We start from the raw sequence: 57,671 nt of genomic DNA, 5'->3' as shown, positions 1-57,671 counted from the left end.
AAGCGGAACTTCTCACAGGCTTTGCGGGTGCTTTCTAAGTCCTTACCTTTGAGCTTAGGGTTTTTCTTTAATTTAGCCGGGCTGGTTCGGCTCATAAACGGCATATCAAGTGCCCAGCAACCTAAACCAAGAAAAGGGACGTACATCAGCTCGCGCTTTAAAAAGAACTTAAGCATAGGGATATGGTTACGCAATACATAGGTTTGTGCTGCAATGTCAAAACCACTTAAATGATTGCTAATCAGTAGGTACCAGCTTTTCTTATCAAGGTTCTCTAAGCCTTCAATATCCCATTCGATATCAGCAAGTAGGTTGAGGATCCCACCGTTACAGGTTGCCCAAGCCCACATAAAGCGATTCATCAAATGAGTCAATGCGTTGCGACCTACGGTAAAAGGCACCACAAGTTTAATTATCCCACCAATAGAAATAAGTGAGGCCCATAAAACCGTGTTGATGATTAATAGAGCGGTGCTCATAAAATATAACAGTGAGCCGGGTAAAAAATTCAACATTGTGCTTAAGCCTCTTTGCTGCTTGTATCTGCTTGTGCTAACTGGGTAAGCACCTGATCTTTTTGTTGCCAAATCTGGTTCAGTTGATTCTGAAACCCAATTTTAAATTCACGATCTTTAATGTAATCGCCACGCAGTGATTCACCAATTTCACTGACCTCTATATGCACCTTAATGTCATCTACTTGACCACTAATAAACTCCCAATAAGTTGGCACTTTTCCTGGGTAGTAGATAGACACATTTACGAGCTTATGAATGTGGTCGCCCATTGCCGATAACGCAAAAGCCATACCGCCAGCCTTAGGTTTAAGCAAGTGAGTAAAGGGCGAGCTTTGCTTCTTATGCTTTCCTGGATGGAAGCGTGTGCCTTCGACAAAATTCATTACGCTGACTGGTTTATTTTTAAATTTAGCGCAGGCTTTACGGGTGATCTCTATGTCTTTACCACGTAGTTTCGGATTTTTACGCAGTTGGGCATTGCTATAGCGGCGCATAAAAGGAAAATCGAGCGCCCACCATGCCAGCCCTAAAATTGGCACAAAAATCAGTTGCTGCTTCAAGAAAAACTTCAGAAATGGAATTTTGCCGTTAAGCACTCGCTGTAAAATTAGAATATCGACCCAAGACTGATGGTTTGCGATTACCATGTACCACTCTTTGGTTGATAGTTGTGCATCACCTTGCACATCAATGGTCACTCGATGAAAAGTATCTTCAATAACGCCATTACAGCGGATCCAAGAACTGGCGCAAAAATCAAGAAAATAGGTGCAAGCTGTACGCGTGAAGTTGAGTGGGATTAGCTTAAAAATACTAACGACTAAAATGGGAGTAACCCAAAAAATAGTATTAATAAAGTAACAGAAGAACGCTAAGCTTCCCTTAATGCGTGACACTATCGCGCCCATTAACAACCCCAAGATAAAAAACGGAGACCTATAGTACTCGTTGTCGGGATTTGTCTCAATCTAGATGTTAATTTTTGCTGCTAAAAGCAGCGAACAATGTGTTCTATTAACTCAATTTAATACTGCTTCAAGCTAGCCAGCAGCCGATCTATAGCGCGGTAACCTAGTGCTTGGGCAATATGTGGACGAGATACATCTTGTTGCTGTTGTAGATCCGCGATGGTGCGGGCTACTCGTTGCAGTCGATGGTAACTACGTACCGATAAACCGAGTTTATTGACGCTCTCCTCTAGAAACAACAGATCTTCTGCATTAAATCTGCCTTCCTCTTTGAGTTGCTTGCCAGTCAGTTCGCTATTGAGAGTACCTGAACGGGCTAATTGTATCTCTCTTGCAGCATGTACTCGTTGGGCGATAACAGCGCTAGTTTCAGCTTGGGTGTCACAGCTATTTAAAGCGCCAAGTGGCAGTTTAGGCACATCAATGGTTAAATCAAAACGGTCTAAAAATGGCCCTGAAAGCTTAGAAAGGTACCGCAGGATCTGTTCATTACTGGCTCTGGCGTTATCGACATCACCACATGGGCTCGGGTTCATTGCCGCCACTAATTGAAAGCGGCACAAAAAATTGAGTTTAGCTGCCGCGCGGGAGATGCTCACCTCACCGGTCTCCATTGGTTCACGTAAGCAGTCTAGTACCTTGCGTGGAAACTCGGCCACCTCATCAAGAAACAACACACCGCGATGGGCAAGGGAGATCTCCCCGGGTTTGGGAATAGCGCCACCACCCACCAATGATATTGCCGAACTCGTATGGTGTGGGCTTCTAAAAGGCCGCTGGTAAAATTGCTGCGGTAACATGTTCTGCCCAGCAACAGAGTGAATCGAAGCCACCTCAAGCGCTTCGGTATAATCAAGTGGCGGTAGTAGCTGCATCATGCGCGTAGCCAGCATGGTTTTGCCTGTGCCAGGTGGTCCGAGCATCATCAGGTTATGTCCGCCGGCGGCTGCAATCTCTAGCGCCATTTTTGCATGTTGCTGGCCAACCACTTCGCTAAGGCAGTGAGTATTAGCTTCATTATTTGAAGCCGGTGTTATCCACTCTAAGCCAAGGTCAATACCGGGCAACTCTGACTGTCCATGGAGATAGGCAGCTAAAGATTGTAAATGGGTGGCAAACAGTACTTGTTGATAGCCAACGAGTTCAGCATCGGCGCGGTTATCAATGGGCAGCACTAAGCGGCTATTGACTTGGCTTGCCGCAACGATGACTGGCAATATGCCTTGGCAACCACGCACATGGCCTGAAAGTGCTAACTCGCCGACGAACTCATGTTGCTCAATCGATTGTGGTGGGATCTGTTTTGATGCGGCAAGAATGCCAATAGCGATAGGAAGATCATAGCGGCCCCCTTGTTTTGGCAGATCAGCTGGGGCGAGGTTGACGGTTATCCTGCGCATCGGGAACTCGAAGCCTGCGTTTATCAATGCGCTGCGAACTCGCTCTTTGGCTTCTTTGACCGAAGCCTCGGGCAACCCTACCAGTGAGAATGCGGGTAAGCCGTTGCTGAGGTGCACTTCAACGGTAACCGCAGGGGCGTCGACGCCGCTACTTGCACGGGTTGCAACACAGGCGAGTGCCATAAACAAATCCTTTTGTTTTATGAGTAAGGGGAGGTTTGCTTAAGCCTAGCCAAAGTTTTGAATTTTGGTGGTTTTTGGGTTGGTTTTGGCAGTAAATTCATACTTTGGGTTTGCTTTTATCAGGCTGCGCCTGACTAATGTCGTGGGATTCCATCCCACACCCGGCCAAAAGGGGATCTACAGCAAACTCCTCTTGTCTAATTCTTACAAAAGAAGTCCCGTGCCGCCCGGACGAAGTTACATGCGTTGAGTACAGGCCTCGTACTTATTCGAAATAGCCTAACGATTCCGATGGGACATCCTGTCCCGCGAAAGCTATGCCCGACTCTGATAGGCTGGATGCCTGAGAAAAACCGTGTGGGCATTACGGCCTTAAATTTGTAAAAAATCTTCAACGTACTTCGGCAACTTCGATGGGGAATGGGTTTTTCACGCAGAGATTTGAGCAGGGAAAAAATACTACATAAACCGCGCTTGATCATTTCACTGCTGTTGCCATATAGGCACTGCCGCTAATTAAAAAGCTGCCACCTACATAACCTAAGTACTTTTCTGATTCCTTACGCTGAAAAAATCGACTTGCGCTTGCAGCGAGTAGGGCATAGCCCGCTAAAATAACAGCGACAACTACTGAGGATGTCGCTATTAGTATTACGAACTGTAAAACTTGATTGCTTCCGGGAGTCATAAATTGTGGGAGGAATGCCATATAGAATGCGATGGCTTTGGGGTTGAGCGAGGAGGCTATAAAGCCTGCTTTCATACTATCTATATTTTGAGCTTGGTCATCTATGAGATTGTTGTTTGTGGTACTTTTTCTCGCCTCTTTTATCTGGCAATAGCCAAGGTAAGCCATATACCCCACTCCCAACCATTTAAAAATTATAAAGAGAGTGTCGGAGGTTGCTAAGATGGCACCTACACCAACTAAGGAGAGCACCATTAATATTATTCCGCCGATAACATCGCCCAGTATGCACATCAAAGCTGCTCTTATTCCCTTGGTTAACGATTGACTGATCACTAGTAACACACAAGGCCCTGGAATAAGTGTGAGTACGGCACAGGCGATAACAAAAGATAACCAAACTTCAATGGACATAAATATTCTCTGAAAGGTGAAATATTTTATAGCAATAAATCACAGCAAAACTTGCGATTTAAAATGCTGTTCTTACTGACGTTACTGTATTTGAGGCTACGCTAGCATCACTATCTATTTGCTGTAAATGTGTTAATTTTCACGTGAAAAATTAAGGCCGTCTCTTGCACAATTGCAAGTGAGAGCAGTGACTAACCTTGTGTTGAAAACTCTGAAGAATTGGAACCAGAGTAAAGTTTACTAAAGAATCATTCTGATGCCGGATGGTGCCGCTTTTATATCCAGTGTAGATGCGGTTGAGGCCTTCGGTTTCAGGGATGAAACCGCAGAGCGGTCATGGATGGCGTAAAGCGTGCCTCAGCAGTATCTGCATATGCGCTGGCCGCAGGCCGCAGGCCATTGGAACCACTGATTTTAACTATCAAACTCCGTTTGACCAAAGTCGTTGGATTCCATCCCACACCCGGCCAAAAGGGGATCAACAGCAATCCCCTCTTGCCTAATTCTTACAAAAGAAGTCCCGTGCCGCCCCGACGAAGTTGTCTTCCTCGTACTTATTCGAAATAGCCTAACGCTTCCGATGGGACATCCTGTCCCGCGAAAGCTATGCCCACGTCCGTGTGGACATTACGGCTATTTCTTCAACGTACTTCGGCAACTTCGATGGGGAATGGGTGTTTCACGCAGAGTTTTGAGTTGGGAATAAGTAGGTGTTTAATTTTTGGAGATGCATAAGGGCCGCTAGATTTGAAAGTTTACTCTGACCGTAAGCCATTGGAACCACTGCACCTGATGCAGCTATAGAATCACCTCGCTCACAATCACTTTCTTGTAGGCAAAAAAAATCCCTCGAACAGAGGCTCGAGGGGAAAGGTATCTGGAGATTGGTAAGCCATCATTAGTGCGGCTAGCAACTGACGCTGCTAATTTGGGGTTGTAACACCACACTAATAAACACTTATCTGGCTATACGGCTATGACTAAATACGGGATCACTTTTCAAATAAAAGTTTTGTCAGGTACAAATTGCACTGTTTTATTTCCTTAGATATTTATCCATTACCTCAACTTCACCTTTCTAATCCTGTGTTAAAGCATTAATTTCCCGAGCTATGTGGCAGCTGTCCGCGGGAATTCAACGTGATACAACTTCAATGACAATAAATGTAAATGATGAGTTGCAATACGAGGTGCTTACTCATGAATTGTTGAGCATGGTTTTACATAGTGTGCTTGGGTTTTTACGGCTTATTAATGGTTTGATGTAGAACAATTAAGCAGAAGTAAATAAAAGTGAGGTCCAAGCCTATTTTGTGGACGAAGGTGTTTTATCTAGATTGTGTTTTGATGCTATTGTCGCGACGATTTTGGAGTGCAAAGTTGTCGCTTATGGTCGTTCTGCGTCGTGAAGCTTTAGCTTTAAATACCGAATTGTGACACTTGGTTCACTATCGAATATCACGCGTGATTTGATGAAGAGCTGTTAGCGCGATTGTAACCAATTCAAAGAAGACATAGAGAATAAAACTTTTAAGATGAGATGCAGCAAGATGGAAAATAGTACAAAAATATTCATATTTAGTTCAATTATCGCCACTTTATTGGGCTGTGGTGGTAGCGATAGCGGCAGCAATAATGTGCCCAACATGAACTTGAATGGTAAGGCCATTGATGGCTATATCACTGGTGCAACTGTATATCTAGACTTGAACTTTAATGGTCAACTGGACAGTAATGAACCTAGTGTTGTGACTGCAGAGCAGGGCGAATTCGATCTCAATGTCCCTGAAAAGTATCAAGAGTGTGCCCAATATGTCCCATTAGTCGTCGACGTGCCTGTTGGGGCTGTAGATTCTGACTATCCAGATACTCCAATTGAAGAAGCTTACTCTATGGTTTACCCGCCACAGTTTGCACTGAGTACCGATCAGGGTTTATTAAACTTAACACCGTTAACTTCGGTGGTTTGGAACCAAGTTGAGCAGGAGTTACATGAGAATCAAAGTACTACTTTGACATGTGACACCCTTCTTCAAGACCAAGCGCTGCGAGCTGATATCAGCAAGCGCTTAGTTGAACAGGAGTGGCGTGTTGCTAATCGCTACAATATTACGGTTGATGAGCTTTATAGCGACTACATTGCTTCGGGCGATAGTGAATTACATCTACTGGCAAAAGAACTCGTTCCCGGATTACAAAAATCATACCAAGAAACGCTTGCTATTTTGAAGCAAAATCCAGGTGCTGACCTAGCTTGGGTGGAGTTCTTTCTTGGACAATGGGATAGCGGCCATGGTGCTTATGATGATAAATGGTATCGTTATGAGTTGGTTCAAGTATCAAATGGTAACTTCAACTCTAATACTTATGTCATGTCAGATGATTTAGAAACCAAACTAGATTTACACGATAAAAACAGCATGGTTACGACTCAAAAAGATGGGGTTAATATTGAGAGTACTTTGACATTAGAGAAAAATATTGGTGGTTACTCTTGCGCTTTAAGTGAATGGCTTGAAACCATCTCTGCGGAATCATCAGGGGTAAGGAATACTGTTTATTCAACAGTTGGAGACTGGGAGTCATGCCTTTATTCCCCCATCATCAGTAATGTTACACAATCGCTAGTGACAAAAGATTATCAAGACAATCAGCTGATAAGCTATACCGAGCATGTATTCAATGAAGGGAATGACAGTGGCTTTGCGCATTTAGTAGGAGTCACAGATAGCATAACATCTGAAGATCTGATCCCGGTTCGTGGCGTGATTGATTCGAACTTTTATAGTGAAGAATCTCATGGTGCTGATTATTGGATTCGAGTTAACAATGTATATAGCGATGATGCTGCTTTACCCGCTCAAGTTATGACCCAACATGATAGTGATGGCGAATGGACACGACTATCTAATTATCATAACGGTACGCATAAAACAGAATGCGGTCGTTCAGAAAATGATATGTCTGCTAGTCAATGTGACAACTAGCAGTAGAATAAATAGTCAGAGTCGAATCTACTTAAAAGGAATTCTACTTCTGGAGGCTTGCGCTTTTTCTAACCTAGTGTAGATACGGTTGAGGTCTTCGGTTTCAGGGACGAAACCGCAGAGCGGCCATGGATGGCGTAAAGCGTGCCTCAGCAGTATCTGCACATGCGCTGGCCGCAGGCCATTGGAACCACCTTTGTTAAGTAATCCCAATAACCCAATTGAATACAACACAAACCCCACAAAAGATACTAACTCTAAGCGTTAGCCATACTTAGCAATGCAACTGTTGCTCTACGGCAACGGCTAACGCCACACTTGCACCAACCATAGGGTTATTGCCCATACCGATAAAGCCCATCATCGCCACATGGGCGGGGACTGATGAGCTACCAGCAAACTGCGCGTCGGCGTGCATTCTGCCCATAGTGTCAGTCATGCCGTATGAGGCGGGACCTGCTGCAACATTATCTGGATGTAACGTGCGCCCTGTGCCGCCGCCTGATGCAACTGAGAAATAGGGCTTAGCTTGGTTGATACGCTCCGATTTATAGATCCCGGCGACAGGATGCTGAAAGCGAGTTGGGTTAGTGGAGTTACCAGTAATGCTGACATCCACATCGGCGTAATGCATGATAGCAACACCTTCGCGTACGTCATCGGCACCAAAGCACAAGATCTCCCCTCGCTGGCTTTCGGAAAAACGCTTACGACTGACTTCATGAAGTTGACCTGTTTGGTAGTCGAATTGGGTGCGTACATAGGTAAAGCCGTTGATACGGGAGATTAGGTAGGCGGCATCTTTGCCTAAGCCGTTGAGAATGACCTTTAACGGTGATTGACGAGATTTATTGGCGTTGAGGGCAATTTTTATCGCTCCTTCGGCGGCGGCAAAGGATTCATGTCCGGCTAAAAAGCAGAAGCATTGAGTCTGTTCGCTCAGCAATCTTGCGGCGAGTGCCCCATGCCCTAAGCCGACTTGGCGCTGGGCGGCGACACTGCCAGTCTTACAAAATGCTTGTAGTGCCTCACCAATATTACTGGCAGCGAGTGTGGCTGAATTATCGTTGCTGGCCAAGGCTCTATGCAGTGCTAATGCTGTGCCTAGGGTGTAGGCATCACAGGCATTATCAAAGGCAATAGGTTGGGTCTCTAGTACCATTTTTGGCGCATCAATATGATGTTGTAGGCAAAAGTCATTAGCTTCTGCAATAGAGCTTAGCTTCATTTCAGTCAGTAAGGTTTCGATTTGAGTGTTCATGGCTAGCTCCTCTATTAGGCTTGACGTGGGTTGACAGTGGTTACGGCATCATTAAAACGGCCATAAGTGCCGGTGGCTTCGGTTGCGGCGGTATCTGGCGCAGTGCCCTCATTCATTAGTGCCATCATTTTGCCTAAGTTGAGGTAGCGATAACCAATAACCTCACCGTCGCCGTCGAGTGCGAGCTGAGTGACATAACCTTCTGCTAACTCCATATAGCGCACACCTTTGGCGTTAGTGGAGTAGCTCGTGCCGACTTGGCTGCGCTGAGTTTTACCTAAATCTTCAAGTGCGGCACCAACCTCAAGCCCATCTTCTGAAAACGCGGATTGAGTGCGGCCATAAACAAACTGCAGAAAGATCTCACGCATCGCCACGTTAATGGCGTCGCACACTAAGTCGGTGTTGAGTGCTTCGAGTATGGTTTTTCCGGTGATGATCTCGGCGGCCATCGCTGCTGAATGAGTCATTCCTGAGCAGCCAATAGTTTCAATTAGCGCTTCTTCGATAATCCCTTGCTTGACGTTTAAAGTCAGTTTAGCGGCGCCTTGTTGCGGTGCGCAGGCCCCCACGCCATGGCTAAGGCCTGAAATGGCGATAACGTCTTTAGGGTTGAGCATTCGCCCTTCAATAGGAATGGGAGCAGACGGATGTAAATCGCCCCGCTGGATAGGGCACATAGACTGAATTTCTGAAGAGTATTGCATAGTGTTTTCCTAAATAAATGCTAGGAAAACAAGAAAGCGGAGATAGTGACTGATTGGGCATGTCCCACAGAAATACGCTGACAACGCTGGTTGTCATCTCAGGCTAACCTGTTTTCGATTCTGTAGGAGTCATCAGCCAAATTGGCGGTTAAGTCGGTGGAACCCCATCACCTGCAAAGTTGACTAATCAACCTTTCGCTAAAGTATAGGTGAGGTTATCGCGCCAATGGGTGATATTGATCCCACTTTGGTTAATCACTTTTTTATTACTGCTGCTGTTGATATCGCAGCCCGAGATGATGACTTCCTATTGTGTTTATCTTGCATTGCGGCAATATAAACAGTGATTAAGGAGAATCAACTATGCAAGAGAAGTCGCTTTCAGCAGCTGATGCGCAGCAACGGGTGGATCAGATCCATGCATTTCAGCAAGAGATGCAACAGTTAGAACATGACCACGTTATGGCAATATCCGTTGAGCAAAAAAGTCAGCTTGATGGTTACCATAACCAGCTGTTACAACGTTTAGCCAAGGTTTACGACGTCGATATCAGTAGCCAATCTAAGCAGCTGTCTTTGGGGATGAAAATCGCCTCTATGCTAGGTGCGCTGGCGATGGCCACTAGCCTGTTTTTTCTGTTCTATCAGTTCTGGGGTTACATTAACACGCCTGTACAGGTCGCTATTTTAGTGGTGGCGCCAGTACTGTTATTTTTGCTGGCGCTAAAGCTGGCGCAGACCGAGCAGGGGAGTTATTACTCCAAGATCGCCGCACTGGTTAGCTTGGCCTGTTTTGTTCTTAATCTGTCGATGTTGGGGCAGATCTTTAATATTACCCCGTCACCCAATGCGTTTGCTGTTTGGTCTGCATTTGCCTTTTTATTAGCTTACGCCTGTAATGCGCGCTTATTGCTATTCTTCGGTATTGTTAGTCTCAGTGGCTTTATTGCCATGAAACTGGGCAGTTGGTCGGGCATGTATTGGATAAGCTTTGGTGAGCGGCCGGAAAACTTCTTTGTACCCAGCTTAATCATCTTCGCCTTGCCGCAGTTTATCTCGCATAGAGCGTTCACAGGTTTTGAGTCCATCTATAGAGTGACGGCGATGATTATGCTGTTCTTGCCTATGCTGATCTTGTCGAATTGGGGCGATATTAGTTATTTAGATTGGGACGCTGACGTCGTTGAAGGTGTCTATCAAGTCAGTGGCTTTGTCATTTCAGCTGCCGCTATTTGGCTCGGGGTTAAGCGCCAATGGGGGGCGGTCACTAATACTGGCAACGTGTTCTTTATCTTGTTCCTCTATACCAAGTTCTTTGATTGGTGGTGGCAGTGGATGCCGAAATACATATTCTTCTTCATTCTAGGTTTGTCTGCATTGCTAGCGCTGATGGTGTTTAAGCGCATTCGTTCGAGTAGTTTACATAACCCTAGCCAAGGAGGCGCATCATGAAAAAGTACTTATTGCTGGGGTTATTGCTGCTGATTGGCAGCAATCTTGTGGCACTTGCAGGCGTAGCGTACAACAGGTTGAATGAGGTCACTGCAGCAGTCACTTTAACCGAAAGAGAGTTGCAGCTTCCCTATAACAGTAGCGCGCAACAAGAGAATTCGGGGTTGTCTTTGCAGATTGTATGGCGCTCCCCTTCGGCTGAGAACGAGGCTTATCAGCCTTATAATGCTAAAGAGAGCCGTTTAAGCAAAGAGCAAGTGCTAGCCCTCGGGTTTGAATTACCCGATGAAGGCTATTATGGCGTGCAGTCGCAACCGCTATATTGGGCTCTGGAGTTTGATGGCGCCCTACATGACGCTGAAGTTGTTAAGGCTGAGCTACGTTACCAAAAAGCGCTCGCCAGCTATAATACACAGCCAAATGAAGACAATACTCGTCTAAAAAATGATGCTCTGGAGATGCTCAAAAAAGAGAAGTTAATCAATAGCAGGCTGTTTTTTGTTAAAGCCGCTGCTGATTATCAGTCGCTTGCCACGGAGTTTGCGGATCAAGACAATATGATCTTTGTCAAAGGGCTTACCAAGCCTTATTACCATCAAAATAGCGATAGTTATGGTTTGTCTTTGAATCAATTGCTGGTCAATCACATTATGGTACCGCTGGCTGATACCAAGCCGCTTAAAGGCTTATCGAGATTGGGCTATCGAGATATTACTGCACCGCGCTATTCGGTTGAAGTTAATTGGGGCAGCCGTTTCGAGCCGTGGATTGTTGCTGTGACGGCAGACTAATGATGCTTAGTTTAATTTACAAAAACTGACCCACTAACCTCTGAAAAAAACTATCATAGGCCAAGTCGGTGTTAGTGGGTGAGAAGGTAATTGGTGAAACAGCTAGATTTCAATTTATTGCGAGTGTTAGAGGTGCTGCTTGAGGAGCAAAGTGTTACTGCGGCGGCATCGAGATTGCACCTGAGCCAATCGGCAGTGAGTAAGCAGTTAAGTAAGCTGCGAGAGACTTTTGATGATCAGCTGTTTGAGCGCACCGCTTATGGCTTAAAAGCCACGCCTAGGGCTCTGCAGTTAGCGCCAGAGCTGCGTGAAGTATTGCAACGCCTTGACCAGTTCACTCGGCCTAATAGCTTTGAGCCTGCTGATAGTCAGCGTAGGTTCCGTATGCATTTGGTTGAAACATCCTACTCATTAGTATTTCCGCATTTTGTACCAACTTTACTCAATCAAGCGCCACAGGTGAGCATTAATAGCCAAACTTGGGCGACTGACAGTATGGATAAACTGCTGCGCTGCGAAATTGATCTGGGGATCATCTGCCGTGAGTGGGATAAACGCTCTTTACTGCACATGAACAACCTCCCCGACGAGCTAGGTTACGCTGAGCTTATCCGTGATTATCCTGTTTGCCTTGTGCGGCAAGGGCATCCACTACTTAATGAGCCTTGGGATCTCGATACTTTTTTAAAGTATCGTCACTTGCAAGTGACCTTTGGTGGCTTGGAGCATTGGCTACTGGATGATGTATTACGACTGGAGCATCTTCAGCGTGATATAGCGGTTAATATGACAGACTTTAATAGCGCTTTAGATCTGTGTCAGCACAGTGACTTGATCTTATGTGCGCCGAAAAAGTACGTGATGCATATGCTACCCGGTCATGACTTGGTTTGTCTGGATGTGCCTGTACATGTTGAACCGGGCGCTTATGTGCTGGTTTGGCATAAACACTTTAACTTAGATCCCAGCCATAGCTGGCTGCGTAATCTAATGATTGATGGCGTGCGTGCTCAATCGAACAATGATGACAAGCTCTCAGCTAGATAGCTTCTAAAAATGCGCTGATCACGGGTTCTTGCACCCGCTTTTCTCTACAGCAACAACCTAGCTCAAACGGCGGGATAGCAATTGGCGAGGCCAGCAACTGAATGCGGTCTCGTACCGGGCTGTTATTAATCACCACTTCGGGGGTAATGCTCACGCCACAACCCAGTGCCACCATAGAGGTTATCGCCTCTTGGCCAGAGACTTGGGCATAGATATTAGGCGTAAGACCCAGTGCTTTAAACCAGTTATCGATACGTTTACGCCCGGGGCCATGCTCCGGCACGATAAAGGGTAGCCTGTCCCAAGGGATGTAAGATTCGGTTAGCAACTCTTGTACTTGGCAGCGAAAAGTCGGTGCGATAATCGACAATGGCACGTCATCTATTTTGGCAAAATGCAGATTTTCAGGAAAGGGATCTGGCAGCGCGGCAATCGCAATATCAGCGCGGTTATTACGAATTTCATTAACCGCATTAGCGGCATCACCTGTGGTTAGGGCTATTTCAACTAATGGATGTTCACGCCTAAAGCGGTCGAGCAAACCGGGGAGATGACTATAAGCCGCGGTGACCGAGCAATATAGATTAAGCCGTCCTCTGAGCAAGTCTTGCTTAGGATCGATTTTGGTTTTTAGTTTGCTCCAATGGTCGAGTGTCAGCTCGGCAAAGTGACGATATTCAACGCCGGCACTGGTTAAAGTGACACTGCGATTATCACGCTGAAATAGCTGGGCACCCACTTCTTCTTCCAACCTTTGCATGGCCCGGCTCAGTGTTGACGGACTCACATGCATCGCTTGGGCGGTGCGAGCAAAATGCAAACTATCAGACAGATGTAAATAGAGTTTGATGGTGCGAATATCCAAATTTTTCATCCTCTGTCAGTAGCATTAACAGTGAGTAACTGTTAGGTCGGCGTCGAATATCCATGTTGCACAAAACGCAACGTCATGTTCCGAATATATCATTTTAAGCAATGAAAAGCTTGCGCTATAGTGATCTCAATCACAGCTTAGCTCGCGCTTGAGCAAGCCCGTTTAAATATCCAGAATCAAGGTGGTATATCAGATGGCTAACTATTTTAACTCTCTGAATTTGCGTCAACAACTAGAACAGCTGGCTCAATGCCGCTTTATGGATCGCAGTGAGTTCAGTGAAGGCTGTAATCATATCAAGGGTTGGAATATTGTCATCCTTGGTTGTGGTGCACAAGGTTTAAACCAAGGTTTGAACATGCGCGACTCAGGCTTGAACATCTCTTTTGCACTACGTGAGCAAGCGATTAATGAGAAACGTGAATCTTACCAGAAAGCAACTGGCAACGGTTTCCGCGTAGGCACTATCGAAGAGCTAATTCCTGATGCTGATTTGGTATTAAACCTAACACCAGATAAGCAGCACACTAACGCTGTAAACACGGTTATGCCATTGATGAAGCAAGGTGCGACATTGTCTTACTCGCACGGCTTTAACATTGTTGAAGAGGGTATGCAGGTTCGTCCAGATATCACTGTCATCATGGTTGCACCTAAGTGCCCGGGTACTGAAGTACGCGAAGAGTACAAGCGTGGCTTTGGTGTACCAACACTGATTGCTGTTCATCCAGAAAACGATCCTAAGGGTGAAGGTTTCGATATTGCTAAAGCTTACGCTAGCGCAACGGGTGGTGATCGTGCAGGTGTATTGCACTCATCTTTCATCGCTGAAGTTAAGTCTGACCTGATGGGTGAGCAAACCATTCTTTGTGGCATGCTGCAAACTGGTGCCATTTTGGGTTACGAGAAGATGGTTGCCGACGGCGTTGAGCCAGGCTATGCGGCCAAGTTAATCCAACAGGGTTGGGAAACCACTACCGAAGCGCTTAAGCACGGTGGTATTACCCACATGATGGATAGACTGTCTAATCCAGCTAAAATTAAAGCGTTTGAAATGGCTGAAGAATTGAAAGAAATTCTACGCCCACTATTCGAAAAGCACATGGACGATATCATCGGTGGCGAGTTCTCTAAAACCATGATGGAAGACTGGGCGAACGATGATGCGAACCTACTTAAGTGGCGTAGTGAAACTAACGAAACTGCTTTCGAAAATGCGCCGCAAACCGATGAGCAGATTGATGAGCAAACATACTTTGATAAAGGCATTTTCTTAGTTGCCATGATCAAAGCTGGTGTTGAACTAGCGTTCGACACTATGGTTGCTGCCGGTATCGTTGAAGAGTCAGCTTACTACGAGTCTTTGCATGAAACGCCGCTAATTGCTAACACCATTGCCCGTAAGCGTTTGTATGAAATGAACGTGGTTATCTCGGACACTGCTGAGTACGGTTGTTACCTATTCAACCACGCTGCAGTGCCAATGTTACGTGACTATGTTGCTAACATGTCGTCTGAGTTCCTTGGTGGCGGCTTGAAAGATAGCGGCAATGGCGTTGATAACGTGCGTCTTATCGAAGTTAACGAAGAGATCCGCGGTACAGCCGTTGAGTTTATCGGTGCAGAGCTTCGTGGTTACATGACTGAAATGCAACGTATCGTCGAAGAAGGCTAATTTATTTGTGACTTGCCTGTGACGCTTATTCGTTGCAGGCAAGGCTTAAATATCTCCCATTAAGAGTACAGATAAAGTTTTCAATAAAACATTAACGATTAACACCTTAGTGACAATAAAGAGAGGCGGCAGTCAATTATTATTACACCGAGTTGCTAGCGCTAATTTTAAGGCTAAAGCTTGAATGTGATTAATGATGCAAAAGTTTTCATTGTGTTTTTTATTCGCTTTGTGGTAAATCTTAATGGTGGTCTGATTGATGAAGGCCAATACCGAATTTAAGCAAACACCTTATTAGGAATACAAGTCGCGTATGTTTAACCAAGCTGCCCAAATTATTATTGTGATTATTACCGTCGTGATTATTAAATCACAGCGGGGGCCGCGCATGCTAAATCGACACACCTAATTAGGTTTAAGATTGCAAACAACCCCCGCTCCGAAAGGAACGGGGGTTGTTTCGTTTAAGGGCCGACCAAAATGATTGCGGGTCGCCATTAAGCTATCACCGAGTTATCGAAATATTGAGTAGTGGAGCAAGAGCAGATGGAACAAGGGCAGATGATACGGGGCGCCGACGCAGTAATAAAAGCGATAGCCGCACATGGTGTGACCACAGTGTTTGGTTATCCTGGTGGCGCTATTATGCCTATTTACGATGCCCTCTATGGTAGCCCGGTAGAGCATCTGTTAAGCCGCCACGAACAAGGTGCTGCATTTGCAGCAGTAGGCTACGCCAGAGCAAGTGGCAAAACGGGAGTTTGCTTTGCCACTTCGGGCCCTGGAGCAACCAACCTTATCACCTCACTTGCCGATGCATTGCTCGATTCAGTGCCTGTTGTTGCAATCACAGGTCAGGTATCAACTGCCGTTATCGGCACTGATGCGTTTCAAGAGATAGATGTACTCGGTATGTCACTGTCTTGCACCAAACACAGCTTTATGGTCACGAGTGTTGAAGAGCTAGTTCCGACGTTATATCAGGCCTTTGAAATTGCAGCTTCGGGTCGACCTGGTCCAGTATTGGTTGATATCCCAAAAGATATTCAAATCGCTTTGATGGAGTACAAGACACCATTGCAAGCAGCACTGCCTGAACCAGAGCATACTCCAAGCCAAATCGACGCAGCAAAAGCACTGCTGGAGCAATCTAAACAGCCTATGCTGTATGTGGGTGGCGGCGTAGGTATGGCCAGTGCTGTTGAGCCATTGAGACAATTTATTGCGGCAACTGGCATTCCATCTGTTGCGACATTAAAAGGGCTTGGCGCTATCAGCTATGAGACTCCAGGTTACTTGGGGATGCTCGGGATGCATGGCTCAAAGGCGGCTAATTTAGCAGTGCAGCAATGCGATTTATTGATTGTTGTTGGCGCGCGTTTTGATGATCGGGTGACAGGGCGTTTAGCGTCATTTGCTGAAAACGCCAAAGTATTGCACTTAGACATTGATGCCGCTGAGCTAGGTAAATTGAGAATGCCAGAGGTAGCAATTGCAGGCGATTTGCGCCAGATCCTACCTGCACTAAGCCAACCAATGCAGATAGCGGATTGGCAAGCAGAAGTCGCCGCATTAAAAGTACAGCATCAATGGCGTTACGACCGTCCAGGTGAGCTTATTTATGCGCCTGCGATGCTGAACCGTTTGGCACAAAAATTACCACAAGATAGCGTCGTTGCCTGTGATGTGGGTCAGCACCAAATGTGGGTTGCCCAGCACATGTACTTTAGACGCCCAGAAGATCACCTTTCAAGCGCCGGACTTGGCACTATGGGCTTTGGTTTACCTGCGGCGATTGGCGCTAAAGTTGCTCGTCCTAATGCGGCAGTGGTTGCGGTGTCGGGTGACGGTTCTTTCATGATGAATGTGCAGGAACTTACCACCATTAAACGTAAGCGCTTGCCAGTTAAAATACTGCTGGTGGACAACCAAAAGCTTGGCATGGTTAAGCAGTGGCAGCAGCTATTCTTTGAAGAGCGTTACAGCGAAACGGATCTGTCGGATAACCCTGATTTTGTCAAAATGGCATCCGCCTTTGATATTCCAGGTCGAAACATTACCCAAGCCAGCGAAGTCGAAGCAGGCTTAGACGAAATGCTTAACAGTGAGGGGCCGTTCTTGTTGCATGTATCGATAGATGATGCACACAACGTATGGCCGTTAGTACCACCCGGTGCGTCAAATCAAGACATGATGGATGAGATGGAGAAGCAAACATGAGCAATTACGCAATCGCAATCAATGTGCAGCAGCGACCAGAAGTGTTAGAGCGCGTGTTACGTGTCGTCCGCCATCGTGGTTTTAACATTACTAATTTGGCGATGCAGCTCAATGACAATAATACCTGCAGTATCGATATGTCGCTGCAGAGTGACCGAGCCATTGAGTTACTCACTAATCAAATAAACAAACTAATTGATGTACTTGACTGCCAAGTGTTGGCAGGTCAAACAAACATGACAACCGAATCTGCAAAGGGATAAGAATATGGCCGCTAAAACAGCTGAGTTAATCTGGTTCAATGGTGAAATGATGCCTTGGGGTGATGCTAAGGTTCATGTCATGTCTCATGCGCTGCATTACGGTACATCAGTATTTGAAGGGATCCGCGTTTACGACACGCCAAATGGACCTGCAGGTTTTCGTTTAACTGAACATGTGCAGCGTTTATTTGATTCAGCCAAAATCTACCGTATGCCCATCCCATATAGCTTTGATGAAGTGATGCAAGCATGTAGCGATGCGGTATTGGGTAACGGGTTAAGCAGTGCTTATATTCGACCGCTGGCGTTTTACGGTGATGTTGGAATGGGCATTACGCCTCCCAAAGATGCTCAGTGCGATGTCATGGTTGCAGGCTTCCCATGGGGTGCTTATCTAGGTGAAGATAGCATGGACGCGGGTGTTGATGTTGCGGTTACATCATGGAATCGTTTAGCGCCAAATACCATTCCAACTGGTGCTAAGGCGGGTGGAAACTACTTGTCATCGCTACAGGTTTCTACCGAAGCCAAGCGAAATGGTTTTGATGAAGGTATTGCACTTGATACCAATGGTTTAGTCAGTGAAGCGGCTGGCGCCAATATTTTTGTGATCAAGAAAAATAAGATCTACACACCACCGGCCACAGCGGCTATTCTGATGGGATTAACTCGCGATACGATTATCACCTTGGCGCGTGATAAAGGTTATGAAGTCGTAGAGGAGAACATGTCTCGCGAGTTCCTTTACTTGGCTGACGAAATATTTATGACTGGTACAGCGGCCGAGCTCGTACCAGTGCGCAGCGTTGATAGAATCGATGTCGGTTGCGGTAAACGAGGTGAGATCACCAAGCAAATTCAGCAAAGTTTCTTTGGCTTATTCAATGGCGAAACTGAAGATAAATGGGGTTGGCTGGAGCCTTTAAAAAGCTAACCGCTTCGCTTAAGAAATGTTGTTTGTAGTAGGTCGGGCTTTAGCCCGTTAATCAAGAGTTTGATATATGGCTCGCCACCTCAATACCGACCTATTGGTAAACATTGTTTTGTAGGTCGGGCTTCAGCCCGTCGACAAAAGGGGTTGCTCGATAGTTTGTCGGCATAAATACCGACCTACATGAAAGCTGAAAAAGATTAACGTCAAACATAAAAACTGAGAACGATATCTCAGGCCAATGAATTGAAAAATAGAAGGTAACAATCAGGTGTTTTGCACCTAGAACCTTCTCTAAACAAGGATTAAAGCAATGCCAAAATTACGTTCAGCAACCAGTACCGAAGGTCGTAACATGGCGGGAGCGCGTGCGCTTTGGCGTGCTACCGGTGTTAAAGATAATGACTTTGGTAAGCCAATTATTGCTATCTCTAACTCGTTTACCCAGTTTGTACCGGGCCATGTGCATCTTAAAGATATGGGCTCACTCGTGGCGGGCGCAATTGAAGAAGCGGGCGGTATCGCCAAAGAGTTTAATACCATTGCGGTTGATGACGGTATCGCCATGGGGCACGGCGGTATGCTCTACAGCCTGCCATCACGTGAGCTAATTGCTGACAGTGTTGAGTACATGGTTAATGCGCACTGCGCCGATGCGCTGGTATGTATCTCTAACTGTGACAAGATCACTCCTGGCATGCTGATGGCTGCTTTAAGACTGAACATTCCAGTGATTTTTGTCTCTGGCGGACCGATGGAAGCGGGCAAAACCAAGCTTTCTGACAACATCATTAAACTCGACTTAGTGGATGCCATGGTAGCAGGCGCTGATGATCGAGTATCAGATGCCGACAGTGAACAGATTGAACGTAGTGCTTGCCCAACGTGTGGATCATGCTCAGGTATGTTCACCGCAAACTCAATGAACTGTTTAACTGAAGCCCTTGGTTTATCACTACCAGGTAATGGCTCTATGTTGGCGACTCATGCAGATCGCCGCGAGTTATTCTTAGAAGCGGGTCGCCGTATTATGGACTTGGCAACGCGTTACTACCGTGACGATGATGAGTCAGCACTACCGCGTAACATCGCTAACTTTAATGCGTTTGAAAATGCTATGACCCTTGATATAGCCATGGGCGGCTCAAGTAATACGGTATTGCATCTGCTTGCAGCGGCAATTGAAGCTGAAGTTGATTTCAGCATGGACGATATTGACCGTTTGTCTCGTCTTGTGCCGCATCTGTGTAAAGTTGCACCCTCGACGCCAAAATACCATATGGAAGATGTACACCGTGCTGGTGGCGTGATGGGTATTTTGGGCGAGCTTGATAGAGCTGGTCTATTACATAATGATGCTTACCACGTAGCGGGTAAAAACTTGGCTGAAGTGTTGGCTAAATACGATATTGCCCAAAGCAAAGATGAAGCGGTACACAAGTTCTTCTCAGCTGGCCCTGCAGGCATTCCAACCACCAAAGCCTTTAGCCAAAGTTGCCGCTGGGATAGCGTTGATGTCGACCGTGAAGCGGGATGTATCCGTACCCGCGAATTTGCTTTCAGCCAAGAAGGCGGCCTAGCCGTATTATCTGGCAACGTCGCTGCCAATGGTTGCATTGTAAAAACGGCTGGGGTTGAAGTGGAGAACCACATCTTTGTCGGCAGTGCGCGAGTATATGAGAGCCAAGACGATGCCGTTGCTGGCATTTTAGGTGGTGAAGTGGTTGCAGGTGATGTAGTGGTCATTCGCTATGAAGGCCCTAAAGGTGGCCCAGGTATGCAAGAGATGCTTTACCCAACTAGTTACCTTAAATCACGCGGTTTAGGCACTAAATGTGCGCTTATTACCGATGGTCGTTTCTCTGGTGGTACCTCAGGCTTATCGATTGGTCATGTTTCGCCAGAAGCAGCAGCGGGCGGTACTATCGCATTGGTTAACACTGGTGACAGAATTGAGATTGATATTCCAGCGCGCTCTATCAAGTTGGCTGTTAGCGATGTTGAATTGGCTGCGCGTCGCACCGCAATGGAAGCATTAGGCAAAGATGCTTGGAAGCCACTTGGACGTGTTAGGCAAGTGTCGATGGCACTTAAAGCTTATGCATTACTTGCCACCAGTGCCGATAAAGGTGCTGTGCGCGATACCAGTAAACTGGGCTAATCGATTTAAGGGGCGTTTATGTTGGCTTTAGCATCACAATCACAACTGGATCTGGCTCATTATTATTTACAGAAAATACTACTGTCTTCTGTTTACGATGTGGCTAAGGTAACCCCGCTTGCTAGCCTTAATAAGCTGTCGGCGCGTATAGGTTGTCAGGTATTTTTAAAGCGTGAAGATCTGCAGCCTGTGCACTCTTTTAAGCTACGCGGTGCTTACAACAAGATTGCCGAGCTAACGAAAGAGGAGTGTGAGTGTGGCGTGGTTTGCGCCTCTGCGGGTAACCATGCGCAAGGGGTCGCGATGTCTGCTGCCGCTCGTGGTATTAGCGCGGTTATTGTGATGCCGGAAACCACTCCCGACATTAAAGTTGATGCGGTTAGGCGCTTAGGCGGCGAAGTGGTATTGCATGGCCAAGCGTTTGACCAAGCCAATGCTTTTGCTCAAAATTTATCTAAGACTGAAGGGCGCGTGTATGTGGCGCCGTTTGATGATGAAGCGGTGATTGCTGGCCAAGGCACTGTGGCGCAAGAGATGGTGCAGCAGCAGCGCGATCTTGAAGTGGTATTTGTGCCTGTTGGCGGCGGCGGTTTAATCGCGGGGATTGCTGCTTATTATAAAGCAGTGATGCCGCAAGTTAAGATCATCGGTGTAGAGCCAGAAGACTCAGCCTGTTTAAAGGCTGCGCTCGATGCTGGAGAGCGTGTAGTACTGCCTCAAGTGGGTTTGTTTGCCGACGGTGTGGCGGTTAAGCAGATTGGCGCTGAGCCGTTTAGGTTAGCGCGTGAATATGTTGATGATGTGATTACGGTTACCTCTGATGAAATTTGCGCAGCAGTTAAAGATATTTTTGAAGATACTCGTGCAATTGCTGAACCTTCGGGAGCATTGTCACTGGCGGGCCTTAAAAAGTACGTTGGTAATAATGGTAACGGCGAGAAGGTTGCCGCGATTCTAAGCGGTGCTAACGTGAATTTTCATGGTTTGCGCTATGTGTCTGAGCGCTGTGAACTTGGCGAGCAAAAAGAAGCCATTTTAGCCGTTAAAGTGCCAGAGCGTCCGGGGATCTTCCTACGTTTTTGCGAGCTGCTTGGTAAGCGAGCGATGACGGAGTTCAACTATCGCTTTAGTAGTCGCGAGAAAGCGGTGGTGTTTGCGGGTATTCGTTTATCTGAGGGGCAAACTGAAGTTGATGAGATCGTTGCCAATCTTGAGTCTGAAGGCTTCGGGGTGCAAGATCTTTCTCAAGACGAAACGGCAAAATTGCATGTGCGTTACATGGTCGGCGGCCATCCGCCAGAGCCATTAGAGGAGCGTTTATTTAGCTTTGAGTTTCCAGAGCATCCTGGCGCTTTATTTAAGTTTTTAACCACCTTGCAGAGCAAGTGGAATATCAGTTTATTCCATTACCGCAATCATGGGGCTGCCTACGGCAGAGTGCTAGCTGGCTTTGAAGTACCTGAGCGCGATAACCTTGCTTTCCAGCAGTTTTTGACTGAGCTTGGCTTTGTCTATCAAGAAGAAACCAAGAGCCCTGCTTATAAGCTGTTTCTAGATAATCGCGATTGATAGGTGATCATCAACGAAAGGGCGCATTAGCGTCCTTTTTTATTTATGCTGCTACTGGGTAAGACTTAATCAATCTCATTCACTGCTTAGTCATATTATACCAGACAAATATCCCCTTAATTCTGCCACTTAAGACTGTTTGACTATAGTTTTACTGCTTGTTTTGTAATATGGTCTTATACCAAATAACAATAATATTGATAGCAATACTCTAGCCAGCAACGGGCTTTTGTTTAGGCAAAATCAATCGGCAGTTCAGTCTTAACCACAGCAAAGTATTTGTTGCTAAGGAAATGTAATGTTAATAGCACCCTATATCGAACCGTTTAATCCACCGCGCAGAGTGCTGATGGGACCGGGGCCTTCAGACGTTTATCCAGAGGTACTCGCAGCCCAAGCAAAGCCGACTATAGGTCATCTAGACCCGTTATTTGTAGGCATGATGGATGAGTTAAAGTCCCTGATCCAATATGCATTTCAAACCAAAAATGAGATGACATTAGCTGTGTCAGCACCAGGCAGTGCGGGCATGGAAACCTGTTTCGTGAATCTGGTTGAGCCGGGCGAAAAAGTGATTGTTTGCCGTAATGGTGTGTTCGGTGAACGTATGCGCCAGAACGTCGAACGTTGCGGCGGCGTTGCGGTAATGGTCGATAACGAGTGGGGGAAAGCGGTAGATGTTGATACGGTTGCCAATGCATTAGCTGAAAATCCAGATGCCAAGTTCCTTGCCTTTGTGCATGCCGAGACCTCAACTGGCGCACTATCCGATGCTAAAGCACTGTGTGCGCTCGCTAAGCAGCACGGCTGTATATCGATTGTTGACGCAGTCACTTCGCTAGGTGGCGTAGAGCTAAGAGTGGATGAGTGGGGCATTGATGCCATCTATTCTGGCAGTCAGAAATGTCTCTCTTGTGTGCCAGGTTTGTCGCCAGTGTCGTTCTCACCAAAAGCCGTTGAGAAGATGAAAGCGCGTAAGACACCTGTGCAAAGCTGGTTCCTCGATCAAACACTGGTAATGGGTTACTGGACCGGCGAGAGCGGCGGTAAACGTAGCTATCACCATACTGCACCAGTAAACGCATTGTATGCGCTGCATGAATCGCTGCGCTTGTTGTCGCTTGAAGGGTTGGAGCATGCATGGCAACGTCATGCGGACATGCATCAAGTATTGCGTCATGGTTTGCAGCGACTTGGGCTTAAATTCGTGGTGGCCGAGGCTGATAGATTACCGCAGTTAAACGCGGTATATATTCCAGAAGGTATCGATGATGCTAAAGTGCGCAAGCAGCTACTCGAAAACTATAACCTAGAGATTGGTGCAGGCCTTGGTGCATTGGCTGGCAAGGCTTGGCGAATCGGCTTGATGGGTTATGCCGCCCGCCGTGAAAATGTTGCGCTGTGCATTAAAGCGTTGGATGAAGTATTGGTTCAGCCTGCTTAAACTGGTTTGCAGCTGCATCTTAAACTAGCAAGAATATAACAGGCCGCTCAGGATAAATGAGCGGCCTGTTCATGTGTCGATATTACCGTCCACCGCCGGTGTGACTCCCGAAGCTGATTGCCTGGGAGTCTGTGATATTTGAGTTATTGCCAACTTGAGGCTGTTGCTTTTTAGCGAAGTCGTCTTCTCGATTGATATAAATGGCCATAGATGCCCCAATTATTGGCACTAACCATATGAATATAGTTTGATATATTCGCCTTTCTTTAACTTCAAAATGGGTATTCCAAACAATACAAGTGGCAATACTATTTAGAATGAACAACACGCTAAGAATGATTAATAGATATATTAATGTCATTTCCATTTACTAAGCCTTTGCTAAACATAATGCCCGTATAGGTATCTAGCTTATATCAAAGTGACTCGTCATTTCACCTTTTAACAGCGCTAAAGAATCTAGCTTTATGAACTCCATAGTATCGGCAAACAAAAATCCCCGCATATAGCGGGGAACCATAGAAACAATGTGCAATCGTTATTTGCTAAACAACTGCATGATGATCACGACAATCAACAGCGGGCAGACAAACTTCACATACACCGGCCATAGTTTCCAAAACCAGCTATCAGCTTTAACGCCATCTTGGGCTGCAATGGTGCTGATTAACTTATTGCGATTCCACACCCAGCCCAAGAAGATTGCGATACCTAAGGCGATGAGTGGCTGTGCTCGCTCAGTGGTCATGGTGATCATAAAGCCAAATAGCGCGCTGAAGTTAAACACCACCACCATTGACAAAATGGCGATTACTGCGCCGACGAGTAAGGTTGCTTTATCACGGCTTAAGTTACTCTTCTCGACAATATAACTGGTGGGTACTTCAACAATAGAGATTGCTGAAGTAAGTCCAGCAATGGTCATCAACATAAAGAAGATAATGGCTAACAGATACTGGCTCACGCCACCTAGGGTTTTAAATAACTCAGGCAATACAGTAAACACTAAGGTATCTGAATTCAGTAGGCTGCCATCTTCGGCAAAAATCTGTACGCCGTTATGTTGGGCTACATACATGGCAGGGATCACCATCAACGCGGCGAGAAAGGCGACGCTAGTATCGGTTAAGGTGACATAAGCGGTGAGCTTGCCTAGATCCTCTTTTTGACTCAAATAAGCGCCGTAAACCATCATGGCACCGGTTCCGATGGTGAGCGAGAAGAAGGTTTGTCCTAGCGCGCCAACTAATACCTCAGCCTCAAAGATACGGCTAAAATCAGGAACCAGTAGTACTTCAAGACCTTGCATAGCCCCCGGCTGAGTTAAAATATAACCCACGCCAGCGACTAAGATGATTAGCAGCATGGGCATAAGGCGTTTTGACCAGCGCTCAATACCTTGCTGCACGCCTTGGCGGATCACTAGGATTACCATAGCGATAAAGATAAGCGTAAATACAAGATTGCGCGATAGTGAGAAATCCATTAGCCAAGCGGCAATATCAGTCTGACCACTAACTTGCGCCACGGGCGCTAGCGCGAAACTCACGAACCAGCCTGACAAAATACTGTAGAAGGTACAGATTAAAGTGGCGGTGATGATAGAGATAAAGCCGATGGTTTTACCGATTTTTTTAGCCATTGGACTAGTGGCTACTTTAGCCATAGCGTCAGCGGGGTTTGTTTGCCCATGACGACCAATCATTAACTCTGCTAATAGCATGGGATAGCCAAGCAGTAAGATCAGAACAAGGTATACCAGTAGAAATGCGCCGCCACCGTGAGTGGCTGCTTGGGTTGGAAATCCCCAGATATTACCCACACCAACTGCGCTGCCTGCTGCAGCCATGATGAAGCCAATTCTAGAGCTGAAATGCCCCTGTTTTACTGTACTCATACCTAATCTCGAACCATTGAAAGAGCGCGCATAATAGAGCTTTAACTCAATAGGTCAACGCAAAAACTATTCGGTAAATACTTAAGATTCGATAATAAAGCGCTTAAAAAAGCCTTTAATCAAGATTAATGATTATATCTATCAGTTTTTGCGATTTTATTATGCGCTGGGTAATGTTTAGTATCAGTGCTACGCAATTTAATCATTTTTGAATTAATTAGCAAAGTGCGACCGAATCCACAGATTATAGTCGCTACAGAGGATAACGCCGGTAATTGAGACTTGTTAGTCAGCAGACTGAGGTAATGGAATTTGAGTTTGGTTTTTGACCTGTTTTAGCACAAAGCTTGAATGCACACCGGCAATTTTTTCATTGGTGGTTAGCTTGTCGAGTAAGAACACTTTGAAGGCTGGCATATCTCTTACCAGCACTTTAAGTTGGTAATCAGCATCGCTACCCGTTAGCAGACAACACTCTTGCACTTCATCGTATGAGGCCACGGTAGCTTCAAAATTTTCCAGTGTTTCGCTGGAGTGTTTTTCAAGGCGTACATGGATATAGGCGGTCAGTGCTAAGTCAAAATGTGCTGGACTTAGCAAGGTAGCATAACCCGCTATATAGCCTGCTTCCTCCAATGCTTTCACCCTGCGAGAGCACGGCGAAGGCGAGAGACCCACTTTTTCAGCTAGCTCTTGGTTAGACAACTTTCCATGTTGCTGCACCAGCTTAAGAATATGCAGATCAATCTTGTCCAGTTGAAGCTCAGCCATTGGGATCTCTCTTGGGATTAAAGTAATGTCCTAGGGAGGATACCTAAATTCTATTGAAGTTCAAGGTGTTGTGCTATTTCACCTATTGTTTGTCGATAGTTTCCGCAGCCAGTGGCTACTTAATGTCACCTGCTGCATGACGGCAATACTCGCAAAGGCGATAAGGCCACCAATGACCGTTGACGCAAGTACATCTTGTGACCAATGCATGCCTAACCACATGCGACTTAACCCCATGCTGATGGCCCAACTTAATAGCACCAATGGCAATAAAGTCTGTCCAGCCAACAGCAGATAAAAGCTAACAACGAGCGCAAGCGTGACGGCGAAAAGTGTGTGACCAGAAGGGAAGGCGTAACCCACCTCGTGCTGCCAATGTCCCTCAATTGCAGGACTTAGGTTGATATCACTGCGGCTAAGTTTGAGCTGCTTAATGGATTGAGTTAATAACTCACGCTTGTCGGCTTTGTTATGTTGATAAAATTCATTGGTATTAAGCAGTGACTCCTGTGCCATCAGTGCGGCATTGGGTCTAGGTTCGGCAAAGTATGGCTTGAGGAAATGATTCAAACTTAAAGTGGTTGCCATGGCGATGGAAACCGCCATGACTAGCTTTAAAAATTCGGCTCTGTTTAGTGTTTGGTAACAAGCAATAAGAATAACAATACCGGTGGTAATCCCGTACGGCGCAGTACCTGTGCTGGTTATCCAGTAAAGCAGCTGCGCGAAAGCTGCATCAAGTTCAATACGAGGGAACATGGTCACTGAAAATGTATATAAGCAGGCGGGGATAGCCAGTAATACGCCCCAGCCAATCAACATGAGTTTGGTACTGGCTTTAGTGTCACGGTGTAAATGGTTCAATAGCTGCCTCGATAAGCAAAATGGTGGCGGTGCAATCATTTAGATTTGAGCACGGCAAGATTAATCCTTGATAGCGCACCATGCTAGCCCAACAGCATGAAGTGTAAATTAATCTTCTTTAACTGAGGTGCAAAATGTTTGAAAGGCTTTTGACAATGTACGGGTCTATTGCTGAAACCAGTATTGAATGAGAATAGGAACCGCTTAATGTTTACGTCGCTTAAATCCTTAGTTGTTGCCAACAGCGTATTAATATCGCGTTGGTTATTGGGTAGTTTTTTGCTACTTACCGCGGTTACTCGCTTCACTGCTGACGATGTTAGTTATTTTTCTAAGCAACTGCAGGCTGTTAACTTGCCTGAACTGCCTTGGTTGTCTGCTGTATTAGGCATTATGCAGCTTGTCACTTTAGCTGCGCTTATTGTGCCAAGTTATCGTTGGAGCCAGATCATCATCTATGTGTATGCGGGCTTAGCAACAGTGCCGTTATTGATGATGTTCAGCCACCCTGTTTGGATTGATGCTTTAGGAGGCTTTCCGGCCATTGGTGCTGGGCAAGGGCTGATAAAGTACTTAGGAATAGTTGCTGTATCGCTATTTATCACCTCTTACTATGCTGGCCACACAAGGGTTAATAAGCTTGCGGTTAAGTTAACTTTAGCGGGAATTTTGCTGGTCATGGTGTGGATTGGTGGCATGAAGTTTACCCAAATAGAGGCTGACGGTATTGAAGGGTTGATGAGTACCAGTCCGCTATTTAGCTGGATCTATTCATTGTTTAGCGTACTGCATGGCTCTTACTTTATCGGCGTGGTTGAACTGCTGGCAGTGATAGGTATTTTACTGGCACCTTGGTCTGGTAAAGCATATGTTTTTGGTTTGAGCATCGCTGCACTGACGTTTGCGGCAACGCAGACTTTTGTTATCACTTTGCCAGGCTATGAAACCAGCTTGGGTTTTCCTGTACTAACGGGCAGTGGTCAGTTCATTGTTAAAGATTTAGCACTACTGGCTTGTTGCGTCATCTTGTTTGCCAAGCATGATGCAATCAAGACGTAGGTTGGTAAATTAGCCAATAAAAAAGCACCAGTGAAGGTGCTTTTTTATTGTGTAAAAACTAGTCTTCAGCGTTAAGCTTTGCTTCAAGTGCATCGACTTGAGCTTGCAGTGCTTCTAGCTTTTCGCGGGTTTTGATCAATACATGTTGCTGTACTTCAAACTCTTCGCGAGAAACAACATCTAGCTTCTGTAACTGATTTTGCAATACTTGCTTGCTACGCTCTTCAAACTCACCCGCAAACTGCTTAAGACCAGCAGGTAGGTTTTCGCTAAGCTGCTTTGCTACATCTTCGATTTTCTTTGGGTTGATCATCATTAATATCCGCTAGGGTGCCTGTTTCAATATGTGTTGATTGTACCTTAGGGGCTAGCGATTGCCAAAATAATCAGCTGCCAAGCTGACTTTATATTGATTGATAATAACCCCAGAAACAAAAGACCCGCGCTGACCTAGTTTTTAAGCTAAATAAGCGCGGGTCTTTATTGTGCTAGCAATACACTATGTATGAGGTTGCAATTCCTCATCAAATACCGGTAGAGGTTCATGTCTCTCGGCAAGGTAAGTGTAGATAACAGGCAATACGAACAGCGTAAAAATAGTACCAATGGCAAGGCCAGATACAATCACAAGTCCAATATTAAAACGCGCTACCGCACCGGCGCCAACTGCAAACAGCAGTGGTATCAGGCCGGCGATCATTGCCGCTGTGGTCATCAAGATTGGGCGTAGACGAATAGTTGCCGCATGCTTAATGGCATCCACTTTGCTTAGACCGTTATGCAGTTGCTCCTCTTTAGCCACTTCACACATTAAGATCCCGTGTTTAGTGATTAGACCCACCAAGGTGATCAAGCCGACCTGAGTGTAGATGTTCATCGACGACAACCCCATTACATGGGTCCAGCCTAGCGCGATTAATGCGCCGCTTATGGCTAGAGGCACCGAGACTAATATCACTAATGGATCTCTAAGGCTTTCGAACTGGCTGGCTAGCACTAAGAAGATAATTGCCAATGCCAGTGCAAAGGTAGCGTATAGCGCTGAACCTTCGGTGACATATTGACGTGCTTCGCCTAAGAAATCATAGCTGTAACCTTTAGGCAGTTCGTTATCGCCAATGTTCTGCAAGAAAGCAATTGCATCACCAATGGCGACTCCAGGAGTGGCAACGCCGCCCACTGTTATCGCATTCATCTGGTTAAAGTGTGGCAGCGAGCGCGGCTCTGAGATCATCTCTATATCGACCAAGCTGGATAGCGGAATAGAGCGGCCATCTGCAGCAGTAACATAGTAACCATCAAGTGACTCAGGATTAGCACGGTATTTACGATCTACCTGCGGGATCACTTCATAAGAGCGGCCATCAAGGTTGATACGATTGACGTAACCATCACTCATCATGGTCGTTAGTGTCATGCCGATATCTTGCATGGTGACGCCATAAGTACCAGCTAAGTCACGCTTGATATGGATCTTCATGGTGCCAGAGTCAAATTTAAGGTTTATCTCTGAGTAGACAAATAGCGGGCTTTGCTGCACTTTTTCAAGTACACCACTACCAATTTGAAATAGGCTCTCAAACGAGGCAGAGCTGGTTATTACAAACTGGATAGGTAGTCCGCTAGACGCGCCTGGAAGCTCTGGCATTTGGAAGGTTGTCACTGCCATTCCCGGCACGCTCTTAACTTTGTTACCCAGTAGCTTTTGCATCTCCTTTTGGCTCTTATCGCGCTCACTCCAAGGCACTAAAGGTGCAATACCAAAGGCTTGGTTTGCATTAGGTACACCCACAAAGGCAAGTGACGCAGCAGCCTCTGGTTGGGCGCTGATCATGTCAGTAACCAAAGACATATTCGATTGAATGTAATCTAGGTTAGCGCTTGATGGCGCTGTGCCCATCATCATCACCACACTCTTGTCTTCATTTGGGGCAAGCTCTGACGGAATAAAGCTAAACATTACCGGCAGTGAAACAAACACAATGACCGCAAACGCCACTATCACAGGGCGATGGTTCAGCACTGCGGTTAACATACGGTTGTAGCGAGTGGTTAAGCCATTGAGGAAGCGCTCAACGCCACGCTCAAATCGATTTGGCTGTGAGTGGGCTTTCAAGATTTTAGAGCACATCATAGGTGATAGTGTTAGTGCCACGATCCCTGAGATAAATACGGCTCCGGCAAGCGTTAAGGCAAACTCTTTAAATAGCGAACCTGTAATCCCGCCCATTAGTGCTATCGGCGCATATACCGCAGCGAGGGTAATGGTCATTGAGATCACTGGCACTGCAATTTCTCGAGTACCGATAATGGCTGCCCTGAAGGGCGTTTCGCCAAGTTTGATATGCCGGTCAACGTTTTCTACCACTACGATCGCGTCATCCACCACAAGACCAATGGCTAGTACCATTGCCAATAGCGTCATTAGGTTAAGGGTAAAGCCAAACATCTGCATGATGACGGCTACACCTATTAATGACAGCGGAATGGTTACAATCGGGATGATTACTGCTCTAAATGAGCCTAAAAATAGCGTGATCACCACAATTACAATTAGCGCGGCTTCGCCAATGGTTTTTATAACTTCATTGATAGATTCATCAATCGCTAGTGATGAATCGTACAAGACGCGCGCTTTCATCGACACTGGCAGGTTACGAGTGATGTCTGGCATCATGCTACGCGCATCTGCAGCCACCACCAGTGGGTTAGCCGTTGGCGTGACATCTAAGGCAACGACAACAGCTTCTTGACCATCGGCTAAGGCGCGGTAAACGTCATGACTTTTTTCTAGGCTGACATCGGCAATATCACCGAGGCGAATGACTAAACCGTCTTTACTGCCTATAACCAGTTTTTCTAGCTCTGCCACGGTAGCGACTTGAGTATCCGCGGTGCCGTTAAACAGGGTGAAAGTGTTATTTGCTTGGCCCACAGCCGATTGATAGTTGTTGGCTTGCAGTACGTTCATCACATCGGTGGAAGATAAGTTAAAAGCGCCCATACGCGCCGGATCTAACCAGATCCGCATGGCGTATTTAATACCGCCATAGAGATTTACTTTAGCGACACCATCAATGGTAAATAACTCAGGCTTAACCACACGTTCCAGGTAGTCGGTAATTTGGCTTGAATTGATCTGGTCGCTAAAGAACGAGATATACAGCACTGAGGTTTGCGAACCCGTCGACATATCAACGGTTGGGTCTTCAGCCTCTTTTGGCAGCTGAGAGCGCACCGAGTTTACCTTGGCTAAGATATCTGCCAAGGCGCCGTTGGGGTCGGTATTGAGCTTCATGTAGACGGTGATTTTTGAGCTACCCAGAAAGCTGTCTGAGGTCATAAAATCAACGTTGTCCGCTTGGGCTAATGCCTGTTCAAGCGGTTGAGTGATAAAGCCTTGGATCAAGTTAGAGTCGGCGCCGTAGTAACTGGTGGTTACCGTTACAACGGTGTTGGTCATCTCTGGATACTCTCGTACCTGCATACTGTTAAGCGAGTAAAAGCCTAGTAGCAGAATTAGAAAGCTAATGGATGCAGCCAGCACGGGCCTGCGGATAAAAATATCAGTAAAGCGCATAGCTCTATCTCCGCTTATAGCTGTGGCAGTGTGGCGGGAGGCGTTAGCGCATCATTTTCGCTAATACTCACCTTGCTACCGTTACTCAAGCGCACTTGGCCTGAAGTCACTATCATGTCACCTGCTTTAATATCGCCTGTGATTAGCGCATTGTTTATGCCACGTTCAAGCACATTGACGTTGATTTGCTTTACTCGCTTAATTTTTTCGCCATCTTCAACTTTGTCTTCAATGACATAAACCGAGTTACCATAAAGGGTAAAGCTAATGGCTGTTTGTGGCAGTACTATCTGTTCTGTAAGCTCTGGCAGCTGTATATCAACTTTGGCAAACATACCGCTACGTAGCTTTGAATCAGTATTAGGAATTTGTGCCTGTACTTGAATCAAACCACTTTGGTAGAAAACAGCAGGTTCAATGGCTGAGATCACCCCTTCAAAAGGTTCAGTCGGGTAGGCATCAACATACACATGTACTGGCTGGCCTTTGGCAATACGTGGCAGCTGTGTTTGTGGAATAGTAAAACGGATCTTCATGGTGCTGATATCTTCAAGACGCACTATCTCAGTACCTGTTTGCAGATACTCACCTAAGTTCACATTTCGAATACCAACTAAACCAGCAAAGGGGGCTTTGATTTCGCGGCGGCCAATGGTTGCGCTTAAACTTTCGCTATCGGCCACTAACGCGAGGTATTTTGATTCGCTGTTATCAAGATCTTGTTTGGAAACTGAGTTTTGCTTATAGAGTTTTGTTAAGCGTTTAAAATCTTCTGATGCAGCGGGTAGCTGTACCTGCTTACTCTTTAAGTTAGCCTTCTCTACCTTTGAATCAAGCTCAATCAGCATCTGGCCTGTTTCGACAGAGCTACCATTTTCAAATTTAATTGCAGAAACAACACCTGCTAATTCGTTAGAAATAGTGACACCTTGGTTTGGCTCAACAAAACCAATGGCGTTGATTGTTGGCTGCCATGAATCGGGCGCAACAGTAATCGCAGTTACCGGAGCAATCGCTTCCGGCATATTAGCAATAGCATCGGCAATCTTGCCTTTAACAAATAGATTGAATCCGATGACAGATCCAAATGCCAGCACAGCGATAACTAACATTACCAGGGTCCATTTTTTCATGTCCTGACAGCTCCTTTAGTGAGTAGATTGAGTTGGGAGTAAAATTGATTTCCAGCATAGATCGCAAACGAGTTCGATCTCATGAGTTTCATACTGAATGAGTCCGCGGCGTATGGTGCGAGCAAGCGTCATTGCAGGCTCCATAGATAGTGCATAGAGGGCGCGGGAGTTCAAAGGCTGCATAACGCCAGCGGCTTTGCCCTCTTCAAACAGTTGATGTAGCGGCGCAAACAGAGTGAACTCAAGAGCGCGGATCTCTTCGGTATTGCTCTCAGGCAGATGAGCATATTGCTCATAGCTTAAATTGGTCGGTGAACGCTGTTTGCCAAAGTGGTGCATCCTGAGCCAGATCCGCTTAAAGCGTTGCTCTAATGTCCCTTGCTGGTGGTCAGCAAGTAAATGCGCTGCTACTTGGGCTAAGACATCTTTTCTAAGCTCTAAAATAAGTTCGTTTTTGTCTTTAAAATAGCGGTAGATAGTACCTGCAGCAACACCCGCTTCGTTAGCAACTTGCTGCATGGAAAGCCCCTGGATCCCGCTAGAGGCGATGATTTTCTCAGAGGCCCTTAAAATTAAATCGCGTTTGTTTGACATAAAACCACAGACTAATGAATGAACGTTCATTCATTAGTCTAGTGTTCAAATTGTGGATAAGCAAGAATTAATGGTAGGCGAGGCGACTCTTTACACTGGCATGGCTGAGGTTCGTTTTTAAATATAGTCTATCGCTGGAGGAATAGTCTGATAACTTTTTTTAGAGAGGCGCTTTCTGCTATCATTCGTTTTTTAGTGCCTTCCTTTTAATATCTTGGTTGTTAAGTACAGATGAAGCTCAATCCCGGACAAAATGACGCGGTTCACTATGTGAGTGGCCCTTGTTTAGTGCTTGCTGGTGCAGGTAGTGGCAAAACCAGAGTGATTATTAATAAGATCGCTTATCTGGTGGAAAAGTGTGGCTATAAGGCGCGCAATATTGCTGCGGTGACGTTTACCAATAAAGCTGCACGTGAGATGAAAGAGCGTGTGTCGCAGTCTATGGGACGCAAAGAAGCCCGTGGCCTGTGGATCTCGACCTTTCATACTCTTGGATTAGAGATTATTAAGCGCGAGCATAAAGTGGTGGGTTTAAAGCCTGGCTTTTCACTGTTTGATGATCAAGATACCTTGGCTTTGCTTAAAGAATTGACTCTAGATGAGCTCGATGAAGACAAGGATCTGTTGCGATTGCTAGCCACCACAATTTCTAATTGGAAAGGTGATTTGGTGATCCCCGCGCAAGCATCAAAGATTGCCAAAGATGAACAGCAGCAGCTTTTTGCGGTGCTGTATCATCGCTATGCTCAGCATATGAAAGCTTACAACGCATTGGACTTTGACGATCTTATTCTGCTGCCCACTTTACTGCTTAGGCAAAATGAAGAGGTGAGAACCCGCTGGCAGACTCGTATTCAATATATGCTGGTGGATGAATACCAAGATACCAATACCAGTCAGTATGAGATGGTTAAGCTGCTGGTAGGAGATCGAGCGCGTTTTACTGTGGTAGGTGATGATGATCAGTCTATATACTCGTGGCGTGGCGCTAAACCGCAAAACTTGGTGTTACTCGGTAAAGATTTTCCTAAATTGAAACTGATTAAGCTGGAGCAAAACTATCGCTCTAGTCAGCGTATTTTGCGTGCAGCTAATATCTTGATCGCTAATAACCCGCACGTATATGAAAAAGCGCTGTTTAGTGAGCTGGCTTATGGTGAGCCTATCCGAGTGCTGATTGCGGCTAACGAGGAGCAAGAAGCTGAGCGAGTTATCGCAGAGATGATCCGTCATAAATTTGTTGGTCGAACTCAGTATGGCGAATATGCCATCTTGTATCGAGGTAACCATCAATCTCGTCTACTTGAGCGGGCGTTGATGACTAACCGTATTCCCTACAAACTCAGCGGTGGCACCTCATTTTTTGGCCGAGCAGAGATAAAAGATATCATGGCTTATCTGCGCTTGGTGGTGAACCCGGACGACGATAATGCCTTTTTGCGAATTGTAAACTTGCCTAAGCGAGGTATTGGCCCTGCCACATTGGAGCGTTTAGGTAACTTTTCAAACCAAAAACAGATCTCCATGTTTGCTGCAATTTTTGAAACGGATCTTAACCATGAATTACCTCCAGCAGCTATGGCGTCTTTATATAAATTCGGCCGTTTTGTGGTGGAGATGGGGGATTGCGCCGAGCGTGGTGATCCGGTCGATGCTGTAAAGCAGCTGATCCGTAATATTAATTACGAAGATTACCTGTACGAGACCAGCACCAGTGCCAAAGCAGCTGAGATGCGAATGAAGAACATTTCAGAGCTGTACCGTTGGGTTACTGAGATGCTGCAAGGTGACGACCTGGATGAGGCAATGACATTGCCCGAGGTTGTGGCTCGTTTAACGTTGCGCGATATGATGGAGCGTAATAGTGAAGATGAAGGTGGCGATCAAGTGCAGCTGATGACATTGCATGCATCAAAAGGCTTGGAGTTCCCTTACGTGTTTATGGTCGGCGCTGAAGAGCGTATTTTGCCGCACCAAAGTAGTATTGATGAAGATAATGTCGATGAAGAGCGTCGTCTAGCTTACGTTGGGATCACTCGAGCTCAAAAAGAGTTATGGTTTGTGATCTGTCGTGAGCGGCGCCAGTTTGGTGAGACTATTCGCTGTGAGCCAAGCCGCTTCTTAAAGGAGCTGCCACAAGATGATCTGATTTGGGAAAATCGAAAACCAGTTCAAAGTGCAGAGCAGCGACAGCAAACAGGTAAGAGCAATATTGCTAACCTAAGAGATATGTTTAAAAAGTAGTTACTGTTGTTTCGCAGCAGCTTAAGCTGCTGCGTTAAGCGCACACCTGGTTGCTTGAATTATCAAGTTCAAATACTTTTCCTAGTGCGATTCCTTGTCCCTTTTCAAAACCGATATCTGATAGCTGTTGGCAATGCGCTTTCGTTGAAACCCCTACTGCAAATATTTCCAGCTCCAATGCTCTAGCTGCACTGTAATATGCTTTTATTAGTTTTAGGTGTTGTTCGCTCTCAAGATGAGTGGCGTAACTAGAGTCTAGCTTTAACGACTGAATGGGTAAGAAGGTTAAGCTGCTTATCGCACTATGGGCACTGCCGTAACCATCTATACCGAGTTGCACGTTGAGGCCATTGAGCTGCTCAAAAGCATTGATATGATTATTGGCGTTTTGCACAAACTCTTTTTCGTTGAAGAATAGGGTAAGTTTAGTGAGATCAAAGCTGCATTGCTTTATCTTATTTTTTAAAGCTCTGAGTGCATGTTTGTGGTTCAAATGCTGGCTGGATATGGAGACTTGTATATGGAAGTCCACGCCAAAGCGCTGCTCTAGCGAGTGAAAGCCGTCGTTAATCATTGCCAGCATGTAGTTATCAAGCTCAATAAGCAGATTGCAGTGCTCTGCAATGTTATTGAGTTGCATTTGTTTTACTTTTCCTAAGGTTGGGTGCTGCCAAAAAAGCCTAGGTTCAAACGCTATTACACGTTCGTTCTCGAGTTCCATTATCGGCAAATAACTCAACTGTAGATCGCCGTTCTCTAGGGCGATTTTTAGCTCGTTCTCTAGCTCAAGTTCCTGCACATGCTGCTTATTATTACCTTGGTCAAAGAGTACGTAGCAACCTTTCCCTTTAGATTTTGCCTGATACATAGCACTGTCAGCATTGCGCAAAATTGATTCACTGGTATCTGCGTTGTTTTGTCCGCTCATGGCGAGACCTATACTTGCGCTAGAGTTGAGTTGTTGATTGGCCAATGTATAGGGACGCGATAACTCAAGTAATACCCGCTCAGCCACATCTTCAGCATCTTTTTGGCTACCAACAGAATCGAGTAAAATCACAAATTCATCACCGCCTAAACGGGCTAACATATCATTGTTACGAATACAGAGTTTAAGACGCTTTGCTGTTTCGATAAGGAAGCGGTCGCCTTCAAGGTGACCTAAGGTGTCGTTAAGCAGCTTAAATCTGTCCATATCGATAAACAGTACGGCGAACTTGTCGAGAGTATGCCTGCGAACGTGTTTAATTGATTGTGACAAGCGTTCCATAAACATGGCGCGATTAGGCAAACCAGTTAGGTTATCATGCTTGGCATCATGGACTAATTGACGCTCGATACGCTTACGTTGGGTTATCTCTTTCTCAAGGTCACCATTGACACATGCTAGCGCCTGGGTGCGTTCGTTGATCTTTTCTTCAAGTTGTTCGTAGCTAATTTGTAATGATTCAGCTGACAGCTTTTTCTCGATGGCGGTCGCAATATGTTGTGATACAAACGTCAGTAGTTCTAGGTCTTTCTCTTGATAGTTTTGGCTATAGCTATAGCTGTAAATCGTTAGCGAACCTCTAACTTTACCGTGAATAAATAGCGGTAAGCCTATCCATTGATTTATCTCTTGAGTATCGTTCAATTCAGGTGCTTCACAGTACAACTCACCAGACTGAATAAGGGCATCGATATCACTGCGCTCTAATAGCCTAGGCTTACGATTAAGTAAGATGTACTCCGTCAAGCCGTCGCTAATGGCTCGGGGTTTAGGTGATGGTAGATCAAATTGCGATACAAAGTAGGGGAAACTCAGTGAGTCTCGCTCTTCATTAAGTAATGAGATAAAGCAATTATTAATTGGAATTAAATGGCTAATAACACGATGAAGCTCTTCGTAAAACTCAAGGTTATCAATGTTTGAAGTAGCAAGGTCGGCGATTTCAAACAGAGATTTTTGTAATCGTTCGGCTCTTCGTCTCTCATAGACTTCTAACTTTAGCTTGTTGTAAGCAATACTCAGCTCTTTAGTGCGCGTCTCGATAGCAAGTTCGAGTTGCTCCTGATATTGCAAACGCTCTATCACTGCTGATATATGGTGGCTAATGAATGTCATCAGCTCTAATTCCATATCACCGTAATAGGTATCGGTATGATAACTTTGTACCACAAGCACACCTGTAGTGCTTTCTGCGCTTTTAATTGGCACGCCAACCCATTGATGGCAATCACTGCCTCTTGGCACGATGACACCAGAGGCGACCAATTCTGCGTAGGTATCGTTATTACAAATTAAAGCCTGCTCGGTTTTGAGTACGTATCCGGTCAAGCCACTGTAGAGCATGTCGGATAGATCTTCCTTGGGGTAGCAATCTTCAGGGTGGAGATCTTTTTCATCTTCGAAAAAAGGCACTTCAATTCTTGCAGTTGCAGAATTAAGAGTTGCAATAAAAAAGTTGTCAGCGGGAATTAGCTTTTTGAGTGATTGATGTAGCGATGAATAGAACTCTTCAGGTGTGCTGACGCTTGCTGCGAAGTTAGAAATATCTAACAGAGCATTTTGGGTGACCTCTGCGCGCTTGTATTTTTGAGCCAATACTTTTAAGCGTGCAATCCTTTTATTTAATTTCACAGTTTCTGTCGACTGCGATGTTTCTTCCCTAAACATGCATTTCCGCCAAGCGCTATTTTTTATTCTGATCAGGAATTGAGCTAATCAATATAAATAACATGAAAAATCTTTATATCCAAGGCTTTATTTTGTACAGCAATGCTTTAAAAGCATACTAATCACTCAAATCTTGAGCAAACAGATAAAAAAAGCAAATCAACTGTAGACGGGGGGACGTTTTATCCATATTATATGCGGCGCTAACAAGGCAGGCACCCATAGCTCAGCTGGATAGAGCGCACCCCTCCGGAGGGTGAGGCCGAGGGTTCGAATCCTTCTGGGTGCACCAGATTGGATACGGCGGTTTTGTTAGTAGGAAATAAGCAGTGGTGATTGTAGCTCAGTTGGTAGAGCCCCGGATTGTGATTCCGGTTGTCGTGGGTTCGAGCCCCATCAGTCACCCCATTTTCCTTGTGAAGTTTTAAAGTAAAAAGCTCGATGATTAGCGCAGCCTGGTAAAGCATCAGGATTGTGATAAGAAACGGAGCAGAGGGTGACCCTCTTTAAACATCAATATTGACTCGGTGATTAGCGCAGCCCGGTAGCGCATCTGGTTTGGGACCAGAGGGTCAGAGGTTCGAATCCTCTATCACCGACCACATTAATAAGTAACGAGTTTACTCGGTATTTAGCAAGACAAAAGATTGTCGTCTCCGAGTCATTAAGGAGATATCATGTATTAACATGATAACGATATCTTTAAAAAGTTTACGGTGATTAGCGCAGCCCGGTAGCGCATCTGGTTTGGGACCAGAGGGTCAGAGGTTCGAATCCTCTATCACCGACCACTTTCGAAAAGCCTCTTGAGAAATCAAGAGGCTTTTTTCGTTTTAGCGAGAAAAAGAGATTCGAATCCAGCTTTAACGACCGACCACTTTGCATTAAGCCCTTCGAGTAATCGAAGGGCTTTTTTGTTAGTTCGTTATAAAGAAAGTATTTGAATCCAACATTAACGACCGGCCACTTTCGAAAAGCCTCTAGAGAAATCAAGAGGTTTTTCGATTGGATTAAAAAAGAAAAGCGTCCCACTTTAACGACTGGATACCTTAATGGGGAGCAGCTTCTCAAGGATGTATCTGCAGATTGTTTCTCAGGATACATTTGGATACAGAGTCCTAAATCGACATCAAATATAGTGAGCTCACTGTCATTTGAACGATGTAAAAGGACTAACTCCATGAATAAAATCTATTTCGCTATCTCAGCTATCTTATTGTCTAATGCCGCATTCGCAGAGGGCGGTAATACCTATATTCGCAACGGCAACATATACAGTCATCAAGGGCAGTTTTTTGCGGGTGCTGGTGCCGCAACAGGCAGTGAGTTTTATAAAGGGCAGGACCATAAAACAGGTGTCTATATTAACGGTGGTTATCATGGCGAGGACTTTAATGCTGATCTCGCGGGTGTGAATTACCGCTTCTTTGGCTCAAATGATAGTGCCATTAACTTCAGTATTTTTGCGACTGCAAACCCAGCTTTTGACGCAGATGATGCTGATATTTTAAAAGGCATGAAAGATCGTAAAATTAGTGGAGATTTAGGCTTAAATGCCGACCTTCACCTAGGACAAGGTACTCTCTCTGGAAAATTCCAACATGATGTAACCGGTGTTTATGATGGTTACCAAGCTGACGTCACCTATTACCATCCGATGAATATTGGCTTTGCTGATTTCGTGCCTTATGCAGGCGTTCATTACTTTAGTAAAGACTACGTGAACTATTACACTGGGGTCTCTAAATCTGATGCCACAGTTAATCGTCCTGTATATCAAGCTGATGGGGCATTTGCTTATAAGGTAGGTTACGCAATGGTGGTTCCTATTAGTGAGCATCTAGATATTACCCAAGCAACAGGTTATTCACGCCTAAGCTCCGATATGGCTGACTCGCCGCTTATCGACAGCAATAACCAGTGGGTAACGACCTTAGGTGTTAATTATAGTTTTTAAAGATTAATACCAATTGTATTAAAAGTTTGACCGTTCAGCGGGAATTGAAAACGCTGTAGGCAAGTAGTGGGATTTGAGCAAATAGTTATTCTATATCCAAATTCCATAGCGAAGCATACAGAGTTTTGCCAATTTTTTACCTTAGCTGCACTAAGTGAGCACCTCAGTCTTTCCACCTTTGCTTTGTATTGGCTCAAAAGAGAATAAACATTTCTTTTGCAATGCGCTTTGAATTGAAAACACTGAGGGGCTCTGAACGGGTCAAATACTTAATGTAATTGGTATAAGGCAGGGATATGATGAAATTAATGATAAACCGATTACACAGAAAGCAATCGTTTCGTAATCTGTCGGTGGGTATGGTCGTGGCGCTTGCTTTAACAGCCTGTGCGACCCCTTACGATACTGAAAAGAGTTTTTGGACCTTTGGCAAAGGCTTTGAAACAATGCAAATTGCCGCAGATAGTTGGCAGATAAGTTTTGTTGGCAATACTAATACTGATAGGGCGCTGACACGAAAGTATGTCATGTTGAAATCTGCAGAGCTGTGCCAAAAAGCAGGTTACCCCTATTTTACCTTTACTAATGAGCAAACTAACCGAGACTCGGTTGGCCAATTTGGTGCAGGCACTACCACTAGCGATATCTTATGGGGTAGCGCTACAATTGATAAAGAGACATCTACCGTTGTTGAGGTCACAGGTCTTAAGCAGCACCCAGCGAGTTCAGGAGTACGTATTTACGATACCAGCTACATTCTGAGTAATATCTCTTCTGATAGCTAAGCAGTGGACATATAAGCGCCCTCAAGGGCGCTTATATGTTTTGCTGCAATGCGAGAGTTAGCGGTGATTGGTTATTTAAACTTTAATGATATTTTTGCCCCGCCAAGCTCAATAGAACGGCTAATAATAAGCTCTGTTCCCATCCAATCTCCAATGCGTTTGACGATGGCAAGTCCCATACCGTGGCCTGCATTGTCTCGACTTTGCTGGCCTCGGACAAAAGGCTTAACCACTTGTTCGATTTCTGCTTCATCAATTCCGTAGCCATCATCTTCAACGTGTAGCCAAGTCGTGTTATCCACAAGTTCTACTCGAACCTTAATTTTTGACTGACCAAAACGTTCTGCATTGCTGAGTAAATTAGCAAGTTGCATCGATAGATATTTAGGATCCGTATTGACCATTATAGATTGCGATGCGGGAATATATTGCAGTTGTAAGCGATTGTCGGCTAGTCCAACTAGTTTTCTTTCTAACCAGGCATTAAGTTCAACTGGCTGCAATTCAGGCTGAATATTCGCTTGGTCAAGGCGTGCATAGTTTAATAGTGTTGCAACCAGTTCCTCCATCGCATCAATATCGCAATTTAGTCGCTTAAAGTACTTAACCCGCAGTTGTTGATTTTGAGTTTCCTCAAGTGCTTCAATGCCGAAACGTAAACGTGCAATAGGGGTTTTAAGGTCGTGAGATACGGCTCTACTAAGTAATTTATTATCATCAATTAACTGCTGGATGCGATCGGCCATCCGGTTAAATTCAGTTTCAATTGTACCAATATAGGATGTTTTGCTGACGTCAATTCGCTGTTGTAACTCTCCCATACCAAATGCTTGAGTTGTTTTGCTTAGGGTTAATAATTGCCTGATAAGCGGTGATACCCATACTAATAATATCGCCACGACACCAATATAAAACAACATGGTATAAAGCTTATTGAGGTCAAAGCTTTTTTCTTCAGGTGAGGTGAGTTGGGTTTTGATATTGAGCACTTGGTCAGTATCAGGTATTAGGTAGTGCAGTGATATGCCCTCGTCAGACTCCAGCGCTAGGGTCTTTTCATTATCAAATTGTAGTTTTAATGAGGGGGGTAGCATAAATGCAGCCTCTGGGATCAGTGACATCTGCTGCTGGTTCTGTTGATTCCAGTTGTCGATAAACTTTTGTTGATGGGCTTCATCGCCAGCAAGGGTACGCGATAATGTAACGCCCACTAATTTTAATGCGGCTAACTGTTCGTTAGTACTCGGTATATTAGTATCAGGGTTTTGTAATGAGGCAAATTCACTTATTGACCAACCTAGACTGATAATGGCTGCAAGCACGACCAGTACGAGTGAGATGATTAATTTTTTCATTTTTATGACCTAGTCACAGTATATCGATAGCTATGATTCATCTTCACGGCAAAATAGATAACCTTTACCTCTAATGGTTTTGATCTTATAGGGCTGATTTTTCGCTTCATGTAGCTTTTTTCGTAGGCGCGATATACGAATATCGATAGAGCGATCAAAGCCGTCATATTCAATCCCTCTTAGCTCGGCAATTAGAGCGGTACGGCTAACGACAGTGCCCACCTTCAGTGCCAGCAACCATAAAACATCAAACTCATTTGCATTTAGATCTAAGATTTGTTGTTCAATGGTGACAGATTTAGCCGCTGCATTTAGGGTTAAAGAGTCGAATACCAGTTGTTGTTTTATATTATCGTCAGTTGCGCGGCGCAGTAGGGCTTTGATTCGAGCAAGCATAACTTGTGGGCGAATAGGTTTAGTCAGGTAATCATCAGCACCAACCTCTAACCCTTGAATTTCATCACCATCTTCAACACAAGCGGTCATAAATAGAATTGGCCCGGTATAGAAAGCCCGGGCTTCTTTACAGACATCGAAACCATTTTTAACGGGTAGCATGACGTCTAATAGCACTAAATCAGGCTGCTCTTCTGCGATCATTGCTAGCGCATAATCGCCCTGATTTGCAACAGTAATACTGTATCCATGGTCGAGTAAGTAATCACTTATCCACTCTGCCAGCGAGCTATCGTCTTCGACAACCAATATGTGTTTCACATTCGCCATTATTAAAATAGTCTCCAGCCAGACGGGCTTTGCTTTGGCGCTTTGTAAACCCAAGTCACTACAACCTTTACCTCTGCAATCGCATTTAAGTTATCTTGATTGACTAATAAAAATGTTGTGGTGGAGTCACTTTCGAAGCTGTATTTAAATTGCTGCAGCGCTTTTCCGTCCCAACATGTTAACGGTTGCTGGCTCTGTGGTAGCGTTAAACAGAAGCGACCAACCGCTGGTGTTTGCCATTGGAATAGCACATCTTGATAGCAAATCTGCCCTTTGTGTAAAGCAACACATTGCTCTGGTGTCGCAGTAAAAGCGATAGGTGGTTTATGCTCAGAGGCTACCGATGGGGCTGTAAATAAGATTAGCGGTAACCAGGAATAAAATCTATTCATAAGCCACCTAGAATACATAGCTGATCGATGCGTTAAAAAACGACACGTGATCAGCTTGATTAAAAGGACTATTGGTGACTTCGTCTGAGAGCATGTTGATACGATACATTGCTCGAAATACAAAGCTTTCGCTAATTGGGTAGGCGACCCCGAGCTCTACCCCGTAACTAAATGAACTCTCAGGTTGGTACTGTGGAAAGAGTGCTGTTGCTTCTTCACTGCTGACACCGAATAGGTACTGGTTCAGTGTTGCTGATGAGTATTCAACGCTGCCTAACGCGTGAAAGTTCCAGTTGCGTATTTGCCAAGACTTTCCTAATCGTGCTGAACTCTGTATCCCTTGGTCATCGTAATAGTCGCTGACGATTCGGTACTGAAATACATAATGATCATCCCAATAGCGGGTGGCACGAAAGCCGGCTCCTACATAAATTGAATCTTCGGACATGAGATAACTATTACGTTCTGCCTCATTAAGGGTCGCAGGGTCTACGCCTTCAGGACGAGCCCATGAACTTTTGAGGTTGGCGACTAACAGATCTAATGACCAATTTTTTGAATTCCAAAAGTTATAGCCTAGATTGATACCATCTTGAGATTGATGAACCATTTCAACAAAAAGGCCGTTATATTGGTACATTCCGCTGATTAATAAGGAGGGTTGTACCGCTTGATGTTCGCTCTGTCGAATATCCACTTTATTGACGCTATATACACTCGCTCCTAGCTCAAAGTAGCCTCCATTTTCAAGACGGTTATCAACGCCTCCGGCTACACTGGTAGCTATATCTGATGCTGATACAGTCGTGGGCACGAACGTTAGTATGAGCAAAAGTATTCTCATAAAATGTCGTGGTGAATTCAAAAAGACACTATTCATAATGTAAACTGACTTATTGAGAAAGCGATATGGTCCGAAATCTTTGAAAGGCTAGGCAAAGTATTATTCCATTGGATTTGTTGGTGTTATATCAAAGAGACTTTTCGAGCGACTATTAGTGAGAATCTTTAGCAGGCCTATCAGTTTGCAACTGAACAGCATAATGCTTGGGATACTTGTCGAATAAAAAGTAACTTAGCCTAGAAATCTAAACTTTGTTGCAAACTAACGCAATAGTCTAGCTTTTTAGTGGTAAGTATTTACAAGTGTTGCTTGGATTGTACATGAGTCATGTTTCGACTTCATCATTATCTGTTTGTGGTTGATTGTGTTTTGATGAAGGCAGGCTATTGTTCAAAAAAGGCCTCTAATGAGGCCTTTATTTATTTACTTAAGCTGTTTTCTCTATAGCTCTATATCGACGGGTGGCGAAACATAGCCCATATAGGCATTGGTCTTTAAAGGAACAAAGCGCTCGAGCTGTTGTTTCTCTTCAATGCCGGTGACTATCACCTCGATATCCAGCCCTTTAGCCACGTTAATCAGCGCGCGGCATAATTCACTACTATGCTCACTTTCATCATAATAGGCGAAAGACTGGTCGAGTTTGACGTAACTTGGTCGTAAGTTCTGTAAGTAGCTCATTGAGCCAAATTGGCGACCAAAATGATCAATGCCAAAATGTGCACCGTTATCTCTAATGATTGTACACAAAGCTTCACAGGCTTCTGGGCTGCTATATACAGCTGCTTCTGGGATATCAAAACAGATGCGTTCTCTTAAAACTGATGAACGCAGTAACTTGTTAAGCCACTGGTGGAACTCTGTATCGTTGATACTTTCGAAAGTCAGGTTAATCGCGATAGGTTCAAAATTACGATCCAGCAGTGCTTTGCTGCTGATGGTCTCTATTAAGCACTTATCGAGCAAGCTGCCTAAAGACAATAGCTCAATGTAGGGCATGAATTGACCAGCGAATATTTTCTTGTCACCTATTTCGAGCTGACAATAGAGCTCTCTTTGTAACACCGCATCATTGTCATTAAGCAATATTGGCTGCCATTTAAACTTAAATTTACCAGCACTAATTGCGCTACTTAAATGCTCTCGCCATTGCTCACGGGTGAACAGCTGTTTTTCACTGGTCTCAAACCAGTGGAAGACTTTGTTTTCTTGAAGTGACTTTTGTAGTGCATTATCAGCCTGCGCTAAAATGTCACTTACCGTCATTTGCCCTTTACGCTCGGCAATACCAAGTGCAAACCCTTCGTTTGGCTTGCAGCCTGCTTTGGAGATCTCTTGGTTAATGGTACGAATAAGTGTTTGTAGATATTTACTGGTCTGCTCATGCTCAGAGCTCGTAATCAAAAATGCAAACTCATAGGCTGCAATACGCGCAATAACAGAAGTGCTAACGCCATCTAAATGTTGCTTCATCTTCTGTGATAAAAGTTTGATGGTCTCATCTCTAACTTGATAGCCATACTTGCTATGCACTTCTTCTAGCCAATCCATTTTGGCCATGATTAATGCGCCATTTTTAGGCTCACTTAACCAACCGCTAAGTCTTCCCATCATATATTGGCGATTAGGTAGGGTTGAGACTTGGTCTACAAGATTTTTCTTTCTGAGTTCACCGACCTCTTCATCGAGAGAGCTGAAAATCTGTTTAAGCTGAGCTGACATGCTATTGAAAGCCTGTACCACCGATTTTAATTCGCGAGTTTTAGGAACTGCCATATCAGGGCCAAATTTTCTATCGGCAATCTCTTTGGCATGCTCTGCAATTTCATGTAGTGGTCTTAAAATCCAAGTTAGGCCAACGCGAGCGAGGATAATAGCGATTAAAAATAATACTGAGAAAACCATGATTGCATTGGTCATGGTGCGCCATAGCTCATGGTAGCCAAAACCTGGGTGGGCGGTAATCTCAAGTCTAGCGAGTTGGATCCAGCCTGTTGTAATCGTGCTTTCCCGGCGAATGGTTTTAAATAGATCAAGGTCAATAAACCACTGCGGCACGCCCTCGATAGTCAATGGGTTTTGCCAAACTTGTTGCTTACCATCAACTAACCAAGTTAGCTTTACTTCTTGGTAATAGCCGCCTTCAAAGATCACATTGATTAAGGTTTCTGCACCAACGATGTCGCCAGCCTCTAAATCAGGTACCAGCATTATACCGAGCGAGTTACTGGTATTGTTGAGGTCAGACTCCATCTGCTTAGTAAGAAAGCTTTGAGTCTCGGTAAACTGCACATAACCTAAACTCGCTACTACTAGCAAAAACAGTGCAAACAGAAGTGTGTATATCTGTCGAAACAGTGTCATCTTGTTAACTACTCCAGTTTTAGTTTAGGTTGCTTTAGTCGTTCAACACCTAAACGATGCTTTAGGTCATTCCATTTCGCAAGTTTCGATGAAGAGCCTGCCAGAACGCCTCGTCCTTTTTCTTTATTTAGCCACAATTGTCGACCGTTAAAACTGTATACCGGTATAAGATCTTTACGCTGAGTTGCTGGCTTTATAGATTTATCAAGATTATCTAAAACGAGAGGAATAGAGGAGGGAGTTTCATAATACGCAAGCACCATATGGTACTGGTTAACGCTCGTGGCCTTAACCATGGTAATGCGTAATTTATCTTCTGAAACGCCAAGCTGCAGTAGCGTGAAATATTTTGCGATTGAGAAGTCTTCGCAATCGCCACCGCTAACACCAATAAATTCCATTGGCGTTGCCCAATAATTCTTATTTCCCCAAAGTTTTATATCATCGACAAAATGAAAAAGGTTAAAAAAATTATTAACCATTAATATCTTATCGCTATCTTGTAGCCCCTTAGCTTCATCAATTATTTTAAACCAAGCCCTAATGCGTTTACCCGCCCGTTCTCCATATTGAGACTCTATGGTTTGGGTTATGTGGGCTTCGTCTAATTGCGGTATTGGGTCTGCATCCAGATAAAGTGAGGACACAGATAAAGCCAATCCAGTCAAAGTGAATTGGCAGACTTTTTTTAATTTTTGTAATTTATAAAGCCTGCCATTCATACGACGTTAGAGAGTCTCCTACTTAACCACTTCATCTACAGTATATATATGCCATTTCATATCAGCGGTGGTGTCATCGCCAGTTAGCTCAGCGATAACTCGACGGTTCACCTTATGTGCTGCTGCGGTATGAGTGGGATCGATTGGGCGATCAAAACTATATCCTACAGCACTTAATCGAGACGATTCAATATCAAAGCGTTCGCTCAGCAAAGCGCTTACTGCATTTGCTCTGTTTTGCGATAACACTTGGTTATGCTCGTGGCTACCGGTTTTACTACAATGTCCTTCAATCACGGCCTGTGTATTGGGGAATTTCTGCATAAAAGTAGCGATAATTTCAACCTGGGTATAATACACAGGATCGATGTAGTAAGAGTCATTGGCAAACAAAATCTTTAGCTCTTGACGCTCGTTAATCGGTTTGATTTTACCGCAACCGTAGTTATCGATCGTCGCTCCGAGTTCAGTTTCTGTGCAGCGTTCTCTGGCTACAATTACACCATCATGGTCGATGTCATTTAAGTCATGCACCTGCTTCGTTGGTGTATCCATTGATACAGTGTCACGCATTGAGCAGCCACCTAATATAGCGAAACTCAATAATATAATTAGGGTTCTCATTGCGGTACTCCTCCTTCGTAATCACGCTCACCTTGCCATACATCTGGACGTGTGACTCTTAATGAGTCGAGCAGCTGTCCAGTGGCATTAAGAACACGATACTGGGACACTATTTCATCATACTCAGATTCTAAGTAGTCTTTTCGTGCTTCAAATAGCTCATTTTCTGTATCTAGCAGATCCAGCAATGTACGTTGGCCTAAATTGAACTGTTGACTATAAGCAACTTGAGTGTCTTTGGCCGCAATGACATGATCACGAATGTACATCTTCTGCGGGGTAAGTAGCTCGTAAGCGTTCCAGGCAAGATTGACACCTTCAACGACTTGTCTATGAGCTCGCTGACGGATCTCTTTTGCTTCACCTATTTTGTAGGCCGCTTCTTTTTCTCGAGCTAAATCGCGACCACCTGCAAACAGGTTATATTTAACCCTGATCATAGCGACTAGATCGTTGTTGTGACCGCCTACATTTTGAAAAGTACCAGCGCCATCTTCACCATCAATATCATTATTCCAGTTACCATCTAGCTCTAAAGTAAACTTAGGGTAGTAATTCGATTGGGCTGACTCTCGCTCATTTTCTGCAGCGAAAATATCACTTGAAGCTGACTTCAAAATAGGGTGGTTTTCTTGTGCCATCATTACACTGGTTTGTAAGTCGACTGGTAACATATCGGCATCAGGTACAGGCACAATCATATCTTCTGGTTGTTGCTCTACGATACGAACAAACTGTGACTTGGCATCGTAGAAATTATTACGCGCAGAGATAACATTGGCGTTAGCGCGGGCTAGACGGCCGGTGATCTGTGATAGATCGGCGGTCGAGCCTAAGCCAGAATCGGTTCTCTGTTTAATCTGATCATAAATATCTTTATGGCTTTCAAGGTTTTTCTCGGCCAATGTAAGTACTTGCTCACTGCGAATATAATTGGTGTAAACCTTAACAACGTCCAGTGCCATATCTTCGGCTGCAGCAAATAATGCCCACTGCTCTGCACTCGCTTCAAAACTATATCTATCAACTTCACTGCTGGTATAAAAACCATCAAAAAGCATCTGCTTGATACTAAAACCTGCTTCGCCTCTTTCTAGCTCAATCACGCCGTCAGAATCGACTTCGCCTTGTCCTGCACGACGACGAGTCGATGGGCTATTGGTTTGTTCCCAACCATAGCCTCCTGAGATATCTACCGTCGGCATATAACCGGCTACTGCTTGGTTGACTTGCTCTTCGCGCGCTTTAAAGCGGTTAAATGCGATCCGTATTTCAGGATTCGTATCTAATGTGTGCGCTACTGCTTGTTCTAACGTTTGGCTATAAGCCGCTGCTGGTAATATCAGCGCGCCAACGGCGAGTGCAATTGCACTACGTTTTACCTGCCGTATTGTGCTGGTGTCCATGTTAACCCCTCCAGGTCGTTTTTTTATTGGGCTTCAACGCTCTCTGAGCGCGGTATCTTTAGCCCGTAATATTGGATTAAGTATGTACTCTAAAACGGATCTCTGCCCAGTAATTACATCAACCGAGGTCAACATCCCTGGTATGATAGGCATTTCCGTGCCATCGTCCTTTGTTAAGCTAGAAAACTCCGTTCTAACTTTTACAATATAGAAACTATTACCCTCTTCATCTTGGGTTGTATCGGCACTAATGTGCTCTACAACGCCGTCTAGCCCGCCATAGCGAGTAAAGTCATAAGCGGTGACTTTGACTACTGCTGGTAGCCCAGGATGTAGAAAAGCAATGTCCTTTGGAACAATCTTGGTTTCGATCAGTAGTTTGTCTTCGGATGGAACTATCTCAATGATATCAACACCGGGCTGCACAACGCCGCCGAGAGTATTGATATGCACTGACTTAATTGTGCCATTAACGGGTGAGACAATTTCTGCTTTACTGACCTTATCTTGGGCGCCTACTTGTGCTTCATTCATGCGCGATAGTTTGGTTTGCATTTCATTTAACTGGGCACGAGTGTCAGCGGCAAAAATAAGCACAGATTCACGACGTTTTAATATCGCTTCATCCATGGTCGATTTTACTTTTGGTCTTAATAATCTTAAGGAAGAGAGCTCACCTTGAATGTCATTGACCACGCGTTGCAGTTTAAGCAGCTCAACCTCAGGTACAATTCCTTTGTCAGCAAGTGGCCTTGTAAGCTCTAGCTCTCTAGAAACCAGCTGGAAACTGGTAGTCAGTGTTCTAATTTTAGAGGCTAGTTCTTGGATCTCTTGATTACGTTGCTGAATCTGTCTAGCTTGGATCTCGAGTTGGTTACTAAGGTTATCAATACGGCCGAGGTACTCTTCGCGTTGTCTTTTGGTTAGCTCTGGCTCATTGGTTTCTAATATCTGAGGAAAGACCAACGTTTGAGGCAATATTTTTACCTGTTCACGCCAATCAGCGCCAATGCTGGAAATGGTAATACTGTTCAGCTCTGTCTTTAGTCGAATAACATTGGCAAGTAGACTGTTAACCTCTTGCTCTTGCTGCGCATAGTCAGATTGAAACCGAGTTGCATCAATACGCGCAAGCGGCTGACCTTTGGTAACTATCAAGCCTTCTTGCACGTACATATCTTGCAATATGCCGCCATCTAAACTCTGTATGACCTGTATTTGCGAAGAGGGAATAACTTTGCCCATCCCCGTAGTTACTTGGTCTAATTCAGCAAAATAGGCCCAAATTAAAAAAGTAACTGCCAGTGATGCCAGTGCCCAAATGGTTAATCGGTGACTTGCTGGCGCATCGGTCATCATTGCGCCATAGACATCATCAACCATCTCTAAATCATGTGAAGTGAGGTGTTTACTCATTTTTTAACTACTCCAGCAAGTAGCCCTTCATTCAGTTTCTTAAGCACGTCAGCTTTTGGTCCATCGGCAACAATGTGGCCACGATCTAATACAATAATGCGATCGACCAAGTTCAATAAGTGCATTTTGTGAGTAATAAGCAGTAGCGTGCGGTCTCGGCTGACATTGTGCATCGCTTGGATAAACTGTTTTTCAGCTCTAGCATCTAAACTGGCTGTGGGTTCATCCATCAGTAATACAGGAGGATCGTTTAAGGTCGCGCGAGCTAAAGCTATGGTTTGTCGTTGGCCACGAGAAAGTTCTCGTCCACCTTCTCCCACTTGTTGATCGAGCCCTTCAGATTCTAGGTTGGTAAACAAGTTAACGCCTGATAGCTGAACCGCTCTGATCAGTTGATGCTCAGTCACTTGGCGAGTTCCAAAAAGGATGTTGTCGCGAATGCTGCCATGAAACAGGGTGATATCTTGTGGTAGATAGCCAAAGTTACGTCTAAGGTCGCTTGGGTGTATTTGAGCTGAATCGAGACCATCGTAGGTGATGCTGCCCTTACTCGGCTGAAAAAGACCGACTAAAATTTTAGCTAAGGTACTTTTTCCTGAACCATTACGGCCAATGATGGCAACTCGCTCTCCAGGCTCAATTTTTAATGACATTGGATGCAGTATTGGGCGTTCAGAGTTCGGATAGCTAAAGCCTAAAGTATGAGCGTTTATCTGTCCGCGCAGGCGCTGACGACTGACAAGGTGACCTTTGTTTTCAAACTCATCTTCTTGAGTCATGATTTCGTTTAACTGGCGCAGTGCACTGGCAGTTTGGTTACCGCGGGTCATTAGGCCTGCCAACTGTGCCATTGGTGATATGGCACGGCTAGATAAGATCACAGCTGCAATAATTCCACCCATGGATATCTCATTATCAGCAACGCGATAAACACCTAGAATAACTACAAAAATCACTGAAGTTTGCACCACGAAAGTGGCAACGTTTGTCACTGAGGTGGAGATTTTTTTCGCTTTCAACTGCCAGTTTGCAGTATGGCCAATCATCTGTTGCCAACTCTTTTGCACTAGCCCTTCTGCGCCGCTCGATTTTATCGACTCCAGTGATGATAAAGACTCAATTAGATGGCCATGTTTGAGGCCTGAGAACTTATTGGTTTCTTCAATAGCAGCTTTTAATTTTGGCTGCATAATCAGGGTATAACCAATAATGATGAAGCTGCCGACTAATGGAATAAGTGCTAGATCACCTGCGACTAAATAGATGATGGTCAAGAAAAATAGTGCAAAAGGAAGATCCACTAAAGTGGTGATAGTCGCTGAGGTGAGAATATCCCTAATACTGTCAAATTCACCGAGTTGTTTTGCCATACCGCCGACACTTGGGGAGCGTTTTTCTAATGGAATACCAACGGCTTTAGCGAACAGTTTTGATGAGACAATAATATCAACTTTCTTTCCGGCTACATCAATTAAATAGCTGCGTAACTGGCGCATTATCAGATCAAATATATAGGCTATACCTGCGCCAATGGCTAATACCCACAACGAGTCAAATGCCAGGTTTGGCACGACTTTGTCGTATACATTCATGATGAATAGCGGTGATACCAATGCGAATAGGTTAACTAAAACCGAAGCAATTAAAGCATCTCGGTAGATAGGTGCAGAATCTTTAAGTGTCTGCAGTAACCAATGAGATTTATTCTCATGCAAGTGGACATCAAAGCCCATATCGCCACGATATTCTTGCTTAACAAGAAACAGGTAACCCACATAAATGGCTTCTAGCTCTTCAATCGATAACGTCTCTTCACCCCCTGTCTCCGGGAGCTGAATAATCGCTTTATCTTGCTCAATATCGAGCTCTCTAAGCAGGCAAGCTTTCTTGTCCTTAAGTAACAATATGCTGGGTAGCAGAATTGGGGTTATCTCATTTAAACCTTTACGAGAAAGCTTCGCCGCCAACCCTGCTCGGGCCGCTGCTTGTGGCAATAACTCCGGCGTTAACACATGACCTTGCATAGGAAGGCCTGCGGCTAAAGAGTCGCTAGAGCAGGGGCTACCGAAATATTCAGTAAGCAAAACTAAACTGTCTAGTAGAGGATCGACTACAACTCGTTGAGAAGCCGATATCGTCCACTGATCAGTTTTCTTAGAAGCTGAAGCTGGCACCTTGGGGACTTATCCTTAAGATTTTATTATGTATTGTTAGTATCGGTCATGATGACCTATTTTTCCATAGGCCATCATTTCACAGTCGTGCTTGCTTAAGGTATGTGATTAAATCCTTGCATGTTAAGGTCATCATTTAGTCTATCGGGAGCATTAACTGCGACTGCAAAAGGATCTCCGCTTGACGTACTTACTATAAGAGGCCCTTCACCGTTGTTACCTAATAAACCTGAAATAATATCGGCTTCGTTTGAACCGAACATGGTAATGAGATCAACACCATCAAGCACAATATGTTGGTCAAATGCTCCATCGTGGTTGGTATCAATATTGATTGACGTACTGCCATTTTCATCTGTAAAACTAATGTATTGAGATAGTTCATTGATTGAATCACCTTGAAGGATATCACTAAGATCTAGCTTATCTTCCGCAAGGTTAAAATCGGTTATATGATCTGTAGTATCAGTTCCATCGACTGAGCCTGTAGTCCAGGCAAAAGTGTCTGCCCCAGCGTTGCCTGTCATGATGTCATCGCCAAGTCCGCCAATCATAGTGTCCTGGCCGAGACCACCAATCAATGTATCGTTACCACCTTGCCCAAACAATAGGTCGTTGCCTTCACCGCCACTTAAAGTATCTCCACCGTCTTTGCTTGTTGCATTGTCAAACAAAGTCGTATTATTAGTAATAAAACTATGGATTTCTTGCATTGAAAGGCTATTTTCATCGACGCCAGTCTCTTTAGCTACAATAGCTTTAAGCGCTGCAAGTCCTTGGTAGTCAGTGCCATTATCTGTGAATTGCGCTAAGTCACCAAATAGTATGTCGTTACCAGCTTCGCCTGACGTCGTGTCATCACCAGGTTCTAAGATATTTTCATTACCTAAGATTATATTAGCTAAATCATCGACGCTGATTTTGAACCGAACATTACCATCACTATCGTAGTCGATGATGTCCTCTTCTTTAATCGTATTTTTGATCCCTACCGCTTCTACTTCTGCAATATTCTTCAAGTTTTCAAATGCTTCTGCTGGTACACCGTTACCATTATGCTTTCCATCGGTGATGAAATAGGTAATGTTGTTTCCGGTATTTGCGAGCACATCAGCACTTTCAAACCAACTCTTCGTCGTATTAAATGCATTTACATAATCGGTATAGCCACCATTAGTAATGGCATTCCAGGCTGCATCCGTACCATTTTCTAGTTTTGCTATATCAAGATCTTTAATATTGGCAGACAAGCTTAGTACTGCGGAACCTGAGAAGTCGATAACAGCAAGGTTAACGACACCTGAGTGGGTTCCAGATGCTGATGCGAGTAGAGACTTAAATACTTCTATTAATTGCTCTTTAGCCGTATCGACTGCTTTTGTACCCATACTACCAGAGGAGTCAAGCATAAAGGCAATGTTATAATTTTCACCCGGTGTGATTTGTAATCCGGTAGTATCACTGACAATGACATCGTTTTCATCTGAACCAACAATAGTATTGTCGCCGTCAGTGCCACTGTTAAATGTATAATCCCTTAACGAGATGTTTAGACTAACTTCTTCAGTTGCGAAGTCGCCATTACTTAACTCTGTCGACGTCACGCTGATGTTAAGTGTAAAGTCTAGATTTCCGGTGTAGTCTTCTGCCACAGTGAGCTTTAAGTTAACTAAGTCATCGGATGTTAGGCTCCATTTGCCAGTATTGGCATCAAATATACCGGCAGAAAGCTCTACACCATCTGGTACACCTGTTACTGTAACTGCAGATAACCCTTCACTGCCGTCAATATCAGTAAGTGCTGCGTTGATATCTAATGAGATTTCGACCACTTCTACCTGTGTTAACGTACCATCTGCATTAACTTGATAAACACCATCAGCAAATACTAAGCGCTCCACCTGGTAAAGATGATCGCCCGCATCCGGAGTTGCGACATTAACCGAAGTTGCATCAATATTTCTGCTGTCATTGACTAGTAGGTACGGTTCATTACCACCATGATCGTTGTGGAAGGTGATAGTATAATCTGCGAAATTTCCGGTATAGATTGCGGTATCAGTTCCTGTTCCGCCATAAATAGAGTCGTTGCCCCCACCGCCGATAAAGGTGTCATCACCGGCATTGCCGTGCATTGTGTCCGCTAATAATCCGCCGACGATAATATCATCACCACTGTTTCCATGAAGGGAGTTAGTCACAGCTAATTCGCCTGTTATAAGCGTATTATCGGCTGTACTTGCTACAACATGTAGCCCAGACAGAACAGATTCAATATTAATACCGAATAAGTCATCTGAGACTCCCGCTACAGCTGGTATAGATACACTTTCAGGAACAAGGGCTACAAGTTCTATCGGACCGCTACTTGCGGTTAGTAGCGGCGTATCTGCTACTGCGCTAATATTAATCGTTAAGCTACTTTCTGGGCTGTTGGTTGTTCCGTCTGTTGCAACAAAATCAAACTTTGCTAAAGCGTCACCGCGGTTTCCGATACCGCCATTAATACCGTCAGCTTGGTCATTAGCTGGAATGAATTTAACATGACCGTTATCGAACATCGTTGATGTTAGAGCCATTCCAAGTGTTACAGCTTCCCATAAAGAGCCGTTGTAGTATTGCAAGCTGCCATTTAAAGAGTTAGGTAGCGTTGTTAGCTTGATTGAAAGATTCTCTTTTGGAGTGTCTGAATCAACAACATTCATGTCATCCCAAGTCAATACCAACTCTGTATCTTCTTGTCCGAGTGCTGATGCTGCAACTACAGTAGGTGCTGAATCTACGTGTGGTACCACTGCAAAATGGCCAACGGTATTATCACCATCAAAGTCTGTTGCAATGACATTAAAGTCTATTTGCCCATCTGACGGATTCTGCATAGCTTGATATTGATAGAATTCCCACTGCCCAGTCGAAGGAGTAAACTCAACTTTAAATATAAGTTCTCCGGAAGCCGTTTGTCCTAGCAATGTATTATCTAATTTAGAGATAAAAATAGCTTCGCCGCTTGCTGTTTTCAGCGCTGATTCATCAGTGCCGCTGAAAACAAGTGAACCTTCTCCATCTGCTCCCCAGTTAGTATCAACTTGACCAGAAGCGTAACTAGTTGCTTGTGCATCGGTGCCAAGGAATTCAATGGACTTAACAGTGATATCACTGTTATCGCCATGGGTTGCATCAAAGCCATTATCTGTTGCCTTTATAACTATCTGATCAAACCCACCTTGAAGTGAGTTAAATAGTTTGGCGTAATCGCCATCTGACGCATCAGAAGAAAAAGTTTGAGTTGCAATCAACTGACCATCGCGATAAAACTCAACGATACCTACCTCAAGCTCTCCTCCGTACATCTTAGAAAATTCGATATTAACACCGTAGGCAACTGTGCCAGGATCAAGCGTTATAACAATCTCTTCAGAGGCCTCAGAACCATCGGCAAACTTCCGGAAATCAACTTCGTTTGCGATGTTGTGGTATGGTGAAGCCGCACTATTAACACCAATTCCGCTGCTCGAACCATTAAGGTTAGCGCCTATCAAGGTCGAATCGGTTGCTGACGTAAATCCTCGTGCAGTAACTGTGAAGCCATCAAAATCAAGTGAACCTGTATTTCCCATTTGATTTGTAAAGGAGAATTCGCCAGTTAAGCTATCTGGGATATCAATATCCGTTACTACTTCTGCAGCTGAGTCTTGAATTTCTGGAGCATCATCCTCAATGATTACATTAAAGTTTCCTGCTGCTGTGCTGCCATTTCCATCATCAACATTTATACCAAAATCTAAAGATAAGTTATCTTCAGATGTTTTGTCTGGGTGGTCAAGTGCAGCTAGTAGCGTAACACCATATCCCCAGTCACCAGTCGAATTCCCAGCAGGAGCAGTGAGCGCTACAGACATAACTTCAACGTATGAGGCTTCACCTATAGTACCTATGTAGCCTGTGAGCGTATTCGAGTCAGCATCCCAACTCCACTGTACAGTTGAGCCGCCTGAAGTTAGCGCTGTTCCAGGCCCAGAAAGTGAAACGGTTAAAGTATCACTGTCTATGTCTTGAATGCTAATCGTGCCAGTTGCAGTGACTAAATCCGTCGTATCAGTATTACCGACATTATCAACCAATCCGTTTGCAAGGCCTTCTTCGGAGACTCGAGAGTTTGTTACTCCTGTAATTGTTACATCATCGTTCACCGGGGTGACGGTCAAGGTCAGGGTCGAGGTATCTGTCGCGCCCGAGCCATCGGTTAAGGTGTAAGTGATCACCGGCACGCTGCCGTTATAGTTGGCGGCAGGGGTAAAGGTGTACTGGCCATCGCTGCCCAGGCTAAAGGTGCCGACACCGTTGAGGGTGACGTCACTGCCATCGGCATTATAGACGGTGTTGTCGCCGGCAATGGTGAAGGTGGTGATACTGAGATCGCCATCGACACTGCTGCCATCAATCACATTGCCGCTGACTTCAGGGCTGTCCTCGACGATGCTGCGAGTTTCATTATCATCGCTGAAATCATCGTTCACCGGGGTGACGGTCAAGGTCAGGGTCGAGGTATCTGTCG

41 protein-coding genes, 4 tRNA genes and 1 riboswitch (1 of these 46 running past the window's edge) are annotated in these 57,671 nt (G+C 44.8%); of the genes, 19 read left to right on the top strand and 26 right to left on the bottom strand.

The window, feature by feature from the left end:
- The 4 genes from K5R16_RS16160 to K5R16_RS16145 form a co-directional block, all read right to left on the bottom strand.
- Positions 1–515 carry the 5' portion of an acyltransferase gene (locus K5R16_RS16160; RefSeq protein ID WP_220738568.1) on the bottom strand. Its footprint begins 427 nt before the window's first position, so 515 of the gene's 942 nt are visible here — the first part of the coding sequence; its start codon is at positions 513–515; its stop codon lies beyond the left edge, outside the window.
- A gap of 5 nt (positions 516–520) precedes the next feature.
- The gene (locus tag K5R16_RS16155) at positions 521–1,426 is read right to left on the bottom strand and encodes an acyltransferase (RefSeq protein ID WP_220738567.1); all 906 of its coding nucleotides are present in this window, start codon (positions 1,424–1,426) and stop codon (positions 521–523) included.
- Between the two features lie 116 nt (positions 1,427–1,542).
- On the bottom strand, positions 1,543–3,069 hold the full coding sequence (locus K5R16_RS16150; RefSeq protein WP_220738566.1) for a YifB family Mg chelatase-like AAA ATPase: 1,527 nt from the start codon (positions 3,067–3,069) through the stop codon (positions 1,543–1,545).
- A 478-nt stretch (positions 3,070–3,547) separates the two neighbouring features.
- Entirely contained in the window at positions 3,548–4,171 is a 624-nt protein-coding gene (locus K5R16_RS16145; protein WP_220738565.1) for a LysE family translocator, read from the bottom strand.
- Positions 4,172–5,721: 1,550 nt separating this feature from the next.
- Here K5R16_RS16145 and K5R16_RS16140 point away from each other — a divergent pair.
- On the top strand, positions 5,722–7,158 hold the full coding sequence (locus K5R16_RS16140) for a hypothetical protein (protein WP_220738564.1): 1,437 nt from the start codon (positions 5,722–5,724) through the stop codon (positions 7,156–7,158).
- Positions 7,159–7,432: 274 nt separating this feature from the next.
- On the opposite strand, the gene K5R16_RS16135 is transcribed toward K5R16_RS16140, so the two are convergent.
- Both K5R16_RS16135 and K5R16_RS16130 read right to left on the bottom strand, forming a co-directional pair.
- Positions 7,433–8,419 carry a GGGtGRT protein gene (locus tag K5R16_RS16135; RefSeq protein WP_220738563.1) on the bottom strand — a complete coding sequence of 329 codons (987 nt, stop codon included), beginning with the start codon at positions 8,417–8,419 and terminating at the stop codon, positions 7,433–7,435.
- 14 nt (positions 8,420–8,433) lie between these two features.
- The gene (locus K5R16_RS16130) at positions 8,434–9,126 is read right to left on the bottom strand and encodes an iron-sulfur cluster assembly scaffold protein (protein WP_220738562.1); all 693 of its coding nucleotides are present in this window, start codon (positions 9,124–9,126) and stop codon (positions 8,434–8,436) included.
- Between the two features lie 116 nt (positions 9,127–9,242).
- Positions 9,243–9,307: riboswitch (Fluoride riboswitch) on the bottom strand.
- Between the two features lie 182 nt (positions 9,308–9,489).
- On the opposite strand from K5R16_RS16130, the gene K5R16_RS16125 reads away from it, so the two are divergent.
- The 3 genes from K5R16_RS16125 (at position 9,490) to K5R16_RS16115 (ending at position 12,416) form a co-directional block, all read left to right on the top strand.
- Positions 9,490–10,578, top strand: coding sequence for a DUF2157 domain-containing protein (locus tag K5R16_RS16125; protein WP_220738561.1), 1,089 nt, complete (start codon positions 9,490–9,492; stop codon positions 10,576–10,578).
- Positions 10,575–11,369 carry a DUF4824 family protein gene (locus K5R16_RS16120; protein ID WP_220738560.1) on the top strand — a complete coding sequence of 265 codons (795 nt, stop codon included), beginning with the start codon at positions 10,575–10,577 and terminating at the stop codon, positions 11,367–11,369. Before K5R16_RS16125 ends, K5R16_RS16120 begins: the two co-directional genes overlap by 4 nt.
- 90 nt (positions 11,370–11,459) lie before the next feature.
- Positions 11,460–12,416 carry a LysR family transcriptional regulator gene (locus K5R16_RS16115; RefSeq protein WP_220738559.1) on the top strand — a complete coding sequence of 319 codons (957 nt, stop codon included), beginning with the start codon at positions 11,460–11,462 and terminating at the stop codon, positions 12,414–12,416.
- On the opposite strand, the gene ilvY is transcribed toward K5R16_RS16115, so the two are convergent.
- Positions 12,409–13,281 (bottom strand): HTH-type transcriptional activator IlvY, encoded by an 873-nt coding sequence (ilvY, locus tag K5R16_RS16110; RefSeq protein ID WP_020910573.1) that lies wholly within the window; start codon positions 13,279–13,281, stop codon positions 12,409–12,411. The two genes, K5R16_RS16115 and ilvY, sit on opposite strands and share 8 nt — an antisense overlap.
- A gap of 202 nt (positions 13,282–13,483) precedes the next feature.
- Between ilvY and ilvC the strand changes: the two genes are divergently transcribed.
- From ilvC to K5R16_RS16075, 7 genes are all read left to right on the top strand, one after another.
- Positions 13,484–14,965 carry a ketol-acid reductoisomerase gene (ilvC, locus tag K5R16_RS16105; RefSeq protein ID WP_220738558.1) on the top strand — a complete coding sequence of 494 codons (1,482 nt, stop codon included), beginning with the start codon at positions 13,484–13,486 and terminating at the stop codon, positions 14,963–14,965.
- 546 nt (positions 14,966–15,511) lie between these two features.
- A complete protein-coding gene (gene ilvG / locus K5R16_RS16100) occupies positions 15,512–17,185 on the top strand; it encodes an acetolactate synthase 2 catalytic subunit (protein WP_220738557.1) in 1,674 nt (557 codons plus the stop codon).
- The gene (ilvM, locus tag K5R16_RS16095) at positions 17,182–17,448 is read left to right on the top strand and encodes an acetolactate synthase 2 small subunit (RefSeq protein ID WP_220738556.1); all 267 of its coding nucleotides are present in this window, start codon (positions 17,182–17,184) and stop codon (positions 17,446–17,448) included. The genes ilvG and ilvM overlap by 4 nt, the downstream gene beginning before the upstream one ends.
- Positions 17,449–17,452: 4 nt before the next feature.
- Positions 17,453–18,382 (top strand): branched-chain amino acid transaminase, encoded by a 930-nt coding sequence (locus K5R16_RS16090; RefSeq protein ID WP_220738555.1) that lies wholly within the window; start codon positions 17,453–17,455, stop codon positions 18,380–18,382.
- Between the two features lie 310 nt (positions 18,383–18,692).
- Positions 18,693–20,540, top strand: a complete 1,848-nt coding sequence (gene ilvD / locus K5R16_RS16085) for a dihydroxy-acid dehydratase (RefSeq protein ID WP_220738554.1) — start codon at positions 18,693–18,695, stop codon at positions 20,538–20,540.
- 18 nt (positions 20,541–20,558) lie between these two features.
- Entirely contained in the window at positions 20,559–22,109 is a 1,551-nt protein-coding gene (ilvA, locus tag K5R16_RS16080; protein ID WP_220738553.1) for a threonine ammonia-lyase, biosynthetic, read from the top strand.
- 298 nt (positions 22,110–22,407) lie between these two features.
- Positions 22,408–23,553: an alanine--glyoxylate aminotransferase family protein gene (locus K5R16_RS16075; protein WP_220738552.1), complete on the top strand. Its 1,146-nt coding sequence runs from the start codon at positions 22,408–22,410 to the stop codon at positions 23,551–23,553.
- Positions 23,554–24,091: 538 nt separating this feature from the next.
- Here the strand turns inward: K5R16_RS16075 and K5R16_RS16070 are convergent.
- The 3 genes from K5R16_RS16070 to K5R16_RS16060 form a co-directional block, all read right to left on the bottom strand.
- Entirely contained in the window at positions 24,092–25,450 is a 1,359-nt protein-coding gene (locus K5R16_RS16070) for a sodium-dependent transporter (protein WP_220738551.1), read from the bottom strand.
- 285 nt (positions 25,451–25,735) lie between these two features.
- The gene (locus K5R16_RS16065; RefSeq protein WP_220738550.1) at positions 25,736–26,221 is read right to left on the bottom strand and encodes an Lrp/AsnC family transcriptional regulator; all 486 of its coding nucleotides are present in this window, start codon (positions 26,219–26,221) and stop codon (positions 25,736–25,738) included.
- Positions 26,222–26,299: 78 nt separating this feature from the next.
- Positions 26,300–27,085 carry a phosphatase PAP2 family protein gene (locus K5R16_RS16060; protein WP_259649907.1) on the bottom strand — a complete coding sequence of 262 codons (786 nt, stop codon included), beginning with the start codon at positions 27,083–27,085 and terminating at the stop codon, positions 26,300–26,302.
- Between the two features lie 207 nt (positions 27,086–27,292).
- Between K5R16_RS16060 and K5R16_RS16055 the strand changes: the two genes are divergently transcribed.
- Positions 27,293–28,144, top strand: a complete 852-nt coding sequence (locus tag K5R16_RS16055; protein WP_220738549.1) for a DUF417 family protein — start codon at positions 27,293–27,295, stop codon at positions 28,142–28,144.
- A gap of 58 nt (positions 28,145–28,202) precedes the next feature.
- Here the strand turns inward: K5R16_RS16055 and K5R16_RS16050 are convergent, their stop codons facing one another.
- From K5R16_RS16050 to K5R16_RS16035, 4 genes are all read right to left on the bottom strand, one after another.
- Positions 28,203–28,457 (bottom strand): accessory factor UbiK family protein, encoded by a 255-nt coding sequence (locus tag K5R16_RS16050; RefSeq protein WP_220738572.1) that lies wholly within the window; start codon positions 28,455–28,457, stop codon positions 28,203–28,205.
- Between the two features lie 186 nt (positions 28,458–28,643).
- On the bottom strand, positions 28,644–31,724 hold the full coding sequence (locus tag K5R16_RS16045; protein WP_220738548.1) for a multidrug efflux RND transporter permease subunit: 3,081 nt from the start codon (positions 31,722–31,724) through the stop codon (positions 28,644–28,646).
- Positions 31,725–31,738: 14 nt separating this feature from the next.
- Positions 31,739–32,857 carry an efflux RND transporter periplasmic adaptor subunit gene (locus K5R16_RS16040; RefSeq protein WP_220738547.1) on the bottom strand — a complete coding sequence of 373 codons (1,119 nt, stop codon included), beginning with the start codon at positions 32,855–32,857 and terminating at the stop codon, positions 31,739–31,741.
- A gap of 15 nt (positions 32,858–32,872) precedes the next feature.
- A complete protein-coding gene (locus K5R16_RS16035) occupies positions 32,873–33,451 on the bottom strand; it encodes a TetR/AcrR family transcriptional regulator (protein WP_220738546.1) in 579 nt (192 codons plus the stop codon).
- A 231-nt stretch (positions 33,452–33,682) separates the two neighbouring features.
- Here K5R16_RS16035 and rep point away from each other — a divergent pair, with 231 nt between their 5' ends.
- Positions 33,683–35,695, top strand: coding sequence for a DNA helicase Rep (rep, locus tag K5R16_RS16030; RefSeq protein ID WP_220738545.1), 2,013 nt, complete (start codon positions 33,683–33,685; stop codon positions 35,693–35,695).
- A gap of 34 nt (positions 35,696–35,729) precedes the next feature.
- Here the strand turns inward: rep and K5R16_RS16025 are convergent, their stop codons facing one another.
- Positions 35,730–38,351 carry a diguanylate cyclase domain-containing protein gene (locus K5R16_RS16025; protein ID WP_220738544.1) on the bottom strand — a complete coding sequence of 874 codons (2,622 nt, stop codon included), beginning with the start codon at positions 38,349–38,351 and terminating at the stop codon, positions 35,730–35,732.
- A gap of 215 nt (positions 38,352–38,566) precedes the next feature.
- On the opposite strand from K5R16_RS16025, the gene K5R16_RS16020 reads away from it, so the two are divergent.
- The 6 genes from K5R16_RS16020 (at position 38,567) to K5R16_RS15995 (ending at position 41,093) form a co-directional block, all read left to right on the top strand.
- A tRNA-Arg gene (locus K5R16_RS16020) sits at positions 38,567–38,643 on the top strand.
- A gap of 40 nt (positions 38,644–38,683) precedes the next feature.
- Positions 38,684–38,759: transfer RNA gene (locus K5R16_RS16015), tRNA-His, on the top strand.
- A gap of 117 nt (positions 38,760–38,876) precedes the next feature.
- A tRNA-Pro gene (locus K5R16_RS16010) sits at positions 38,877–38,953 on the top strand.
- A gap of 112 nt (positions 38,954–39,065) precedes the next feature.
- Positions 39,066–39,142, top strand: a tRNA-Pro gene (locus tag K5R16_RS16005).
- Between the two features lie 389 nt (positions 39,143–39,531).
- The gene (gene ompV / locus K5R16_RS16000; RefSeq protein WP_220738543.1) at positions 39,532–40,308 is read left to right on the top strand and encodes an outer membrane protein OmpV; all 777 of its coding nucleotides are present in this window, start codon (positions 39,532–39,534) and stop codon (positions 40,306–40,308) included.
- A 359-nt stretch (positions 40,309–40,667) separates the two neighbouring features.
- Positions 40,668–41,093, top strand: a complete 426-nt coding sequence (locus K5R16_RS15995) for a hypothetical protein (protein WP_220738571.1) — start codon at positions 40,668–40,670, stop codon at positions 41,091–41,093.
- Between the two features lie 71 nt (positions 41,094–41,164).
- Here the strand turns inward: K5R16_RS15995 and K5R16_RS15990 are convergent, their stop codons facing one another.
- From K5R16_RS15990 to K5R16_RS15940, 11 genes are all read right to left on the bottom strand, one after another.
- On the bottom strand, positions 41,165–42,448 hold the full coding sequence (locus tag K5R16_RS15990) for an ATP-binding protein (protein ID WP_220738542.1): 1,284 nt from the start codon (positions 42,446–42,448) through the stop codon (positions 41,165–41,167).
- A 30-nt stretch (positions 42,449–42,478) separates the two neighbouring features.
- Entirely contained in the window at positions 42,479–43,174 is a 696-nt protein-coding gene (locus tag K5R16_RS15985) for a response regulator transcription factor (protein ID WP_220738541.1), read from the bottom strand.
- Between the two features lie 2 nt (positions 43,175–43,176).
- On the bottom strand, positions 43,177–43,566 hold the full coding sequence (locus K5R16_RS15980; protein ID WP_220738540.1) for a DUF3019 domain-containing protein: 390 nt from the start codon (positions 43,564–43,566) through the stop codon (positions 43,177–43,179).
- 7 nt (positions 43,567–43,573) lie between these two features.
- Positions 43,574–44,410: a MipA/OmpV family protein gene (locus K5R16_RS15975; protein ID WP_220738539.1), complete on the bottom strand. Its 837-nt coding sequence runs from the start codon at positions 44,408–44,410 to the stop codon at positions 43,574–43,576.
- A 441-nt stretch (positions 44,411–44,851) separates the two neighbouring features.
- Positions 44,852–46,774, bottom strand: coding sequence for an EAL domain-containing protein (locus K5R16_RS15970; RefSeq protein ID WP_220738538.1), 1,923 nt, complete (start codon positions 46,772–46,774; stop codon positions 44,852–44,854).
- Between the two features lie 8 nt (positions 46,775–46,782).
- Positions 46,783–47,496, bottom strand: a complete 714-nt coding sequence (locus K5R16_RS15965) for a transglutaminase-like cysteine peptidase (RefSeq protein ID WP_220738537.1) — start codon at positions 47,494–47,496, stop codon at positions 46,783–46,785.
- A gap of 18 nt (positions 47,497–47,514) precedes the next feature.
- Positions 47,515–48,120, bottom strand: a complete 606-nt coding sequence (locus K5R16_RS15960; RefSeq protein ID WP_220738536.1) for an OmpA family protein — start codon at positions 48,118–48,120, stop codon at positions 47,515–47,517.
- Positions 48,117–49,526: a TolC family outer membrane protein gene (locus K5R16_RS15955; RefSeq protein WP_020910607.1), complete on the bottom strand. Its 1,410-nt coding sequence runs from the start codon at positions 49,524–49,526 to the stop codon at positions 48,117–48,119. The genes K5R16_RS15960 and K5R16_RS15955 overlap by 4 nt, the downstream gene beginning before the upstream one ends.
- Positions 49,527–49,559: 33 nt before the next feature.
- Positions 49,560–50,942: an HlyD family type I secretion periplasmic adaptor subunit gene (locus K5R16_RS15950; RefSeq protein WP_220738535.1), complete on the bottom strand. Its 1,383-nt coding sequence runs from the start codon at positions 50,940–50,942 to the stop codon at positions 49,560–49,562.
- The gene (locus tag K5R16_RS15945; RefSeq protein WP_220738534.1) at positions 50,939–53,116 is read right to left on the bottom strand and encodes a type I secretion system permease/ATPase; all 2,178 of its coding nucleotides are present in this window, start codon (positions 53,114–53,116) and stop codon (positions 50,939–50,941) included. The genes K5R16_RS15950 and K5R16_RS15945 overlap by 4 nt, the downstream gene beginning before the upstream one ends.
- Before the next feature lie 95 nt (positions 53,117–53,211).
- On the bottom strand, positions 53,212–57,671 hold a 4,460-nt coding region (locus K5R16_RS15940; protein WP_220738533.1), incomplete at its 5' end, for a type I secretion C-terminal target domain-containing protein.

Origin of the sequence: Shewanella sp. c952, assembly GCF_019654975.1 — a bacterium.
Classification (GTDB): domain Bacteria; phylum Pseudomonadota; class Gammaproteobacteria; order Enterobacterales; family Shewanellaceae; genus Shewanella.
Note: the sequence above shows the minus strand (reverse complement) of the source record. Positions and strands in the feature narration are given on the sequence as shown.

Bases quoted from the DNA above. Each gene is read 5' to 3' on its own strand.
- K5R16_RS16090 (WP_220738555.1), top strand. From the start codon at position 17,453: ATGGCCGCTAAAACAGCTGAGTTAATCTGGTTCAATGGTGAAATGATG.
- ilvG (WP_220738557.1), top strand. From the start codon at position 15,512: ATGGAACAAGGGCAGATGATACGGGGCGCCGACGCAGTAATAAAAGCG.
- K5R16_RS15970 (WP_220738538.1), bottom strand. From the start codon at position 46,774: ATGACACTGTTTCGACAGATATACACACTTCTGTTTGCACTGTTTTTG.
- K5R16_RS16135 (WP_220738563.1), bottom strand. From the start codon at position 8,419: ATGAACACTCAAATCGAAACCTTACTGACTGAAATGAAGCTAAGCTCT.
- K5R16_RS16150 (WP_220738566.1), bottom strand. From the start codon at position 3,069: ATGGCACTCGCCTGTGTTGCAACCCGTGCAAGTAGCGGCGTCGACGCC.
- K5R16_RS16065 (WP_220738550.1), bottom strand. From the start codon at position 26,221: ATGGCTGAGCTTCAACTGGACAAGATTGATCTGCATATTCTTAAGCTG.
- K5R16_RS16120 (WP_220738560.1), top strand. From the start codon at position 10,575: ATGAAAAAGTACTTATTGCTGGGGTTATTGCTGCTGATTGGCAGCAAT.
- K5R16_RS16075 (WP_220738552.1), top strand. From the start codon at position 22,408: ATGTTAATAGCACCCTATATCGAACCGTTTAATCCACCGCGCAGAGTG.
- K5R16_RS15950 (WP_220738535.1), bottom strand. From the start codon at position 50,942: ATGAGTAAACACCTCACTTCACATGATTTAGAGATGGTTGATGATGTC.
- ilvC (WP_220738558.1), top strand. From the start codon at position 13,484: ATGGCTAACTATTTTAACTCTCTGAATTTGCGTCAACAACTAGAACAG.
- K5R16_RS16155 (WP_220738567.1), bottom strand. From the start codon at position 1,426: ATGGGCGCGATAGTGTCACGCATTAAGGGAAGCTTAGCGTTCTTCTGT.
- K5R16_RS15975 (WP_220738539.1), bottom strand. From the start codon at position 44,410: ATGAGAATACTTTTGCTCATACTAACGTTCGTGCCCACGACTGTATCA.
- K5R16_RS16050 (WP_220738572.1), bottom strand. From the start codon at position 28,457: ATGATCAACCCAAAGAAAATCGAAGATGTAGCAAAGCAGCTTAGCGAA.
- ompV (WP_220738543.1), top strand. From the start codon at position 39,532: ATGAATAAAATCTATTTCGCTATCTCAGCTATCTTATTGTCTAATGCC.
- K5R16_RS16045 (WP_220738548.1), bottom strand. From the start codon at position 31,724: ATGCGCTTTACTGATATTTTTATCCGCAGGCCCGTGCTGGCTGCATCC.
- K5R16_RS15990 (WP_220738542.1), bottom strand. From the start codon at position 42,448: ATGAAAAAATTAATCATCTCACTCGTACTGGTCGTGCTTGCAGCCATT.
- K5R16_RS16125 (WP_220738561.1), top strand. From the start codon at position 9,490: ATGCAAGAGAAGTCGCTTTCAGCAGCTGATGCGCAGCAACGGGTGGAT.
- K5R16_RS15965 (WP_220738537.1), bottom strand. From the start codon at position 47,496: ATGAATGGCAGGCTTTATAAATTACAAAAATTAAAAAAAGTCTGCCAA.
- ilvD (WP_220738554.1), top strand. From the start codon at position 18,693: ATGCCAAAATTACGTTCAGCAACCAGTACCGAAGGTCGTAACATGGCG.
- K5R16_RS16035 (WP_220738546.1), bottom strand. From the start codon at position 33,451: ATGTCAAACAAACGCGATTTAATTTTAAGGGCCTCTGAGAAAATCATC.
- rep (WP_220738545.1), top strand. From the start codon at position 33,683: ATGAAGCTCAATCCCGGACAAAATGACGCGGTTCACTATGTGAGTGGC.
- K5R16_RS16145 (WP_220738565.1), bottom strand. From the start codon at position 4,171: ATGTCCATTGAAGTTTGGTTATCTTTTGTTATCGCCTGTGCCGTACTC.
- K5R16_RS16055 (WP_220738549.1), top strand. From the start codon at position 27,293: ATGTTTACGTCGCTTAAATCCTTAGTTGTTGCCAACAGCGTATTAATA.
- K5R16_RS15985 (WP_220738541.1), bottom strand. From the start codon at position 43,174: ATGGCGAATGTGAAACACATATTGGTTGTCGAAGACGATAGCTCGCTG.
- K5R16_RS15960 (WP_220738536.1), bottom strand. From the start codon at position 48,120: ATGAGAACCCTAATTATATTATTGAGTTTCGCTATATTAGGTGGCTGC.
- K5R16_RS16040 (WP_220738547.1), bottom strand. From the start codon at position 32,857: ATGAAAAAATGGACCCTGGTAATGTTAGTTATCGCTGTGCTGGCATTT.
- K5R16_RS15955 (WP_020910607.1), bottom strand. From the start codon at position 49,526: ATGGACACCAGCACAATACGGCAGGTAAAACGTAGTGCAATTGCACTC.
- K5R16_RS16070 (WP_220738551.1), bottom strand. From the start codon at position 25,450: ATGAGTACAGTAAAACAGGGGCATTTCAGCTCTAGAATTGGCTTCATC.
- K5R16_RS15980 (WP_220738540.1), bottom strand. From the start codon at position 43,566: ATGAATAGATTTTATTCCTGGTTACCGCTAATCTTATTTACAGCCCCA.
- K5R16_RS16140 (WP_220738564.1), top strand. From the start codon at position 5,722: ATGGAAAATAGTACAAAAATATTCATATTTAGTTCAATTATCGCCACT.
- K5R16_RS16130 (WP_220738562.1), bottom strand. From the start codon at position 9,126: ATGCAATACTCTTCAGAAATTCAGTCTATGTGCCCTATCCAGCGGGGC.
- ilvM (WP_220738556.1), top strand. From the start codon at position 17,182: ATGAGCAATTACGCAATCGCAATCAATGTGCAGCAGCGACCAGAAGTG.
- K5R16_RS16025 (WP_220738544.1), bottom strand. From the start codon at position 38,351: ATGTTTAGGGAAGAAACATCGCAGTCGACAGAAACTGTGAAATTAAAT.
- ilvA (WP_220738553.1), top strand. From the start codon at position 20,559: ATGTTGGCTTTAGCATCACAATCACAACTGGATCTGGCTCATTATTAT.
- K5R16_RS15995 (WP_220738571.1), top strand. From the start codon at position 40,668: ATGGTCGTGGCGCTTGCTTTAACAGCCTGTGCGACCCCTTACGATACT.